The sequence below is a fragment of the Mesorhizobium sp. WSM4845 genome, assembly GCF_055811455.1.
This window is the reverse complement of the sequence record NZ_JBVVQA010000011.1, coordinates 1-57,671: the sequence shown is the minus strand read 5'-3', so window position 1 is coordinate 57,671 and position 57,671 is coordinate 1. Positions and strand designations below refer to the sequence as shown.

The window sequence follows — 57,671 nt, the reverse complement described above, 5'->3', positions numbered from 1 at the left end:
CTGGCAGTCGATCTATCGCTTTGCCGGATCGGACATCACGATCTTCACGCAGTTCGAGGCCAATTTCGGGGCAAGCTGGCAGGGACGCCTGGAACAGACTTACCGCTGCAATCAGCTCATCGCCGAGACGGCCGCGACCTTTGTCCAGCGCAATCCCGAACAGATCACGAAATCGGTCCGCTCGACACGGCCCGCCGTTCCGCGGTCGATCCGGGTTATTCCCATTGATGACGAGCGCGGCGCGCCCAACTTCGCCCAGGCTTGTCATCGTCTGCTCAAACGGCTCGACCTAGCTCTGGGGGGCATCGCCGCGCAGTGGCGCGACAAACCGGGTGCCAAACTCAAGGTCCTGGTTCTATGGCGGTACAATCTGCTGGACCCGTTCGGCGGGATCCCGCCCTCCTTTGCCAATATCGAGGTTTCGGGTTTATCCTTTCACCGGGCCAAAGGGCTTGAGGCGGACTACACGGTTCTGCTTGATGTGAGTGAAGGCGATTATGGCGTGCCGAGCCGCATCGAGGACGACGAGCTGCTCAATCTGGTAATTCCCCGCCCTGAAACCTTCGCCTATGCTGAAGAACGACGCCTGTTCTACGTCGCGCTAACGCGCGCCAGCCGAGGCGTATACCTATTCACCAACTGCCGTCAGCCATCCCGTTATATCCGGGAACTTTGCGAGATCGCCGGGGATGAAGTGCGCTTCGAGACGATCGAAGGCGCTGCCTGGCGTCAATGCCCCGTTTGTCTGGTGGGCCAAACGGTCGAGAAGCGCAACAGGAACGGGACGGTGTTTCACGCATGCAATCAGTTCGCTGATTGCATGCACAGCGAAGGTGCTCCGGCGCAATCGACGGCTCGCCTACATAGGCGCGCCTAACGTCAGGAGCACCGCGGTCACTTGGCAATTCACACTTATCCCAGCCGCTTCCCAAGCGCGCGTGCTCTCCGACGTCAGCCTTCGAACTGCAGGCGCAGGGCCCACTCGGGGAAATCAATCAGCGGATTCCGATTACCTTGGAGGACGTAGATCGCCGCATTGCGATGTTTTTCCCACTCATCGGGGGCATACTGTTCATGCCAAGCCAAAAGCGTTTTCAGCCGCTGGCCGGCATAGCGCCTGCCGACATAGCCGGCATATCGGAGCATGAAATAGAGCGTCGCCCGCGCAACTGCGCCCTTCCCACCTTTGGGCTCGAAGGCGTCGCCTTCGACCCGCCCGCAATCCTGCATCGTTCTTTCGAATTCGTGCTGGACCAGCGGATAGTTCGAGCGGAAGCTGTTGCAGCGCGGCTCGCACGAGAAGAGATGGTGAAGGTCGCCGCGCATCGGCTCCTTCTTGCCGAACCAGCTTTGCGGCACGACATGCTCGCAATTGTACTGGAACTGCGATTCCAGCATTGCTTCCATCTCCGTGGATTCCAGCACGCCGCGCTCCAGAAGCGCCGCGCGCGCCTCGGTCCGTAGCCGCTCCACTTCGGCGTCGGCTTGGATGAAAAATTCGGGTGTGGCTTCGAAGCCGGAATAGATGCTCTGTACCATCGCGTTCGGACGGACGTCGACCCACGGGTAGACGTGCTTTGAAGGTTCGTAGTTCAAGGGCGTGGTGTGGGTTTGCTTCAGAGTCCCGGCCACCATTTGGGTGAAGCCCGCCGTACCCGCCGAAATCCCGGTCCAATAGGCCTCGCGGACGACCGCGTCGGCGGCGGCGTCATAGTAGGTGCTCCTGTCGGCAAGCCGTGCCCGAGCTTCCGCCAGTGTCCGAGCCCCGGCCGCCGGCTGGTTGCGCCGGCGCAGACCGCGCGACAGGCGCCGCGCCTCGTCTTCGGTCAATGGCTGACCGACGGGCGGTGCGGCATCCGTGGGCGCTGTGGCGGCCAGACGCAAGAGGATCGGGCGGTGATCCGACACTTCCAGAAATCGGTCGATGGTTCGGTCGAGCGCGACAATCATGAAATCCCGGCCGTCCGGCACGAGATTGGGCGAGATGAAGACATGGTCGATCAGAGACTTGAAGGGCACCTTGACGTAAGTGATCTGCTTGTCCGAAGCATCTTGGGCGGTGAGCGCGGTCAGGCCGACGGAGGTCAGCGCGTCGAGGTCTCCGGATGCCAGGGTCGCATTGGCGTCGCCGCCGATGATCCAGTCGCTATCGAAGCTGGGATCCTGGGCGAGTTCGGCGATCGCTTCGGCGAGCAGGCGCGCCGCCATCTGCCGGCGCAGGCTGCCTTCGTCCTTGGCCTTCAGATGAACAGGGACGAGGTTGAACGTCGAATCCATCCCCTGGATCTTGGCCGTCACCTCGTACAGCGCCGGATAGCGGTCGAACACCTTGCCGTGGACTGCCTCGAGACCGAGATCATCGAACTGGCGGCTGTCAACCTGGAACCAGCGCTCGACTTTCTCAGGCCAGGTTTTCGAGGATACGCCGGCGGTGCTCTTGTTCCACATCACCGTCGTGATCTGCCGCTCCGAAGCGGCGTCCTGGCTGGCGAGCACACCCCAGGACTTGGTCTGATAGCTGGTTTCCAAATGCCGGGCCAAAGCCTCGGTTGCTTCGAGGCTCGATTCCACGAACACCCAGACGTCGAGGTTCATTTCGACAACGATACGCGCGACGGAATCGAGCTTGTCCTGCCAGCGTTTGTTGAACCATTCGATGTTCCAGAAGCCGATGTCGAGATCCTGATCCTCGCCGTTGTAGGCGTCGACGACCCGCTCCATGCCGCTGTCGTTCTGGCCACCCGCGCGACCGAGGGTGCCGAAGAACCCGGCCAGTTCATCCGTGCCCGCGAAAAGTTCGAGAAGCCGCGCCGCATCTGCGTTGCCGGTTTGCGCCTCCAGTTCCAGAGCAGCGGCGATCGCCGAGAACTTGATGCCTTCGTTCGACTTGTCTTTCGCCGCATGGTGAAGCGCCACGAGCTCCCAACCGTCATTCATGACCGGCGCGCCCGAACTGCCCGCCTCGGTGTCGGACTCGTATTGGATCACCTGGGTGTTTTGGAACACCACCGTGTTGTTGCGGATCGCGACTTCCTTGAGGCGTCCATTTGGGTGCTGGATGACATTCAGCTTGTCTTCGTCAGCTACCACAAAGGCCTGCCGCAGAAGCGGAATGCTGCCGAAGGTCGAGCCGGGTTGGCCTTCGACGGCGACAAACGTGACATCGAGACCGCCCTTGCCGCCGGTGGCGACGACCGGGCTGGTCCAGAAAAGGAGATCGGGACGCAGGCGGAAAGTTGAGACCTGACGCACAGTCCCGTCGGGAAGGGCGGCGAAATCGAACAGCGCGCGACTGCGGGCGGCGACCTCCTTGCTGTTGAGGACGTGATGGTTGGTGCACAGTATGCCCGGCGCGACCAGAAAACCGGATCCGCTCCAGGTGCCGGAGCGCCCTTTGTAGTCGACACCAGAAGCGTCGATCTTGCAGACGGCGCGCGAGCGAGCCGCGCCTTCCTCCAGCCACCAGGCCGGGCGCAGATCGTTGGAGCCGACAACCTGTTCCAGGGTGACGGACAGCTGCTCGAACATGGTGCTGGCGTCGGCCGGCAAACCTTCGAACTTCGGGCTGCGAAGGCGTCGGGTCTTCTGGACATCACCGGGCAGGATGGCCAGATCCTTGATGCCCCAGTCCGCAGCGCTCTTAGGAACGGGGCCGGCGTCGGGCCGTTCCACCGCCATTTGCTGCTCGAACGAAAGATTTGCTTCTTGCGCTGAATCCGCCATCTGGTCCCCCGAATCAGAAGTGATGCGCAACCTATAATCGTCGGAAACGACGGAAATGTTACGGTTGTGCAGATGGTCGGCCAAACCGCTACCTCAGCTTGGACTATCCCCAGGTGGCGCCGGACTGCGGCAACATCATCGCAGTTCCTCTCGCGGTTCATGGGCGTGTCTCGCAGACCGTGGCCTTCAAGGTCGATGGCGATGATCTGGCGCCGCGGCGAGAGGAGACCAGTGACTTGCGCCATGGCAGCGAAGAGCTTGCCGGCAAGAACGAAGATGGGTTTGTCCTCGCCGAAGGACTCACGGTAAATGCCCTTCGGCCGACAGGGCTCACGCTCATCCGACATCGCGTCCCAAGTTAGAGTACCGCGTCGGACCCATCAGCGGTCTGTATCTTGTCTTGGATTCCGTAGAATTTGAGCGGAGCCCTTTGTAGTGCAGTTCGGTGTTTGTTCGCCCAAAAGTCGCACAAGATTGCAGTGCGGAACTCAATGGCGACCTGTGCCGGGGTCGCCCGATCACAACGTCTGACCTTTCAGGATTCTTTGTTTCACGGTCGCCCAACGGCAGGCGTGACGCTAGGCAGGTCTTGGCGCAACGCTCGGGGAATAGCAGCTTTGCGCCGCATTCCGGCCATTTATCCAGGTTGCACGCGTTCTTAAAGGCGGACAGTCGGGTCAGTAGCCGAGACGTCAGCATTGGGTGCGGACGAGCGGACGCGGCTGCACCAACATCGCTCAGATGATAGCCTTCTTGCAATGGCTGGGCTCTGACCACAAAGTCGGTACGTATTATCTAGAGGTCTCTAATGAGTGCTCGCCTATCGACAGCCATCAGGATCGGCGAAGCCGCAAAGGCGATTTTACGAAAGACTCAGAGCTTTCCAACCAAGGATTTCGGAGATCATGAAGACCTGAGCGAACGCGAACATATCGGTGTTGAGCCGATGCTCCTGGCACTTTCGAGCCGCCCGCTGAATTTGGTGTCTGGCCCGAGTTCAACTGAGGCGGTCAAGCAATTCCTCGAATACGCGTCTGGAGAGAACGTCCATGACCTCGTTCGCGATCACTTCTTCTCGCCGATTTCGAAATGACCGCTTTGACAGGCGATCATTTGTTGTTGAGCAGGCTTTCACGATCCTGCTCTGGACTGCGGGGCTTTCGGGATTGGCGGCGATGGCCGCGGTGCTGCTGGTTATAGGCATCGGCTCCGCGCCCGCGCTTGCCGACGTAGGAATTCTCGCCTTCATCGCGAAATTGGACTGGTATCCGACTGCTGGGGAGTTCGGGCTGGTGCCGATGATAGCCGGAACGGCTGCTGTTTCTGCCGGCGCTGTCTTCATTGCGGCCCCGTTGGGCATCACTTGCGCGATCTACATCACTTTCTATGCCAGCCCCGCAACTGCTGCTTTTTTCCGCATCGTCTTGCAGGCCCTCGCGGGAATACCGTCGGTTGTTTATGGACTGTGGGGCCTGACAGTTCTGGTGCCCATCATCGCCGCATCGCGACCGCCAGGCGCCGCGCTTCTCGCGGGCATAATCGTGCTGTCGATCATGATTCTGCCAACCGTCGCGGTACTTTCACAAGCCGGGTTGCGACAGATATCGCCTGGGATATATCGGGGCGGCTTTGCGCTCGGATGCTGCCGGCACAGCGCCATCGTGCGTATTGTGGTCCCCTCCGCGAAAAATGCACTGACAGCGGCATCTATGCTTGGTCTGGCCAGGGCTTTGGGTGAGACCATGGCGGTACTGATGTTGACTGGCAATGCCGTCAACATTCCCCACGGACTCTTTGACCCGGTGAGAACGCTTCCCGCAAACATCGCCCTCGAAATGGCATATGCGATCGAAATCCATCGCTCGGCTCTCTTCGTTTCGGGGCTGGTGCTTATGGCGATGGTCATCGGCCTTCTTGTTGTTTGCCGCAAATGGTACGAACGCGATGCGAACTGACGTCCGCTCATTAACATGCGATCTCGCGATCCGCGCCGCCGCAATGCTGGTGGTCTTGGTTCTCTTGTTGATTGCGTTCCACATCGTGAGGCGAGGGGCTCCGGCCATCAACGTTGGGTTCCTCACATCGCTTCCCAGCATGGGCGGCCGTGGCGGCGGAATTGCACCTTTTCTGGTGTCTACGATGGCCGTCACGACGATAGCGCTGGCCACGGCGCTTCCCATTGCGGTCGGGCTCGCGATCTTTCTTGTCGACGGCATAAGGCACGACTCGCGGATAGCGGGAATGATACGGACAAGTCTCGGCATGTTGGCTGCTGTGCCGTCGATCGTGTTCGGGCTGGTTGGCAACATGATATTCTGCGACTGGCTGGGACTCGGTTTTTCACTCCTGGCCGGTGGACTGACCCTGAGTCTTATGGTCCTTCCGATAGTCGCCTGTGTAACTGAAGCGATGCTCCGTTCGCTCGTAGAGGTGAGGATAAGCGGGTACGCTCTTGGGTTGCCACGTTGGCGGGTTGCGTTGTGCATCGTATTGCCGTGCGCCATGCCAGGCATCATAGCAGGGACTGCACTGGGCTTCGGCCGTGCCGTCGCGGAAAGCGCAGCGTTGATCTTCACAAGCGGTTACGTCGATCGGATGCCAAATTCGATCTTCGATTCCGGAAGGACACTCGCGGTCCATATTCTCGATTTGGCCATGAACGTACCCGGAGGAGACGAGCGCGCCTTCGCTACCGCGACGGTGTTGTTCGGATCGACCGTCGTGGTCGTTGGCCTCCTGGCGCTCTTGGACCGTTCATCGCATCAGAGCGCGGGAGGGTGCGTATGAACCTGCCAACGTATCGTGAGCTGATCCCAGTATTTGCGTCATCGACAGACGAAATCATTCGCATGAATTCGATCTCCGTTGCTTAACGCGGGAAGGTGGCGCTGACGAATGTCACCATGGCCATCCGCCCACGTAGAATTGCGGCGCTCATCGGTCCGTCAGGGTGCGGTAAAACAAGTCTGCTAACATGTATGAACCGGCTGATTGACCTCGTCCCTGGAGCGGCAGTTACGGGCCAAATTTATTTGCAGGGGAGGAACATCTTTTCGTCGGGCGCCAATGTCCTGAATCTTCGGAAGCGCGTCGGCATGGTGTTTCAGAGGCCGAACCCCTTCCCGTTTTCAATCAGACGGAACTTTGATCTTGTGTTGGCAGAGGCGGGGTTCCGGACGCGATCTGATCGGGAGGCTCAGATGATCCGGTGCCTGTGTGCCGTCGGCCTGTACGATGAAATCGGGGGACGACTCAATTCTTCAGCGACGGACCTTTCAGGTGGTCAGCAACAGCGACTCTGCATCGCACGAGCACTGGCGACCGCGCCTGATATCCTGCTTCTCGATGAGCCGTGCAGCGCCTTGGACCCGATCTCAACCATGGCGATCGAGCAACTCCTGGCCTCTCTCAAGGAGCGGATGACCTTGATTATCGTCACCCACAATCTACCGCAGGCCCGACGGCTTGCCGATGATTGTGCCTTGTTCTGGACGCGATGCGGCTCTGGTTTTCTGCTTGAGCAAGGCACCATGTCGGAGATGGTCGCGCGACCAGCCCACCAGATCACCGCTGACTATATTCAAGGTCGTCTCGCTTAGCCTGCTTGGTGAGAGCGCGATGAAGCTGGCGCAGAAATGCAATCACACAACGAATGTTGTGAAGCCACTAGTGAAGAACTTCGCACTCATCCGCAGTCGCGCCCAAAACGGGCTGATCGCCATTTCGAGCCCCTACTGGCGCCGAGGAAATTCGTTGCCTTACAAATCGTCGACCGATCCGCGGCTGTGGCGGGCGGCTATTCCGTGTCGGCAGATTGTTCGACACCGCTCAACGCCACCTGAGGTCCGATGTATCGATGGAGTTGGAAAAAGCCGCATCTCAACTTGAAGCGCTCGGCAATCCGACGCGCCTAAGTATTTGTCGGTTCCTTGTTCAAGCGGGCGACGAAGGCGTGTCGGTCGGCAAGATCAGACAAAAGCTCGGCATCCCAGCCTCAACGCTGTCCCACCATTGCAAGCGCCTCATAGACGCCGGCCTGTGTAACCAGGAACGGCAGGGCACAACCCTGATCTGCCGCGCCAACCATCCGAGCATGGATGCGCTCATTGGATACCTTGCCGACGAATGCTGCACCGATGGGAACTCGCCCGTGACCCACGGCGCGGAGCGAGTAACCTAGCCCTGTTTTCACTTGCTGGGTTGCTCGCGGCAGTTGTCTCTCTGTTTTCTGTACCAATGCCGCCGAGCTGTCCGCGACCAAGTTGTCCGCGCACCGTGCCATGTTCGTCATGTTTCTCTTAACGTGCTTGGAGGAACAGTTCTTGTTCTGGCCCCCGCAAATGACAGGCGCGCATCAAGGTGGTCCACATGATGAGCAAATGACAGGCGCGGTACGCCTTCAATCCGAACCCGTCTCTCAGTTCGAAATCCTCGCTGCCACATGTGGTTGCCAACACTCTGGCAAATTCTCTGACCAGACAAAACTATGCAACGGAACCGCTGGCGCAATTCGATGTTTCGCATGCCACCGCAGGGCTCGCGGTCAAAGGTGGCAGGACGGGTCGACTGTTGGTCTGACTGAAGTCGGTGGTCAGGTCATCACCGCCAGCTGACGCTTGCCATCTGCGGCCAACCGCTGGACGACGGGCTCAAGGTCTTCGATGGCGATTCGCGTAAGGAGTTCGATCTGATGTTCCATGAAAAAATGGTCGCCGGTGCAAAAATGGGCCTTGAACTGCTTCGTGGTATGCTCTTTCCAGCCGATAATGTGGTTGCCCGTAACAAAGGGGTCGACGCGGCCGCCTATCGCGGTGATTGGAACGTCGAGCGGAGGATGGGAACCGTAGCGATAGGCGTTGTTCATCTCGTAGTCCGCTTGGATAATCGGAAGCATCATCGCGTGCATTTCGGGATCTTCGAACAGGGCCTTGTTGTTGGCGAAATTTACCTCCTTTAGCATCTCGACGAACTCGCTCTCGTCGAGTTCGTGTTCGGCCTTGCCGGTCCCGTGATTGAACTGCTGGACGTCAATGGCTAACTGGTCGTCATTGTAGATCTGTGGCGAGCGACCACCGGCCACAAAGAAGTATTCCGGCTGCAGCCCGTGATCGCGGCGCACCCGATGGGCAACCTCGAAGGCCTGGATGCCGCCATAGCAAAACCCGAAGAACGCGAACGGCTTGTCCTTAAGGAAGGGCAGCATCTCCGGCACGATGCCGTCGACCATGTCCTCCATCCGCAGCCAGAAGCCCTCTTCCAGGCGCGCGCTGCGGCCTGGCATCTGCAGGATGCCGAGCTCGATGTGATCCGGCATCTTGTCGATCCAGTGCTGGAATACGAGCGGGCCGCCGCCGGCATAGGGAAAGCCGATCAGGCGGATCGGCGCGTCGGGCTTCGGACGCGGAATGATCACCGCGCTCTTGTCGTAGCTCTGGGCGCGGTCGGCCACGACCGGCGCTGTCGGCACCGCCTCGCCATCCGCAATGCCCCCGAGAGTGGCGGTCACCTGCGTCTCAGTATCGGCCGCGATCTCCGCGATTGAGGCACCCATCACGAGCTTCTGGAGCGAAACCTTGATGCCGCTCTTGGCGAGTTTGTTGCGGAACTCAATTGTAGCCAAGGAGTCGAATCCCATTTGGTTGAGCGCTTCGTCCGTTGGCAGGCTGTCCGGATCGGCGATGCCGAGCACACGGGCGACTTCTCCGCGCAGGAAGCTTTCGATCGCCTGACCGCGTTCGATCGGCGCGACCGAGCCGAAGAGCCGCGCAAGTGGATCTGTCGCCTCGTCGTCTTTGGCCGCCTGCGGATTCTTGTGCACATTCGACAGAGGCGTGAGCCAAGCCGGCGTCTCCCCGTACTGCTTCTTGGCGAAACGTCGCCACAGGATCGGCGCTGCGGTGAGCGTGCCAGTTGAGGCGAACAGGCCCTCCAGCCGCTCGAGCGCCTCCCGGTTGCGGATCGCGAGCAGGCCGAAATCGGTCAGGCGCTTGCGCAGGCGCTCGTCGAGTCCGGACGCCATGCCGGTTTCCGCCCACGGACCCCATTCGATGCTGACACCTGGCAGACCCTCGGCGTTGCGGCCCTCGACAATGCGGTTCATGGCGGCATTGGCCGCCACGTAAGCCGCTTGGCCCTTCATACCGAGAAGCGCGCTAACCGAGGAGAAGCAGACGAAGAAGTCGGGTGAGAAGCGACGGCTCGCGTTGTCGAGAACGAGCGTACCCTGGAGTTTGGCCCGGAGTGCGCGTTCCAGTTCGCTCGCCTCCTCGATCGATCCGAGCGTGGCGTCCTGAACGATGCCGGCGGTGTGGATGATCCCGCCGAGTTGATGGCCCGCCTCCGAGAGATCGCCCAAAATTCGCTCGACTCCGACCTGGTCGGCGATGTCAACTGCATGCGCCGCGATCTCAGCGCCCGAACGTCGCAGGGCTTCGAGCCGTTCCTGTTTGGCGCCGTCCGCGACGTCCCTGTTGAGAAGCACGAGGCGGCGCGCACCGCGATTTATCAGCCATTCGCCCATTAGCGATCCGAGAGCGCCAAGCCCGCCGGTGACGAGATAGGTCTTCTGCGGATCGACCGCGCAATCCATACCGACATCGCGGCTTTCGCTGAGGCGCAGGACATAGCGTTCCTCGCCGCGCACGGCGTAGGCGGTCTCCGACCCAGAGCCATCGAAAAGAATGCCGATCGCGACCGCGATTTCTGCGTCGCTCGGCTCCGCGCCGAGATCGATGTCACCCCCCCACAGATCGGGATGTTCGCTCGCGAGCACCATCGCCATGCCATGTAGTGAGGCGCTGACCAGTGAGGCTGGACGAGCGGCGTCCGGAATTGGTGTGTCTGTTTGCGGCACGGCACGGCCGGACTGGCCGACGACCCATATGTTCGCCTTCGTCAGATTGCCATGCTTGGTGGCTGCCTGAACCGTCTGGACGAACTGCATGAGGGTGGCGGCGTGGCTGTGCGCCGCCTCGACGATCTGTCCACTTGACGCGCCTTCCGCGCTCTCAGGAGTGACGATGATCCCCGCGACATACTCGTCGAGCACACCGCCAGATAGACCTGTTTCGACATTCGAAAGAACGACCGCTGTCTGCCTGGGCCCTTCCCGCTTCGCCTCGATCGCCTGAGCCAAACGTCCGGCGAGACCGAGGGCATTGCCCAGGATAATCCAGAGGGCCTTGTCTTTCGGCAGTTGCGGCGCCGACTGCTTTTCCACGTGCCATTCGCGGCGGCAGTGCCATGCCAGCCGGTCGCTCGCTTTCGTGTCGATCCAGTGATGCTGACGCTCGAAGGGATAGAGCGGAAGATCGACGAGCCGGCGTTCATTATCCGGCAGATCGGTGAGCGTATCGATCGCAAGGCCGGCGACGAAAAGGCGGCCCGCGGTCTCGGCGAGAACCTCTTCGTCATTGCGGGTGCGATTGAGGCTCGAGACGAATTGCGAGGGCGAGGCAATGCCATCTAGGGCCGCCTGCGCCATCGGAGTGAGGACCGGGTGCGGACCGATTTCGAGGAAGAGATTCGCCCCAATTTCTTGCGCCGTCATTATGCCCTGATGGAACAGGACGGGCTGGCGAACGTGGTCGGTCCAGTAGCGCGCATCAGCGACTTCCTCGCCGGCGACCTTACCAGTCTTCGCACTGATCAGTCGGCCGTCGGGCTCGGAAAAATCGAGGGTGCTCGCGAACGCCTCAAACTGTTCGAGGATCGGATCCATGAGATGCGAATGAAAGGCGTGGGAGACCTTCAACTGCGTCGTGCGTATGCCTTTTTCCTTGGCGACCTTGATCAGCGTTTCAAGTGCGTCCGTCTCGCCCGCGACCACCGTACTGGCTGGTCCGTTCTCGGCCGCGATGGCGAGCTCAACTTCGGAGTCCCGGATCATCTGATGGGCTGTGTCCGGATCAGCTGTCAGGACGACCATGCCGCCATTACGTGGAAGCCGACCCATCAGTTCGCCGCGCTTGGTGATCAGCTGCAGCCCGTCCTCGAGTGAGAACACGCCGGCAAGATGGGCCGCCACGTATTCTCCGATGCTGTGGCCCATGACGATCTCTGGGACGAAGCCCCTAGCCTCGAGAACTCGGGCGAGTGCAAGTTCGATCGCGAACAGGGCGGGCTGGGTATATTCGGTATCGTGAACGAAATGGGCGAGCGTCCCGTCACCGTATAGGATGTCGCTCAATCCGTGCTTGCGAATCCGTGCGACCACCGCGTCACAGGCGTCGAAGGCTTCGCGGAAGATCGGATCACTTTCGTAGAGTCCGCGCCCCATACCTTCGCCCTGGCCGCCCTGTCCGGTGAACAGAGCGGCGGGAACCACGTGTTTGGAGACATCGACACGGGCATAATCGTTTGCGCGAAGACTCTCTGCCAGCCCCCTGGTTGTCCGACCGGTCGCGAAACTCCGATACTCAAAAGCGCGGCGGGCGGTGTTCGCAGTGAAGCAGATTGCGTCGCGCTCGTTGGGCTCTGCCGTATCGAGTCGCAAAGCAAAACTCTTGGCCATGGCGCCCAGGGCCTGTGGCGTGCGTGCCGAAATGTTCAGCGTACGAGGAACGTCCGGGTTGTGCGGCGCATCATTCGGCTGAGATAAATCGTTCGTCTCGCTCGGTGCTTCCTCCAAAATGACATGGGCATTCGTTCCGCCCACGCCGAACGAACTGATGCCCGCGCGTCGTGGACCCTTGGACGTCCAGGGCACGGCGCTAGTCGGCATGGCGAAGGGAAGGCGATCGAAGTTGATCTCCGGATTGGGCGTCTCGAAATTGACCGCCGGCGGCAAGGTTCGCGACTTCAGTGCCATGACCGTCTTGATTACACCCGCGATGCCGGAAGCGGCGATCGTATGGCCGATATTCGCCTTCACCGAACCAAGGGTAATCGGCGCGACATCCGCCGGTAAACCGGCGAAGACTTCGCTGAGGGCTTCGATTTCGATCGGATCACCCAGTTTCGTGCCCGTTCCGTGCGTTTCCAAGTAGGAGATCGTTTCCGGCGCGAGCGAGCTGTTCATGAGTGCTCTAGCGACGACGCTCGATTGGCCCTCGATGCTCGGCGCCGAGAAGCTGATCTTGTCGTTTCCGTCATTGTTGATCGCTGATCCGCGAATAACAGCGTGGATGGTGTCACCCTCGGCGAGCGCGTCATCGAGACGTCGAAGCGCAACCACGCCGACGCCACTCGAAAACACCGTGCCGCTGGCCTCGGAATCGAACGGACGGCAGTGGCCGTCGCGGGACAAGATCATGCCCTCTTGATAGTGATAGCCCGCACGGTCGGGAATGATTGCAGTGACACCGCCCGCCAGCGCCATGTCGCATTCGCCGTTCTGCAGACCGCTGCAAGCCAGATGGAGACTTACGAGTGAGGTCGAACAAGCTGTCTGGACGCTGATGGCGGGGCCGATGAGGTTGAGGCGATGGGCCGCCCGAGTCGCTAGGTAATCCTTATCGTTTCCCAGCATGGCCTGGAAGCCGGTCATGGTGTCGAGCATGCCTTCCTTGCTGAAATCGTGCGAGCCGGCTACGCTCCTGGCGAAATAAGTGTTCGGGCCGGAGCCGGCATAGATGCCCGTTGTCATCTCGGTCGAACGGACGGCGTAGCCAGCATCTTCGATGGCGTGCCAAATGTTTTCCAGGAATAGTCGGTGCTGCGGATCGAGGAGAGCCGCCTCACGAGGCATGATGCTGAAGAAGTCAGCGTCGAAGTAGCTGAGGCCTGTAAGCGGCGCGCCGTGGCGGATATAGTCCTCCGCTTCCCACTGCTCGGGGTCGACGCCCGCGCCGGCCAGTTCAACATCCGACAACTGACGAACGCTCTCGCGTCCGGCAATAATGTTTTCCCAGAACGCCTTGGGCGTATCAGCATCGGGGAACCGGCAGGCCATGCCAATAATCGCAATGGGGGTAGCTCTGTGAATGGGGCCGTTCATTATTACCTCGTCGCTGCTCCGGCCTTCTGATCTTTGGTTTCCGGAGCGTGTTGTCTGCTGGAGCGGGTCATCGGTGCGCAGGATCAGCGCGGAGAAGCGCGTCCTTTGGTCGACATACGCCGGGTTGCGAGTCCAGCCAACGTCGTGTTCGATGCATCGCCCTTCGCCGAGTTTCGCGATAAAGAGTCTGCAAGCCCCCTCGGCGAAGGATGCCGGAAGACCAAGATCGCTGACATGTTGATCCCGAATTGGCGGCGAAGGCGGCGTTGAAGCTCCGGGACCATGATCGAACGCGCGCCGAAATCGAACACGTTATCCGAATCGGCGAGCGAGGGATGGTCCAGAAGCTCCCGCCAGTGGGAGGTAATCGCGCTGCACAGGTCACCTCGCTTCGTCGATCCGCTTGTAGTGGCACTGGCAGCCTTCTCGACAGGCGGCGCCGAGGTCTTGACCTTTTCGGCACATAGCCTTTCGGCGATTGATTTGCGATCGACCTTGCCACTTGCCGTTTTAGGCATCGCGCTCATGATCTGGACACGGTCCGGCGCCATGTAGCCAGGGAGCATCTTACGGACATGGGCGCGAACTACTGTTTCGAGACCGTCGGTTGGCGCCTGATCTTTGCTCGTTAGGCAGGCGATCAGCCGTCCCGTTCCATTTGCATCACGCTCGAAAACCACGGCGACTTCGGCCACGTCTGGGTGATCAGCTATAACGCTCTCAATTTCCCCAAGTTCAACCCTATAGCCGTCAATCTTGATTTGGTGGTCACGGCGACCACAGAAGAAAAAACAACCACTTTCATCTGACGTCGCAAAATCGCCGGTCCGATACAATCTCGTTGGCGTGCCATTAATATCGATAGTCAGGAACCGTTCCTCTGTTCGCTCCTTATCCTGGAAATAACCCTGCGCGAGACAAACGCCACCGACATAGAGCTCTCCCACCTCTCGTGACCTCACCGGTCGCGCATCTTCATCTAAAATAAAGAGTTCGACATTCGGCAGAGGCCGACCGATAGGCGGTAACCTAGGCCATTCGGCTGGATTGCTATCAAGCTCGTGACAGGTGACGACGTGTGTCTCGGAGGGACCGTACTGATTGAAGAGCCGACACTCGGGGAGGTTGCTGAAAAACTCGCGCAAACCGGAAGAGACCACGAGTTGTTCGCCGGCGGTGTGGATCTCCCGTAGACTGTTGGGAAACAGATTGCGCTCCACACAATTCGACGCCAATTGTTGGAGAGCGATAAATGGCAGGAACAATCGTTCCACCCGGGCACGCTGTATCTCGTCCGAAAGCAAATCGGGGTCGATCCGCTGTTCACTCGTTAGGATGACGATACGGCCACCAGAACAGAGCGTAGAGAATATCTCCTGAAACGATACATCAAACGAAATGGTGGCGAACTGAGCCGTTGCCGCATTGTCTGACAGCGTCGAAAGTTCGATCTGCCAGTCCACAAGGTTTTGAAGTGCTGCTCCTCCCATGTCGACTGCCTTCGGCTTGCCAGTCGAACCCGAGGTAAAGATAACGTAGCCACTGGAATTCGGCGACAGCGCCGCATCTCGGTCGGACGATCCAGCACCGGCTGCGCCCACTCCAATTTCCTCGACCATCACCGCCGAGCCCGACGAAACATCCTTGAGGATCGCCGAACAGACGGCCGATGAACTGAGGAGCACGCTCGGGTCCACTTGCGCAAGCATCTCGCGAATGCGACTCTCTGGAAGACTTGGTTCCACGGGAACGTAGGAAACACCCAGGATTTGACAGCCCAGGATCGCCGCGATCCGGTCAACACCGATGGGAAAATGAATTGCGACGCGGTCCAAACCCGCTTCACGTCCAGTTTTTAGGGCGCGAGCTATCTCACAGGCTCGCAGCCACAAATCCATGTAGTTGATCGTTTCTGTTCCGAAAACGACAGCCAGACGGCGAGGAAATTCGGATGCATACCAAAGCACGGACGCTGCAATGGTCCGCTCTGAAGGGCCTGAGGCGTTGTTTAAACTCTGCATGATTTCCCTCAGAATGCCAGATATGCTAAATACATTTTTACTGTATCCGTGGTAAGTTCACAGTCAATCCATTCAATAAAACTTCACATGTTCTTAATATTTCGACCGAGGTGTGCGGGCATCGCCAGATACAGTGCCGATCCCCTAGGCATCTCGCTGCCGGTTTCGAAGGCATGAGGAAGACGTGTCCATGGATGCCGGCGTCCTTCTGCGTGGCCCTGGAGGCGAGGCTCCGGAAATTGCTTCCCTGATCGGTTTTGAAGATGTTGGGCCTGTAGCAGCAATCGCCTCCTTGAGGGCGCCGGCAGCGGGCTTCACCCCAAGGCTGATGCTGCCAGTGAGCAACGACACCCTGCTGTGCGTCGTGCGGCTGCGCGGCTGGCCTCGAATAACGACAACAGCGGCCAGGCAGAATCGCTCGAGAGAGCGAGCAACGCCATCTGGTCGATCAGCTTCGTAATCTCATCCAGTGATGACTGTTAGCGCCATCAACTGCAAAACCGACCGCTCCTTTCCAATGCGCTGCCGCCCACCGCGTCCCCCCTCATCCAACGTTCGGATTGATAGAATCCCAGATATTCTCACCGATCCAGTCACCCGCGCACGGGTCTCCTGGCGCTACATATGGGCAAGGGATACAAGCTTGTTGCCATCCTGGGGCACAATTCCGCGTTCCTAGGCAGGGACCCGATTTCCCGCACGATCTGTCAGGTCGGACTTTTCAAGAATCGCAAAAATCTGCTCATGCGCTTCCATGATGTTGCGTTCGAGGGCGTCGGCGGCTGCCAAGCCATTGCCCTTCTCCAACTGGTCAATGATTTCGCGATGATTATGGTGGCCCGGAACAACTCTCGTTTCATTTCGCCTGAGGCCGAGGACTCGGCCCGCCTGTAGCCAATGCGCCTCGATTGTGTTCATCAAGACCTTGTTTTCAGAGAGATTGTAAACTGCGAAATGAAACAGTTGATTGAGCTTCAGATACTTTTTTACGTCAGCGTTCTTCTCCATATTTAGCAGTTCCATCTTCTCATTGATTTCTCTGAGATAGTTTAGGCTCTTCCCGGCAGATTTCTTCACACCCCAGACTATGGCCTGCCGTTCATTTAGAAGGCGCACTTCCAGAAGATCGCGGAGGCCTTCAGCAGTGATCATTGGAACGCGCGCGGACTGACGCGGCGCCCGTTCGAGTATGTCGATGCCGCTAAGCCGGTTGAGCGACTCGCGGATTGGCATATGGCTAGTGCCGAATGCGACAGCCAGTTCCTTGAGACGCATCGGCTGCCCGGGCGAAAATTCCCCGGACATCAGTGCGTCCTTCAGTTCGGCATAGACATGCTCAATCGTCGAACTTGGGGAAGCCTTCAATGGTGGTATTTCGTACTTCGAGCCTTTTGTCGCCATTTGGCATGATCTCCAAAACCGGTGCCTCGAACGCCCTGTGAACACGTCTCACGCGCTGCATGAAAACTGCGGGGCACCAGCCCACCCGAGCCCTGATCCGCTGGTCCACGCCCGAAGTGCGCGCATCGCAAACCACCCGGCAGGGCACCTGCCGCCGAGATTTCCGGCCACGACGACCCAGGGCCAGCCGCCATCTCCAGCGCCCTGGTTCCGAAGCTTCGGCAGCCTTAACGATGTATCGGCCAGGAGCCGCTACATTGACATATGCTGGGGTGTTACTGCCACCCAGGTCAACACATGGCCAGCAGCGATGCTAAAGCGAATGTCATAGTGCTGGCCCTCGAGCAATTCTGGACAGATAGTTTTTGTCAGATGCAGTCGTAGTTGCCCGTTTCGAGGCGTCGTTCGTAACTCTGCACAGTCGAATCCGAAAAAGCGCCTTGCCACAGGATAGAGCGCTTTGAAAAGTGTCTCTTTGGCCGAAAAAACTAGGCTCGCCAGCCAGTCTGGAGAGAGGACCACTTGTCGAGCGATCAAGGCGCGCTCATCCTCATTGGTGGTCATGTTTAGGATCGCATCCAGAGCATGACCGCTGGCCAGCGCCTCAACGTCGACACCTGCCCGCCAGTTCGCATTGGCGATGGCGAAACAAGCGCAATGCCCACGCGTATGGCTTATCGATCCAGCGGAAGAGGAAGGCCAGAGTGGAGCCCCGCCTAGGCCGATTGGAATCTCAGTAGCGGCTTGACCCAGCGCCCGCAATGCCGCGTGTGCCATCGCTCGCCCGGCTAAAAACTCAGCACGGCGTATGGCCACCGCTGCGGACAGACTGGCAGGGCAGTGCAACGCCAGCAGGTTGAACAGGTCATCCGTATAGCTCTCGAGATCAAACCTGCCGCGCACCAAGATCGCATTGGGGAGCCCGGGAACATGTAACTCAACATCGGTGAAAAATCCACGTGAACGAGAAGATAGAGCGATAAGTTCGAGATCGGCAAAAGCGGTCATATCCCGTCGCCTCCCCTAACCTAGGTCGCATTTCTATCATGATATTTTCTGGGGAACGAGTTTGAGTTTGTTAATTCATATTACGAATTCATTAAGCTAGAGTTATACGTTTAGGTGGCGAAGCTGAGGGCTTGCGCCATTCGCAGGATGCGCCCCGGCCAGGACGGGAGTGTGGTGGGTCTTCCAAGCACCGAGTTGGCTGGGTAGGGTTTGCAAGGGGGCGAACAATCGGATGAACGGACGGATGATGCTGGATAAGTTGCGCGTCCTGTTGGGGATTTATACCAACGGTCATGAAGCTCGACCGACGTGAGCCCACTTTCGCATTCCGATTGATGTGATTGTTTCGGGTTGGGCGATGAGCTTCTGCCAAGCCTCGCAGGCGGCGTCGATGATGCCGTCGTGGGGACATCCGCGCCGGAACTGGACCCCGATGAGCCAATCGAGGCGACGAGCCGGATCCGCTGCCCGAAGAGTTCGCGGCGATCGACGCCTTGCATGCGCGCTCGAATGCGGTCCTCGAAGGTGTGGTAGTCGAACGGCTACCTCGATCGGAAGCGGTGCCCGAGCGGGATCCGCTGATCTACGACCCGGATTGGGACGAGCGAACCCGGTCGAGGACTGGCGCGCCACGCTTGACCGAGTAATGTCATGAAATGCAAATTTTATGACGTTGAGGATAGTTTGAACCAACCAATTTGCAGTAGAGACGCTGGACGTCGGGGCCAGACCGTTATTTTTTTGCGCAGCGTAGCCGACTAAGCGGCAAATACCGACTCTGCTCGCGCGATAACTGCCCTACCGAGCTCGCTTGACCTGCGCTGTTGAAGGTCGAATCGAACTGATACGCAGCTCTCCACGGCAGCGGTCTCACCGTTGGACGAATTCACCATGACATGCCGGATGGTAAGCGAACTTTTGCCGATCTTTGTGACGGAGGATCGGATTTTAAGAATGGTCCCCGCACATACCTCTGCGCGAAAATCGGTCTCGGTCCTGACATCCGCCCATCCAAGGGAGTCTTGGCGGTCATCAACATCCAAGAACCGCAGCACGACCAATGTAGCGTCGTCAAACATGGCCGCGTAAAATCGGCGGTTCATATGACCAAACTCGTCGCACATCCATGGCTGCGCGACGCCAATAAAACTATCGATCTCGTCAGTCAAAATATACCTCACTAAGAGTTGGCGGAAAGTGTCGCATCGTCGGGATAACCCATGCTTGGGTATTCACTTCGGCACAGCTGTATTGGCTATGGGCCGCGAAGACGCTAGTTTCAGTTTGAATCGCGCCCACTCTCCCTCCTGGAGCTACTGCTCCGAGTTACCCGAGAAGCAATGCCCAACCGAAACAGCGGCAGCAGGCAGCGTGAACGGAACCTCGCGAGGCCAAATGAGCGACGGCGCGCATCGGAATGCCTGGGCCCCGCACTTAGAGTCGCCCGACGCGGAGGTCGCGGGTCGCTCGCTACCAGCTTCGATCCATATCATCCACCACCAAACACCGCCCTCGCAACGCGCGGGTCGTTTTCCAATTCTGCCATCTTCGTTTCGTCCATTTGGAATCAATGCGCAGCCCAGGAATTGCGGTTCCAGTGTCATGGTGCGCTCGAGCTAGAGCTGTGCGCTTTGTGTATTTTTGTAGACAAAGCTGTCGCGATAGCGTCTCCAGCTTCCTGCAGGTCGGCGACCAGGCTCTGAACAGCTGTAGTGCTGTCGCCCGATCTCACGGCGGCAATTATGTCTGCGTGATGCCGATGCCCTGAAAACGACATTGGAGTCGCCTTCAACAGGCTCAACAACGGCCCATAACGCATCCAAAGCAATTCAATAAGATTCACAAGTTCAGGATTTCCGCATCGTTCATACAGCGAAAAATGAAACTTGTGATTTAGTTGTAAATACGTCCGCGTTCCTAATGCGCCACGTTCCGCTTCAATATCCATCCGGGCATTTATTTGGGCCAGCTGATCGGCAAGCCCGTTCTCGCCGCGTTCGACCGTCATCGCCACCGCCTTGCCTTCAAGATCTGTTCGAAGGGTAAGTAGATTGCGAAGGCGCCCAACGCTCGCTTCGGGAATGAAGGGAGTTCGCCTCGTTTCGGACTGCAGCGCGCGAGCCATGACAAGTCTATTGAGGGCCTCTCGAACCGGCATATGACTTGTGCCGAATGCGGTGGCCAAGTCGTCGAGCTTCAACTTCTGACCAGGTGCAAACTCGGCCATCATGATTGAACGAGTTAGCTCCGCATAAACATGTTCCAAATCTGAGTTTCTTGGCCGCGGCCGAAGCACGGGAAATTTGGTCGCTGGCATTTTCACTCCTGATCTGCCTGACACGGATGTGAGCATAGCGAAAATAATTTATTTGATCAACGATCAAAAATGGTTAGGCTCTGTGTGGTGGATATCGCGTCGACATGGGGGTTGACACAAATCTGTTTTGCCGGCAATTCTTTGATCAACGATCAATGAAAGGGTAACTGGTATGTGGAAGGTTGGTATCGATGTGGGAGGAACTTTCACGGACCTCTTCGCGGTCAACAGTGCGACCGGCGAAGAGCGAACCGGTAAAGTTCTGACGACCCCTGAGGAAAGGTCGCGTGGCGTCTTGAACGTCATTGCAAACGCCAGCATCGCACCGAACCAGATTGAGCTGCTTGTCCACGGCACCACGACGGCGACCAACGCACTGATCGAGCGCACCTTCCCGGATGCTGCGATGATCACCACGGAGGGCTTTCGCGACGTGCTCGAAATCGGCCGAATGCACCGCGAACATCTTTATCGGCCCTATCAAACCAAGCCTAAGCCCCTGATCCGTCGTCGGCATCGCTACACGATCAACGAAAGAACCACTGCGTTCGGGAAGGTTGAGAAGGAGATTGATGCTGCAGAGCTTCAGCCCATTATCGAGGCCATCGCTGCAGCCGGCATCAAATCCGTGGCTATCTGCCTGATCAACTCCTACGCGAACCCGGCAAACGAGCGCAAGGTCGCCGAAATCATCACAGCCGCATTGCCCGGCGTGCGGGCAATTCCTTCGGCGGATGTCAAGCCGGTGTTCCGAGAGCACACGCGCTTCACGTTGGCTTCAGTGAGAGCCACGATCCTGCCGGTGATGGCCGACTATTTTGAGCGTCTTGAGGCCCGGCTCCGTGAAGCGGAGTTTACCGGCAATCTCATGATCCTGAAAAGCAATGGCGGGATGATGTCCGTCAACCAGGCGCGTCTCCGTGTCGAGGAACTGGTGGAGTCGGGGCCTGCAGGCGGCGTCGGATATGCGTCCGAAATCGCACGTACGGCCAGCTCGGTAAACATCATTCACACCGATATGGGCGGAACAAGCTTCGACGCATCCATCGTCGAGGATGGTGAGGGCCTCATCACCCGCGAATATGAAATTGAGTTCGACATTCCGGTCGCAGTGCCGATGCTCGACATCCGTTCAATCGGCGCCGGCGGGGGTTCGATCGGCTGGATCGACAGCGGTGGCTCACTCCGCGTCGGCCCCATGTCCGCAAGTTCGGTTCCCGGGCCTGCCTGCTATGGGCGAGGTGGAACGCGGCCGACGATCACGGATGCAAATCTGGTGCTCGGCAGGATTAGCCCGGATCTTTCGGGTAAATTTAAACTGGACGTCGCAGCGGCTCGCGCAGCCGTAGAGACCGTTTCGTCTCAGTTGAAACTTAGCACCGAGGAATGTGCCGAAGGCATGCTGCGGATCGCGACCGAGGCTATGGCACAAGCCGTCAAGCTTGTCCTTGCATCTCGCGGCCGAGACCCTCGCGATTTCGCGCTTGCGAGTTTTGGCGGAGCAGGACCGCTGCACGCGTGCGCAGTCGCCGAGGCGCTCGGCACGCCGACGGTCATCGTCCCCAGATACTCCGGTGTTGCCTCTGCTTATGGAGCGCTGCGACTGGCAATCAAGCACGACGAAGAAGTTTTCCACTACGCCCCGCTCGTCGCCAAGGAGCTCGATGAAATCGGCCTCCGCTTGAAGAACCTGGGTGATGCAGCCGTCGAAGCCCTTCTTGGGCAGGGCGCCAGCGCAGACGGCGTGCAGGTTAGCTTCGTGATGCGCATGCGGTATGCGGGTCAGACTTTCGAAGTGGACGTCGTGCAGGACCGGGGTGCTATCGAGCGACGCGACCTCGATCGCCTGGCTGAGGCCTTCCACGGTGCGCACAAGAGAGAGTTCGGTGTCCGGTCGGACGATTTCCCCGTGGAGATTGTCGCACTGGCAGTCACGGCGGAAGCGCCATCACCCGCTGGCATTCTGCAATCTAGTACGAGTTCCGCGATCGGCTCGCCACGTCAGGCTGAACGCAAGGTCTGGTTTGGCGGCTGGACCGACAGCCCGGTTCACGACGCCGCCGGCGCGGTCGAGGTCAGCGGCCCCGCTCTCATTGAAGATCCGCACACCAGCATCGTCATTCCACCGGGTTGGGTGGCACGCTTTGACTCCGCCCGCAACTGCATCTTGGAGAGGTCATAATGGTTACCTCAATCGACCCAATCACGTTCGAAGTGCTTCGCAACACGTTCGAGCATGTTTGCCGCCGCATGACGGTGATTCTGCAGAAGTCATCCTTCTCGCCGATCCTTTCGGAAAATCTCGACTTTTCGAACGCGATCTATGACCCCGCGCTGCGTCTGGTCGGTCAGACTGCAAACTGCCCCGTTCATCTGGCGGCGATGCATTTCAGCGTCCAGGCCGTGGCGCGGAAGTTCGGCATCGAGACGCTTCGGCCGGGTGATGTGGTGGTGCTGAATGACCCCTATGACGGCGGCACCCACATCAACGATGTGACGCTGACCATGCCTGTCTTCCATGAAGACATGCTTATCGGTTTCGCGGTAAGCCGCGGTCACTGGATGGATCTTGGGGGTGGCGGCCCCGGTGGCCAGGGCTTTGGAACGCACGTCGCCGGTGAAGGGCTTCGGCTTCCCCCACTGAAGCTCTATCGCAACTATGAGGTCGATCCGGACCTTCTCGAAATCCTGCTGCGAAACACGCGCACGCCGCATTACATCCGCGGCGACCTGCAAGCCCATATGGGCGCTCTGCTGGCTGCCGAGGATGAACTCCAGGCTACCGCGCGCAAATACGGCCGCGCGACCCTGCTCCAGGGAATGGACGACATGATCCGCTACACCGAACGGATCGTTCGCGCAGAAATCGAAAAGATACCGGATGGTGTCTACGAAGGCGCCGACTACGCGGATTCCGATGGCATCACCGATGCCAAGGTCTGGGCGCGAGTCAAGCTGACCGTCTCGGGCTCAAACCTGCACGTGGATTTCGCGGGAAGCGATCCCCAGGTTGCCGGCGCGATCAATTCGCCCTTCGCGAACACGACCGCCGCCGTATACACCGCTCTGCAGTTCTTCCTAGCGCCCGACGCGCCGCCGAATGCAGGCATGTTTGCGCCAATCACATTGAGCCTTCCGGATGACTGCTGGCTTAATGCGCGCTGGCCCGCTCCTGTCGTCGGCTGCACCACCGTAACGTCCGGAAAAGTACAGAGCGCGATCTGGCAGGCCGTGGCAAAGGCCATCCCCGATCTTGCGATCGCTCCTACATGCGCCGATGCAAACTGGTTCGTTGCTGCGGTTCGCGGTGCCGGCGGGCGCATCGATGTCTTCTCGGACATCCCGGCGGGCGGCTGGGGCGGAACGCCATACAATGATGGGCTGAACGTGACGCTGGATCCGTTGGGCAACTGCACCAACATGCCAGCGGAAGCGGCCGAACTGCTCTACCCGGTCGTCGTCGAAGCCTTCGACCTTCGCCAGGATTCAGGCGGCCCGGGCGAAAACCGGGGCGGTCTGGGCGCGCGGTTCAAGTTCCGCTTTCTCAATGGCGGCGAGCTTTCGATCGAGACATCCAGAACCATCGAGGGAAGCCCCGGCGTAAACGGCGGCAGCATGAGTCCCGTTCAGGTGCTGGTGCAGGAATATGGCGATGGGCGCCGCGAGATCATCGGTGGCCCGAGGCCGGATGGCACCTGGCGCTCTCCGCTTCTGTCATCCCACAAATTCGGGCCGAACGAAGCATTCGAATTCCTGTCCACAGGTGGCGGCGGCTGGGGCGTTGCGCGCTCCCGTAATCCTGAGCGTGTCCGCGAAGACGTGATCGACGGCTACATTTCGGCGGAAGCCGCACGCCGGGATTACGGCGTGGCGATCGACCCCAAAACTCTTGAAATTCTTTCAGACGAAACCTCCAAGCTGAGACAACAAGCATGAACAACGAAATCTTTATCACCTGTGCCGTGACCGGCGCCGGAGCAGGCCCCAAGAAGAACCCGCATGTCCCCGTGACGCCTGAACAGATCGCCGCCGACGTTCTGGCCGTCGCCGAAGCTGGTGCCGCGATCGCCCATGTCCATGTTCGCGATCCGGAGACGACGGACGGAAGTCGCGATGTCAAACTTTATGCAGAAGTGCTTGAGCGCGTTCGTGACCGCAACAAGGACATCATCGTCAACATGACGGCGGGCATGGGCGGCGACCTCGTTCTCGACGCCGAGTGTCCGACCAAGGCCGTCGCTGGCACAGATCTCGTCAACCAGAAGACCCGGCTCCTCCACGTCGAGGCGCTGCGACCCGACGTCTGCACGCTCGACTGCGGCTCATACAACGTCGGTGAAGGCAATCTGGTCTACATTTCCACGCCCGAGCAAATTCGCGAGGGTGCGGCTTTGATCCGGGGTTACGGTGTAAAGCCCGAGCTCGAGGTATTCGACCTCGGCCACCTTGACTTTGTCATGAAGCTCATCGGCGAAGGCGTGTTCGCCGGCCCTGCAATGATCCAATTTTGCCTAGGCGTGAATTGGGGCGCTCCGGCCACCACGACGGCAATGAAGGCCATGGCGGATGCAGCCCGCGGCGCCGACGTTGTGTGGTCCGCATTCGGCGTTGGCCGCATGCAGATGCCGATGGTCGCCCAGGCTGTTCTGCTTGGTGGGAACGTGCGTGTCGGCCTCGAAGACAATATCTGGCTCGAACGGGCTGTTCCGGCGACGAATGTCGCGCTTGTGCAGCGCGCGCACGAAATCGTCGAACGCATGGGTGTGCGGATTATGTCATCCGCCGCGACCCGCGATCGCCTTGGATTGGGAGCAGCAGCATGAGCCCTCTTTCTGGCAAGCGCGCAATTATCACTGCCGGTGCCAGCGGTATCGGTAGGGTCGTCGCGAAGAAAATGATTGAAGCCGGTGCGCGGGTCGCAGTCTGTGACATTGATCCCGCTTCGGTAAGCTCGTTCTCCTCGGAATATCCCGAAGCCACTGCAGTCGTATGCGATGTGGCTGACCCCGCCAGCGTTCCAGCCGCTCTCCAGTCGATGCTCGCGGGATTGGGTGGCGGAGTGGACATCCTCTTCAACAATGCCGGCATTGCCGGTCCGACGCTTGCGATTGAGGACGTCTCGCCCGAGGAGTGGGCGCGAACGGTCGATGTCAATCTCACCGCCCAGTTCTTGTTCATTCGCGGTGTGATGGCCGGGATGAAGACACAGCGGTCGGGGGTTATCCTCAACATGTCCTCAGCGGCCGGACGACTCGGCATGCCGATGAGGACGCCATACGCGGCGGCCAAATGGGCCGTGATCGGCCTTACCCAATCGCTCGCGATGGAGGTCGGCCAGTTCGGCATCCGCGTGAACGCAATCCTTCCCGGGTCCGTCCGTGGGCCGCGCATGGAGCGAGTGATGTCCGCCCGGGCAGAACTTACAGGACGCCCGCTCGCTGAAATCGAGGCCGAGGAAGTCGCGACAATATCACTGGGTCGAATGATCGAACCTGAGGAAATTGCGGATCTGGCGGTTTTCGTCGCGTCCGATGCAGGCAGATCAATCTCGGGGCAGTCATTGGGTGTGTGCGGTAACACCGAAATACTCCGGTAGAAACATAGGGGAACTTCAACACAGGGAGAAGTGAAATGAACGTGCTTACAAGACTGCTGATCGCCGGCGCACTTGCCGGTGCTCTAGGAACTTCAGCGGCCGCCGAAGATACGATCAAAGTTGGAGTGGTCCAGCCACAGGCAGGCGAGTGCGCTCAATGGGGCGTTCCGATTACTCGCGGTGTTCAGCTTTGGGCCGAAGAATTCAACGCGAACGGCGGTATCGCCGACGCAACGGGCAAGAAGCATAAGATCGAGGTAACTGGCTACGACAACAATTGCTACACAGCCGGTGATGAGCTGAACGCTTTCCGCCGTGCAATTCTTGATGACAAGGTGAGCTTCATTCTCCAGACCTTTACACCTGCTTCACGCCAGGCGGTCGCCGAGATCACTACCGAAAACAAGGTTCTGACAACAAGCTATGGTGCCGGCTATCTCGGCCCGAAGTACCCGTTCCTCATCGGTTCGGTCACCGGCTCACCGGCGTCATACATGTTTCTTGTCAGCCATCTCCTGGAGAGCCGGCCGGAGATCAAGCGTGTCGCAATCGTAACGGCCGACCACTCTTTCGGCCAGGCGGCGCTTGCTTATTACAAGGCAGGCCTGGCTCCCTACCTGGATCGCGTCGAGATCGTTTACTCGCAGCCCTACGATCCGGCATCAACGTCGGATATGCTCGGCCTGGCCACGCCGGTAATGGCATCCAATCCCGACCTTATCGTCGAGCTGGGCTTCACACCTGGACAGCAGGCCCTGTTCGTCGAGGCGATGGAGCAGTTGGGCTACAAGGGTCTCTACGGCAGCGAAGGCTGGACCATGGGCCTGGTAACGGAACGTGTCCCGGCTGCAGAAGTAGCTGGCCGGATCTTCAGCGCTTATGTCGTCGATGCTTCCGAGCCGAACTTCAGCCCGCGCGTGTCGGCGTTCTATAAGACCTACGTCGAGAAGTTCGGCGAGAAGGAATGGTCGGCGCTCGCGTCGGTCGCCTACGCAGCGATGACAACCATCGAGGCGGGGATTCAGAAGTCCTCTGATCCCACCGGCGCAGGCGTGCGCGACGCGCTTTTCGCAAGCGATACCGTGGATCAGCCGCTTTTCGGACCTTCGCGCTGGGGTGGATCGGAAATCTTCGGTGCCAACAACTGGCTGATGACTCCACTCCCGGTCTACGTGACGGACGACAAGGGTGGTGTAAAGGTTACCGCCGTCGTTGATGTTGCTGCCTGGTGGAACGCTCACAAAGACGCAGCGCTGCCAGCACTCTCTGAAGGCGGTCAAGTCTCGGCAAAGTGAGGCTTATCGGCATAGGTGGCCGCGGACGTGCCGCGGCTACTCCGACCTTTCTCAGGTGATTGACCCGATGCAAATCTTACTGAATTGCCTATCGCTCACGTCCTTTTACCTTTGCTTCGCCCTCGGTCTGGCATTGGTTTTCGGCGTGATGCGAATCATTAATTTCGCCCATGGCGAATTCTTCATGATCGGCGCATACGCAACATATCTCTGTATTTCGACTCTCTCACCCCAGGTGGGTGGTCCAGTCGCATGGGCCATCGGTGCAATCGTTGCGGCGGCGGTGACCGGGCTGCTCGGCCTGGTGCTACACAAAACCATGGTCGTGCCACTCGGCGACAAGCCTTTGGCGATTTTCATATCAACGCTTGCGTTGTCGTATGTCATTCAGACGATTGTCGTTCAAATCTTTGGGCCCGTTGGTCTTTCGATCGCCCCGCCGATGCGAGGCGTCGTGAACTTCGGCGGCGCCATTCTTCCGGCATCGAGACTCGTCGTCATTGGGGTGGCCGCCGTACTAGCAGCCGGTCTGTGGGTATTCCTCATGAGGTCCGAGGCAGGCCGGCGCATTCGCGCTGTGGCTCAAAATCCGCGTGGCGCCCTCTTGCAAGGTATACGAACCGAGAAGGTGGGCCGACTTACGCTCATCCTCGGATCGTCGATTGCGGGCATATGCGGTGCGGCCATGGGTCCCATCAGCCAGATCTCTCCCTTCATGGGCGCGGGTGCGCTATGGAAGGCGTTCATCATCATCATCGTTGGTGGTATTGGCAACATCTGGGGCGCGGTTGCTGCCGCTGCTATTTTCGGTGTCCTCGATACCCTCATGTCTCAGTTCGGTGCCGGACGTTTTCTCGCTCTCACGAGCGCGGCCGTCATGCTGTTCGTCCTGAGTGTTAAGCCATCTGGCCTGTTCGGGGAGAAGGAATAATGAGTGCGTTCCGACGCGATTTAATGACCGTGTGCGCACTGGGCGCCGCGCTTGTCGTCGGCGGCTTCGTCGGCAGTAACTATATGCTTGGTGTCCTCGTGCTTTTCGGCATGACTTCCATCCTGGTTCTGTCGTATCGCACCATCACGACAATGGGAGGTTGGTCGTTCGCTCATATCGCCATCATGGGGATCGGCGGCTACTCCGTTGCAATCCTTTCGAAGCCGCCATTCGACCTGCCGGTGCTGGTGGCAACGGTCGCAGGAGGATTGTTCGCGGCGCTATTTGCAGCGCTGCTGTCCTACCCCGTGCTTCGGACCCGCCAATATTACTTCTTCCTGTCGACCTTTGCGGCGGGAGAGGCACTGCGCCAATGCTTCATTCAGTTCCGGGAAATCACTGGCGGCACATCGGGCATCGCCTTTATCGAGCGGCCTGAAATCCTGCCTAATCCGTCGTCGACGCTGGAGTTCCTATGCCTGGTAGCCGCTGTGCTGGTCTTGTTGGGCATCTTCTACGCGTCACTGGATGCCTCCGACGCCGGCTTGAAGATCAAGGCTGTCGGCGAGGACGAGGCACTATCGTCGTCGATCGGGATCGATGCCTGGGCGTTGCGCGCCTTGGCGTTCATACTTGGCTCATTCGGCGCCGGAATAGCGGGCGGTTTGTTCGCCACTTACAACGGCATCGTCTCGCCATCGGATATAAATGCGATGCTGATGTTCAAGGTCGTCGCGGCCTGTGTGATCGGTGGCACGACCCGTTTTTCCGGTCCAATTCTCGGACTGCTGTTTCTTACGCTGATCGAAGAAATCTTCAGATTTGTCCCTGAATTCGTCCCGATGATCTGGGGCGTATTTGTCATCATCGCAATACTCTTCGGACAATGGGCGCGTGGCCGCCTCATGGTCTGGAGGACTAAAAATGCTTGAGATCAATAATTTAAGCAAGATCTTCGGCAGCTTGAAAGCGGTAGATGGAGTGTCGCTCAAGCTCGGAAGGGGCGAAATCCGCGGCCTTATCGGGCCGAATGGCTCGGGCAAGTCGACGACGATGAATTTAATAAGCGGAAGCTTGAAACCTTCTGCCGGTGACGTCAGCCTGGATGGTGTTCGCGTCGAAGGGTTCCCCTCGCATCGTATTGCCAGGCTGGGCCTGGTTCGAACATTTCAGCTTACGAGGGTCTACACTTCAGGAACCCTGCTTGAAGCCGTGGCGCTCGGCGTCCGAGCTGCACAGGGGTCAGCGTGGAACCCTAAGAGATGGATACCGACCGGAGAGACCGCGAAGATCAATATTGCTGCGTTCGAGGCACTGGAGCGGATGGGGCTTGCATCACGCGCCAATGAGCCTGCTGGGAACCTTCCAGGTGGTTTGAGGCGCGTACTAAGCATCGCAACCGCGCTGGCGACCCGCCCTCGAATACTGCTCCTGGACGAACCGTTGGCAGGGCTGCATGCAACCGAAAAGGCAGAGGTCTCGACACGGGTTGAACAACTGCGAGCAGATGGAATCTCGATTTTGCTCGTTGAGCACGACATGAAATCGGTGATGCGTCTGTGTGACAGGATCACCGTTTTGAATTTTGGCCGCGTCATTGCGGAAGGAACGCCTGAGGAAATCGGACGTCATCCTGAAGTGATTAAGGCGTATCTTGGTCGGAAGAGGAATAGTGATGCTTGAGGCGAAAGATCTGGTACTTGAATATGGTGGCGTCCGCGCGCTCAATGGGATGAGCTTTACGGCCAGCACTGAGCAAGTGACCGCGGTTGTCGGCAGCAACGGCGCGGGAAAGACGACCCTGATGAATGCTATCTGCGGTCTCGTCAAACTCGCCTCCGGCGAAATCCGATTGGACGGTGCAAAGCTCAATGGGCTTGCACCAGATGACATCGTGCGCAAGGGCATCTCTCTTGTGCCAGAGGGACGTGAGCTTTTTCCGAAACTGTCGGTCCTAGAGAACCTTTTGCTCGGCGCAACCGTTCGGCCTGATCCCACAAGGCGGCGCAAGACGCTGGAGCGAATTTTCGAGCTCTTTCCGGTGCTCGCCAACCGTCAAAAACAACAAGCAGGTCGAATGAGCGGCGGTGAACAGCAGATGCTTGCTTTTGGCCGGGCACTGATGGCGCAACCGAAGATGCTGTTGCTTGACGAACCGTCCATTGGCCTCGCCCCTATGGTCGAAGAGCAGCTCATCTCGGCCATCAGCGACTATTCGCGCGAAAGCGGGATCGGTGTGCTGATCGTCGAACAGAACGCCATGCTTGCGCTTGAGTATGCACAACATGCCTACGTCGTTGAGCAGGGGCGCGTTGCACTGTCCGGACCAGCAGCAGAGATAAGGGACGATCCTGCCGTCATCGCGTCCTACCTAGGCTAGTTGTCCCGAGATGCAGGACGTGTGTCGAGGCCGCGCTGCGCGCTTATCGCGGCGCAACTAACCTCTGTTCATCCTGGCGGGTTGGCGATCAAGGCGCTCGCGTGTTGTCGGGACGCGGGCGTTAATCTGTTCGGTTAAACGCCGAGAAGGCACCTAGTGGCACTAAGGCGAAATCTGGTGGTGTTGGGCTCCTGCGACGCATCGGCCTGTTATCTACACCGCGGCCGCATAACATTTGGTTCAAAGGAACTTGTCGATGATCGACTCACCCTTATTTCAGCCCAGCGCAGACGAGATTCGCACGAGCGCAATCACGAGGTTTCGCGAATTCTGCACCTGTACCTACAAGGCTGATCTACCTGACCATGATGCGTTTCATCAATGGTCAATCGATGAACGCGGCAGTTTCTGGTCTGCCGTCTGGGATTATTGCGGCGTGATTGGACAGCCCGGGGCACGCGATCTCATCAACGGCGATGTTATGCTCCATGCTCGCTTCTTCCCCGACGCCAGCCTGAACTTCGCCGAAAACCTCCTGATCAAGAACGGTCCCCAACACGCGCTGATCTTCCGTGGTGAGGACAAGATGAGCTATCGCTGGAGCTGGGATCAGCTCCATTCCACCGTATCCAAGCTACAGCAAGCCTTCCGCGCGATGGGCATAGGCAAGGGCGACCGTATCTCGGCCATGATGCCGAACATGCCGGAGACAATCGCCTGCATGCTGGCCTCCGCCTCGATCGGTGCCATCTGGTCGTCCTGCTCGCCCGATTTCGGCGAGCAGGGCGTGCTCGACCGCTTCGGCCAGATCGAGCCGGGCCTATTCATCACCTGCGATGCCTACTGGTACAACGGCAAGCTGCAGGACGTCTCCGACAAGGTCCGGAACGTCGCGCCCAAGCTCGGCTGCCCCGTCATGGTCGTGGGTTACGCCGGCGACGCCGAAGCGCTGGGCGCATCGCTCGCCGATGGCCGCACCATGGATGCCGCGACCATCCCCTTCACCGCGAGGCCCGTGGAATACGAGCCGCTGCCGTTCGCCCACCCGCTCTATATCCTGTTCTCCTCGGGCACGACCGGAGTGCCGAAATGCATCGTTCATTCTGCCGGCGGCACGCTGCTGCAACACCTGAAGGAACACCGCTTCCATTCCGGCATCGGCGATGGTGATCGCCTCTTCTACTTCACGACCTGCGGCTGGATGATGTGGAATTGGCTGGCCTCGGGTCTGGCGAGCGGCGCCACGCTCTGCCTGTTCGACGGCTCGCCCTTCGCGCCCTCGGGCAATATCCTGTGGGACTATGCAGCCGAGGAACGCTTCGCCGTCTTCGGCACCTCGGCCAAATACATCGATGCGGTGCGCAAGGGCGGCATCGAGCCGCTCAAGACACACGATCTCTCCGAATTGCGCCTGATCACCTCCACCGGCTCGCCGCTTTCGCCGGAAGGTTTTTCATTCGTCTATGAAGGCATCAAGCCGGACGTCCAACTCGCCTCCATCTCCGGCGGCACCGACATCGTCTCCTGCTTCGTGCTCGGCAATCCGGTCAAGCCGGTCTGGAAGGGCGAGATCCAGGGGCCGGGCCTCGGCCTCGCAGTCGACATCTGGGACGATGAAGGCAAACCGGTCCATGGCGAGAAGGGCGAACTGGTCTGCACCAAAGCCTTCCCCTCCATGCCGGTGGGTTTCTGGAACGACCCTGATGGCGCCAAATACCGCGCGGCTTATTTCGAGCGCTTTGACAATATCTGGTGCCAGGGCGATTTCGCCGAATGGACCAAACACGGCGGCCTGATCATCCACGGCCGCTCGGATGCCACCCTCAATCCCGGCGGCGTGCGCATCGGTACCGCCGAGATCTACAACCAGGTCGAACAGCTCGATGAAGTCGCCGAGGCCATCTGCATCGGCCAGGACTGGGACGACGACGTCCGGGTTATCCTCTTCGTCCGTTTGGTACCGGGCCTGACGCTCGACGCCGATCTCGAAAAGAAGATCAAGACCAAGATCCGCATCGGTGCGTCACCGCGTCATGTACCGGCCAAAGTGATCCAGGTCGCCGACATTCCGCGCACCAAGTCCGGCAAGATCGTCGAGCTCGCCGTGCGCGAAGTCGTCCACGGACGGTCGGTGAAGACCAAGGAGGCGCTGGCCAACCCGGAAGCGCTGGAGCTCTATTCCGGGCTGGAAGCACTCTGCAGTGATTAATAATGGTCTGGCGCAAACATCATGGCCACTCGAATGTATTTCGGCATCACGAAGCAAGGTAACGACGGGGGTTGTAGCAGCGGAGTGGCGCCCGCCTACGAATTCCGTTTCCTTATCAGAAGCAATCTCACTTTGCAGATTGCAAAGCCTAGGCCCGCGTCTCGACCATCGGCCAGACGGTTTGACAACCAGATCTTGGAAATCCAGTCGGCGGGGCTTCCATGTCGAATCCCGTCGCATTGTCTCCGAAACCATCTCCGGCAGCACTGCCATTGCCCAGCGGACAGGCTTCCGCCGCCTGATCGATCGTTTGGAGCATGGCGATGTCCTGGTCGTCACCAAGCTTGATCGTCTCGGTCGCAACGCGATTGATGTCAGCACCACCGTCGCTCAGCTCGAGGAGATGGGCGTGAAGGTTCACAGTCTCGCACTTGGCCGCGTCGATCTGGCAAGCTCAGCCGGTAAGATGACGATGAACGTCCTCAACGCTGTCGCCCAGTTCGAGCGGGATCTTCTCGTCGAACGCACCCAGACCGGCCTCGATCGCGCCAAGGCTGAAGAAAAGACACTCGGGCCGCCCCGTCCGCCTCAATGCAAAAAAACGCGCCGCAGTATTCGACGGACTTGCCAACGGAAAAGGCGTGTCAGCCCTTTGCCCGGGAATCCAAACTAGCAGGCAAGATCATGCGGGTCAGGGACCTGTGCTTGTCGTTTCGCCCTCCCGCAAACGACCCCAGGATCCGGAACTGCTGCTCGAAGTTTGGGAGCAGTTCAGAACGACGATCGTCTTCGTTACGCATGATATCGACGAAGCCTTGCTGCTTTCGGATCGAATCATTGTCATGCAGGCACAGCCAGGTCGCATCCACGAAGAAATCACTGTGGCCTTCGAGAGGCCGAGGACCAGGGACATCATCGCGTCCCGCGAGTTCTTGCGTTTGAAGCAACGTTTCCTACAGCTGCTTCGTAGCGACAGGCGGGGGAATACCCTGACGAGGCTTTCGCCGCTTGGTTGATTGGAGCTGTGCTTCGCCGATTTCCCTACCCTTCTCGGCTAAATTTCCAACTGCAAGCGCGCCGCCGCTGATCCGGCGTGCGTTTGGCGCCGCATCCCGCTCCTAAACCGTCAACCCCTTTGCCATGCGGCTAACAGCGCCGTTTTTCCCACTGCGTGAAAACATCAGAACAAAGTACCTTATCTCTACAGACTTTATAGAATATAGTTTGGCCTGGTTTGGTGCTGGCCTAGCGCGCATGCAAAGTGTGGGAGATTGATGACTTGGCACGGCTATCGGTTCTCGGAATATCGGGCGGCGTAAGCACGCCTTCCCGCACTACGGCGGTGGTGAATGCGCTGGTCAAGGCGGTCGCGTTGCGTGTGCCTGCAGACACCGGTCTGATCGAGATCACGGAGGCAGCGCCGTCGCTATTCGCCGGGCTATCGCGCGGCGCACTTGGCGCATCCGGCGAAGCGATCATCCAACGCGTCGAGAAGGCCGATTTGCTCGTGGTCGGAACGCCTGTTTATAGGGCTTCCTACACCGGTGCCCTCAAACACCTGTTCGATCTCGTCGATTATCGTGCGCTGACGGGCAAGACCGTGCTTCTCGCGGCGACCGGCGGCAGCCCATATCATGGCCTGGTGCTCGAACATCAGCTCCGGCCATTGTTCGGCTTTTTCGGTGCCGTCACCGTCCCGACCGGCGTCTACGGCGCGCCCGACGATTTCATCGATGCCGAAATCGTCGGCGCCGCGATCACCGAGCGCATTTCACGCGCCGCTGCCGAAGCAGTTTCACTGCTCAATTCCCGTCATGCAAACGCTGCCGTCGCCACGCGCGTCGGCTGAGCCAATCAAAGGGGGAACGACGACATGGCCTCGCACTCCGACAACCTCAAATTCGCCTACTGGGTTCCGAATGTCTCCGGCGGCCTGGTCATCTCCAACATCGAGCAGCGCACGGGTTGGGATATCGATTACAACCGCAAGCTCGCCCAGATCGCCGAGGCCAATGGCTTCGATTACGCGCTGAGCCAGATACGCTTCACCGCCGGCTACGGCGCCGACAACCAGCACGAATCGGTGTCGTTCAGCCATGCCCTGCTTGCCGCCACCACAACGCTGAAGGTCATCGCAGCGATCCTGCCCGGCCCGTGGAACCCTGCGCTGGCGGCCAAGCAGATCGCTACCATCAACCACCTGACCAATGGCCGCGTCGCCGTCAATGTCGTCAGCGGCTGGTTCCGTGGCGAGTTCGCCGCCATTGGCGAACTCTGGCTCGACCATGACGAGCGCTATCGCCGGTCGGAAGAATTTATCCGGGCGCTGCGTGGCATCTGGACGGAGGACAGTTTCACGCTGAAGGGCGATTTCTACCGCTTCACCAACTATTCGATGAAGCCCAAGCCGATCAAGCCCTTGCCCGAGATCTTCCAGGGCGGCTCGTCGCGCGCCGCTCGCGACATGGCGTCTCGTGTCTCCGATTGGTATTTTACCAATGGCAACACGCCGGAAGAGATCAAGAAACAGGTCGACGACATCCGCGCCAAGGCGAAGGCCAATGGTCACAAGGTCAAGATCGGCGTCAACGCTTTCGCCATCGCCCGAGACAGCGAGCAGGAAGCACGCGCAGTGCTCGACGAGATCATCGCCAAGGCCAATCCCGAGGCAGTCCAGGGTTTCGCCGACCAGGTCAAGAATGCCGGCAAGGCCTCGCCGGAAGGCGAAGGCAACTGGGCGAAATCCTCTTTCGAGGATCTGGTGCAGTACAATGACGGCTTCCGCAGCAATCTCATCGGCACGCCCGAACAGATCGCCGAACGCATCCTCAAGCTCAAGGACGCCGGCGCCGACCTGATCTTGCTCGGCTTCCTGCATTTCCAGGAAGAGGTCGAGTTCTTCGGCAAGCGCGTCATTCCACTGGTGCGCGAACTGGAAGAGGCTCGCGACAGGGAACTAGTCGCCGCGGAATAGGTCAGGCGCGGCCCTCGGGCCGCTGCCAGCTCTCCTTCAAATCAGGGACGTTTCATGATTGGTGCTTCGCTGGGAGCCGCCGCATACGAGCGCGCGCCCGAAATTTCCGCCATCCTCGCGGTGACTAACCTCGTCGGCGACAGGCGTCAGGCATGCCTCTCGTTACGGCCGGATACGGTTCTCGGACTGATCGGGATCGGCATTTCCTTTGGCGGCGTTAAGGCGCTGAGCGACATTGATCTCGAGGTCAAAGGCGGTGAGATCCGCGCGGTGATCGGCCCCAACGGCGCCGGCAAATCCTCGCTGATCAACATCATCAGCGGCCTCTATCACGCCGACCGCGGCAGGATCGCGATCGACGGCCAGTCCTTCTCACAGGTGCCGGCGAGTCGCCTGGCGCGACTGGGCGTTGCACGCACCTTCCAGAACCTGGCGCTGTTCGGCGGGCTTTCGGTGCGCGACAACGTCGCGTCCGGCCGCGTCTACACCAGGCGCGCCAGTTTTGTTGAACAAATTGCCAATCTGCCACGCGCCCGGCGTGAAGATGCGGGAATCGCCGAAAAGGTCGACCAGACAATCGCTTTCCTGCATCTTGAGGCCGTCGCCGACCGCCTGGTCGCCACCTTGCCCTACGGCCTGCAGAAGCGGGTCGAACTGGCCCGCGCCCTGGTCGCCGAGCCGAAGATCCTGCTGCTCGACGAGCCGATGGCCGGCATGACGGCGACCGAGAAAGCCGAGATGGTTGGGTTTGTGCGCGCCGCGCGCGACCGACACGGCGTCACCATCATCCTGATCGAGCACGATATCGGCGTGGTCATGGGGCTTTCCGACCGGGTCGCCGTGCTCGACTACGGCCGCAAGATCGCAGACGGGACGCCAGCCGAGGTCAGGGCCGATCCGGCAGTGATCCGGGCCTATATCGGCGCCGCCGAGGGCGAGGACATCTGATGAGCTACTATGATTTCCTCTTCGTCATCGAAGTGCTAGCCGGCGGCCTGCTCTCTGGCGTCATGTATTCGCTTGTCGCCATCGGTTTCGTGCTGATCTACAAGACGTCGGGCGTGCTGAACTTCGCGCAAGGGTCGATGGTGCTGTTCGCAGCGCTCACCTTTGTCAGCCTCGTCGAACGCGGCATCCCCTTTTCGCTTTCGCTGCTCATCACCTTCACGGTCATGGTCGCGCTGGGCTTCATCATCGAGCGGACTGTGCTCAGGCCGCTGGTCAATCGCTCGCCGATGACGCTGTTCATGGCCACACTCGGGCTGTCCTACATCATTGAGGGCGCTGCCCAGTTGATGTGGGGCGCGCAGGTGCACGGGCTCGATCTCGGCATAGACGACACGCCCTTCGAGGTCGGCGGCATCCTGATCTCGTCGTTCGACCTTCTCGCCGCAGGCATTGCCGCGGCGATCGTGGCGGGCTTGAGCGCATTTTTCTCCTGGACCCGGATCGGGCTGGCGTTTCGCGCCGTCGCCGACGACCAGTTCGCGGCGCTCGCCGTCGGGCTGCGGCTGCCCCGGATATGGGGAACGGTGTGGACGGCCGCAGGGTTCGTGGCCCTCGTCGCGGGGCTGCTGTGGGGTGCGCGTCTCGGTGTCCAGTTCTCTTTATCGCTGATCGTGCTGAAGGCGCTGCCGGTGCTGGTGCTCGGCGGCTTCGATTCCATTCTCGGCGCCATCGTCGGCGGCCTCATCATCGGCGCCAGCGAAAAACTGGCCGAGGTCTATCTCGGTGCCTTCGTCGGCGGCGGCATCGAAGGCTGGTTCGCGTATGCGCTGGCGCTGGTCGTCCTGCTGGTGCGCCCCTCCGGCCTGTTTGGCCAGAAAACCGTCGAAAGGGTCTGACCGATGGCCGTGCGAGCGCTCGATGCCGCAAGACTTCCAATCGACTGGCAGAAGTTGGCTCTGCCGGCCGCCTTGATTGCCGTGGCCTACGGCCTAATCCCCGCCTACGCGTCGAGCTATCTGGTCGAGGCAATCCTGCTGCCGTTCCTGGCGCTCAGCCTGGCAGCGGTCGGCCTCAACCTCTTGACCGGCTACTGTGGCCAGCTTTCGCTTGGCTCCTCGGCCTTCATGGCTGTCGGCGCTTTCGCCGCCTATAATTTCAACCTGCGGGTCGACGGGCTGCCGCTGGCGGCGACCGTGATCCTGGCCGGGATTTCGGCCGCCGGCATCGGCGTCGTGTTCGGCCTGCCGAGCCTGCGGCTGCGCGGCTTCTATCTCGCCGTGTCGACGCTCGCCGCCCAGTTCTTCGTGCAATGGGCGTTGACCAAGTTCGGCTGGTTCTCCAACGACAATCCGTCCGGGGTTATTTCCGCGCCGCGCCTTACCGTCGCGGGATTTTCGCTCGATGGCGCGACCGGCCGCTACCTGCTTTCGGTCACCACGGTCATTGTGCTCACCGCTCTTGTCTGGCGGCTGGTCAACAGCGCCAACGGCCGCAACTTCATTGCCGTGCGCGATAACGAAACGGCGGCGCGCGTCATCGGCGTGCCGGTGCTGCGAACCAAGCTGCTGGCCTTCGCCATCTCGTCCTTCATCATCGGTATCGCCGGTGTGCTGTGGGCCTTCACCTATCTGCGCACCGTAGAGCCGGCCGGCTTCAACCTCGATCGCTCGTTCCAGATCCTGTTCATCATCATCATCGGCGGGCTGGCTTCGATGCGCGGTGCGTTTCTGGGCGCGGCCTTCATCGTCGTCTTCCCGCTTCTTCTGTCCCGGATCGGCGCCTTCGCGTTTGGCGGCCTGTTCGATTCGGGCGTGCTCGACATGAGCCAGCGCATCGTGCTCGGCGCACTCATCATCGCCTTCCTCATCGCGGAACCGAACGGGCTGTCGGCCCTCTTCGACCGCCTGAAACGACGGATCGGCTCAAGGTCCAGCTGAGTGCCGCTCGACATCCTCTCACGGACCCACACCTCAGGAGACGCAACTCATGACCTTCTTCAGTCACCTAAGAAAAGCGGCAATCGCCACGGCCTTCGTGCTCGGCGCGACGGCTGTCCACGCCGACGAACAGTATTTTCCCCTGCAGAGCTACCGCGTCGGCCCCTATGCCGCCGGCGGCACCGGCTTCTTCGGCGGCTTCATCGACTATCTCAATCTGGTCAACATCCGCGACGGTGGCGTCAACGGCGTCAAGCTGACCTGGAGCGAAGGCGAGACCCAGTATGAGGTCGAGAAGGGCGTCGAGGTCTACGAACGGCTGAAGAGCAATCCGGGTATTGCCGCCTGGAACCCGCTTTCGGTCGGCATCGCCTATGCCATGATCGACCGCATCACTGACGACAAGGTGCCGCTGATAACCATCAACCACGGCCGCACCGACACCACGGACGGGCGCGTGTTCCCTTACGTCTTCCCGCTGCTGCTCAATCCCTACAGCGAGACTTCCGGAATCGTGAACTACATCGCCTCCAGGGAAGGCAGCCTGGACAAGCTCAAGGGCAAGAAGATCGTGGTGCTCTATCACGGCTCGCCCTATGGCAAGGAGACGATCCCGATCTACGAGCTTCTGGCGCAGAAATACGGCTTCGAACTGTCGCAGATCGAGGTTCCGCATCCGGGCAACGAGCAGCAGGCACAATGGCTGACGATCCGTCGCGAGCGTCCCGACTATGTGGTGCTGCGCGGCTGGGGCGTGATGAACCCCGTAGCGTTGAAGACTGCGCAGAAGACTGGGTTCCCAGCCGATCACATTGTCGGCAATGTCTGGTCGAACTCGGAAGAGGACGTCATCCCCGCGGGCGATGCCGCCAAGGGCTATACGGCCATCACCACCCAGGCCTCGGGCGAGCAGTATCCGGTGGTCCAGGAGATCGTGGAAACGGTCTACGGCGCCGGCAGGGGCAATCTCGAGGACAAGAGCCGCATCGGCTCGGTCTACCACAATCTCGGCATCGTCAATGGCATCCTCAATGTCGAGGCGGTCCGCATCGCACAGGCCAAGTTCGGCAACCGCACGCTGACCGGCGACGAAGTGCGCTGGGGCTTCGAGCATCTCAAGCTCGATCCGGTGCGCGTCGAGGCGCTCGGCGCCAAGGATCTGTTCCACTCGATCAATGTCTCCTGGGACAATCATGAGGGTGACGGCTACGTGACCTTCCAGCAGTGGGACGGCAAGAAGTGGAACGTCGTGTCCGACTGGATCGCGCCCGACTGGAAGCTGCTGCGCCCGATCATCGAGAAGTCGTCCGAGGCTAATGCCAGCGAGAAGGGCATCAAGATCCGCACGGCCGAGGACGCCGACGCAGTGGTCAGCAACTGAGTTTGCCATGGCGCGGCCGACAATCTGGCCGGCCGCGTCATCCAGCTTCCCAGCGGAGTCATCGATGTCCAGCCCGGAAAACCCGATCCTGTCAGTTAGCAGCGTGGAAGCCGTCTACAACGGCGCCATCGCGGCCCTGCACGGCGTCGACCTGTCGGTCGGCAAAGGCGAGATCGTCGCCTTGCTCGGCTCCAACGGCGCCGGCAAGACCACACTGCTGCGCGCCGTATCCAATCTCCTCCCGGCTGAGCGCGGCGCCATTACCGCCGGTCGGATCACCTTCGATGGCGAGGATGTTTCAAGGACAAGTCCCTCGCAACTCGTCCGCAGCGGCCTGGTCCAGGTCCTCGAGGGCCGGCATTGCTTCCGCTCGCTGACGGTCGAAGAGAACATCTTCACCGGCGCGCTCGGACGCTCGTCCTCTCGCACGGGCGTCAAGGCCGACCTCGACCGCGTCTATTCACTTTTCCCAAGGCTCGCCGAGAAGCGGCGAACCCGGTCCGGCCTCACTTCCGGGGGCGAGCAGCAGATGACGGCGATCGGCCGGGGTCTGATGTCGCGGCCGAAGCTCTTTGTTCTGGACGAGCCGTCGATGGGGCTCGCGCCGCTGATCGTCGACGAGATCTTCAGCGCCCTGAAACGGCTAAACCGCGACGAAGGCCTTTCGATCCTGGTTGCCGAACAGAATTCGGCGGTCGCGCTGAAATACGCCGACCGCGCCACCGTGCTCGAGAACGGCGTCAGCGTCCTCGAAGGATCGGCTGCCGACCTGCGCCAGCGCACTGACATCAAGACCTACTATCTCGGCGGCTCGCCGCTTCCATCCGACCATTTCCCCAAGGAGACCGCAGCATGACCATCCAATCGAAACAGCCGTCCGATATCCGCGGCGCCGTGCCACCGGTCGAGCGTCCGTCAGCCAAGGCGCATGTTATCAGGACCGACGCCGAGGCGATCGCTGTCGCCGAAAAACTGGCCGCGGAATTCGCCAAGGATGCCTCCAAACGGGACCGAGAACGCCTCTGGCCGAAGCGAGAGCTCGATGCGTTTTCGCAGAGCGGCCTGTGGTCGATCAACGTGCCGAAAGCCTATGGCGGGCCGGAGTTCTCCTATGTGACGCTGTCGAAAGTGATCACCATCATCTCGGCGGCCGATCCGTCGCTGGGCCAGATTCCGCAGAACCATCTCGGCGTCGTCGCCGCCATCCGCACCGTCTCCGACGAGGCCCAGAAGAAGCTGCTTTTCGCCGAGGTGTTGTCCGGCACGCGCTTCGGCAACGCGTTCTCCGAATTCGGCTCCAAGCGGGCGGCCGACTTCGAAACCAAGTTCGTCGACGCCGGTGACCATGTCGTCGTCAACGGCCAGAAATTCTATTCGAGCGGCGCGCTACTCGCGCACCTGGTCCCGATCGTGGCGCTCGATGACGAGGGCCGCGCCTGGTATGCCATCGCCGATCGCGGCGCGCCCGGACTGACGGTCATCGACGACTGGTCGAGCTTCGGCCAGAAGACGACGTTGTCCGGCACGGTCTTGCTCGACAATGTCAAGGTGCCGAAGACGCATCTGGTTCCCGGCTATAAGGGCTACGACCGGCCGACGGCCGACGGAGCCATCTTCCAGATCATCCAGGCCGCCGTCGATCTCGGCATCGCCAAGACGGCAATCGACGAGACGGTCGATTTCGTGCGTACCAAGTCGCGCGCCTGGATAGACAGCGGCGTCGATCATGCCTGGCAGGATCCTTATACGATCCAGGCGATCGGCGACCTTCGTCTGCGCGCCAATGCGGCAGAGGCAGTTCTGGAAAAGGCCGGGCTTGCCGTCGATCGCGCTGTCGCCGACCCGAATGAGAAGACCGTCGCTGAAGCGCAGATCGCTGTGGCGGAATCCAAGATCCTCACCACCGAGATCGCCATCAATGCCACCAACAAGCTGTTCGAGCTCGCCGGCACGCGCTCGACGCTGGCCGAGCACAATCTCGACCGGCATTGGCGCAACGCCCGCACCCACACGCTGCACGATCCGGTGCGCTGGAAATACGCGATCCTCGGCAACTACTACCTCAACGACGTCAATCCGCCGCTCCATGCCTGGAACTGAGCAAGGCGCGCCAAGTCACAGAGGACTATTCATGAGCAGTGCCACTCCCGACAGGATCAAGGTCCTGTGGTTTCTTCCGACCCATGGCGACAGCCGCTATCTCGGCACCTCCGAGGGGGGCAGGGCGGTCGACTTGCCCTACCTCACCCAGGTTGCCCAAGCTGCCGATGCCATCGGCTACTATGGCGCGCTGCTACCGACCGGACGCAGTTGCGAGGACAGCTGGGTCGTGGCGTCGGCTCTGGCGCCGCTGACGCAGCGGCTTCGCTTTCTTGTCGCCGTCCGGCCGGGCCTGCAATCTCCGACGCTCGCCGCGCGCATGACCTCGACGCTCGACCGCATTTCCGGCGGACGCCTGCTGATCAATGTGGTCACTGGCGGCGATCCGGTCGAGAACAAGGGCGACGGCATCTTTCTCAGCCATGACGAACGCTATGAGGTGACGCGGGAATTCCTCGAGATCTACAAGGCCGTGCTGCGTGGCGAGACTGTTGCCTTCGCAAGCAAGCACTTCCGTATCGAGGACGGCCGGCTGCTGTTTCCGCCCGTGCAGACGCCACATCCGCCGCTCTATTTCGGCGGCTCATCAGAGGCGGCCAACGCGGTCGCCGCCGAACAGATCGACAAGTATCTGACCTGGGGCGAACCGCCGGCCGACGTCGCCGCAAAGGTTGACCATGTGCGCGGCCTTGCTGTGAAAGCTGGACGCCAGGTGACCTTCGGTATCAGGCTGCATGTCATCGTTCGTGAAACCAACGACGAAGCCTGGGCCGATGCCGACCGGCTGATCAGCCGCCTGGACGACAAGACGATAGCCGAGGCGCAGAAGGTTTTCGCTCGCATGGATTCTGTCGGCCAGTCGCGCATGAGCCGGCTGCACGGCGGCCATCGCGACAAGCTCGAAATCAGTCCCAACCTGTGGGCCGGCGTCGGCCTGGTGCGCGGCGGCGCCGGCACCGCGCTGGTCGGCGATGCGGCTACGGTGGCGGAACGGATCGACGAATACCGGAAGATCGGCATCGATACCTTCATCCTTTCCGGCTATCCGCATCTGGAGGAAGCCTATCGCTTCGGCGAACTGGTGCTGCCGCTGTTGCCGCTCGACCATGAAGTCTCGACGCGACCGACGGCCGTGAACATGGGGCCCTTCGGCGAAACGGTGGCCGGCGACCACCGGCCGTCGGCACTGCGCGCGAGTCAATCTTGAGCGCCAGAGAATCTGGGGGCAGGGGATCGGTCGTCGCCATCATCGGCGGCGGCTTTTCCGGTGCTGCGACCGCGTTTCATCTTGCGCGGTGTCTGCACGCCGGTGCTGCCGATATCGTGGTCGTCGAGCCCCGCGAGGGGCCCGGCTATGGTCTGGCCTATTCGACGCCCGATCCTTCACACCGCATCAATGTGCCGGCGTCGCGGATGACGCTGATCTCTGGCCAGGACAGCCACTTCGCCGACTGGCTGCAGCAAACCAGTGCCATCGTGGACGATGCCGAGGCTGTTGCCGCAAACGGCGCAATCTACCCGCAGCGCCGTGTTTTCGGGCGCTACGTGGAATCCCATCTTCAGCCCTTTCTGTTCGGTAAAACGATCCGCCATCTCAGATCCGCGGTTGCGTCAGCCGAGCTCAGTGGCGAGGGCTACCACCTGATCCTCGCTGATGGAGGAACGCTCGCAGCGGACGCGCTGGTGATTGCGACGACGCATCCGCCACCGGCCTTGCCATTGCCGCTGCAGTCCGTGATTGGCGCAGCCGGGCTTGTGGCCAACCCCTATGATCTCGAAAGGCTGGAAGCGATCGGACGTGACGATCATGTGCTCGTCGTTGGCACTGGACTGACGTCGGCGGATGTCATCGCAACGCTCGACCGCAATGGCCATCGCGGTCGCATCACAGCACTTTCGCGCCATGGCTACCGGTCGCAAGGCCATGCGGCTACGCATGCCGATCCGATCGGCGACTTCGCCGGCCTACCTTCACGCAGCGCGACCGTGCTGCTCAGGCGTATCCGGTCGACTATCGCAGCCGCCGCGCAGCAGGGTGAAGGCTGGCACCCGGTGCTCGACGCCGTCCGGCGACAAGGGCAAATCATCTGGCAGGCCCTGCCGCTCGCTGAGCAACGCCGCGTCGTGCGGCACCTTCGCGCGCTGTGGGATGTGCATCGCTTCCGCGTGGCGCCACAGATCATGGACGTGCTTGATCGCCAGGTTGCCGAGGGTAGGCTTGCCTATCGCGCTGCATCGATTGTTGGCGCCGAACAGATCGACGGACGCATTCGGGTCACGCAGCGACTGCGTGGCCAACGCCGCCTCCTTGCCGAGGCCTACGACAGCGTGATGGTGACGACCGGGCCGGCGCATGCCGATATTTTGCGGACCAATGCGGCGATTGCGGCGCTCGCACGGACGGGATTGGTGCGGCTCGACCCGATTGGCCTTGGCTTGGAGACTGACCCGCAAGGCCGTGCGGTCGGCACATCCGGGCGGCCGACTGGCAGCATTTTCGTCAGCGGGCCACTGGCGCGCGGCAGCGTTGGCGAACTGATGGGAATTCCCGAGGTCACCGCGCATGCCGAGCGCATCGCCGCTGAAATCCGCCAATGGCTGGAATACCAATCCGCGTTGCGTCGCAGGGCGGCGTCGTGAGGCTACAAAAAATGAGGCTAAGCCAGATGACACTGACCGAGCGCGTTCCCCAGATTGAAACCCGGATCCCCCTGAAATCTGCCATGCGGCACCTGGCCGGAGCCGTGTCCGTGGTTACCGCAGGTATTGGCGACGAAAGGACGGGCGCAACCGTTACCACCGCCCACTCACTGTCCGTCGAGCCGGAGGTGATGGTCGTCAGCATCAACCTGAACTCGTCAACCTGGGCAGCAATCAGGCGGCATAGGCATTTCTGCGTGAACGTGCTTCGAGCCGACCAAGTCGCGATTGCCGATCGCTTCGCCGGACGCGGCGGCCTGAAGGGGATGGAGCGTTACGAGGGGGCTCGCTGGCTTAGCCTTGCGACCGGCGCGTTGGCGCTCGACGGTGCGCTTGCCGCCGTCGACTGCGCGGTCGAAGACATGATCGTCCGCCACAGCCACGCTCTGATCCTCGGCAGCGTCCGGTATGTGGCGAGCGGAGAGCCGGGCCCGGCATTGATCTATCATCACGGCGCATATGGATCGTCGTGAGTGCCGACGTGTGACGTTCCGGGCCGCAACCTACTTTGATGTTGATGTCCTGATCTGCTGACCGATGGCAGCAGCGCGAAGTCCTATGCGCTACGTAGAGAAAGTTTCCGCCGAGCGACGCTTCCGCAGAACCATTTCCTACACCCCAACCAAAATTCGCAATCGACAAAGTCTACTACTTTATAGACTAATGCGTGGAGGATGATATGACCTATGTCCATGCCGCGAACACTCGCAAGAGAGCAACACGACCAGGCAGCGTGACGGCGCCCGTGGGCGCCTCAACCAAGATGGCCGCGTACGCGGCTTTTGTACTCTCGTTCGGAGTCGTGTCCGCTATTGTGCTTGGGCTCATCCCCTGAGCGACTTTCCCTTTAATCGCGGAGAGCAGGATCCGATCTTTTCGCCGACCGTGGCGGAACCCCTGAACGAAGGAGGAGATGCAATGTCCATCGAGTTCACTTTCGTCCCCGGTACCCATCCGAACGATCGTTCTGCAGCCAAGCCGTTCTTTTTTGATCCGCAGGCATCCGCGGCAGCCCTCGCACAAGTTGAGGATGCGGGGTTTCAAAGCGTCGTGATCGATGGCGCCGCCGGCCTCTTGAGCAACTTCGATCTTGCGGCCAACGCGGCGGCGTTGACCTCGTCGCTTCAGATTGTTCTTACACATTGGGCGGGGTCGTCGCACCGACGGTGGCGGCACGCCAGCTGGCGTCGCTCGATGCCGCCAGCGGAGGCCGCCTGGCTCTAAGAATTCTGGCCGACGGCGCTGTCGAAGACGGCGGCGCTACAGATTCGCATGCTAGCCATATCGCGACCTGCCAGCGGACGGACGAATATTTGAGGCTGTTGAAGAGACTGTGGTCGAATGACAAGCCGTTCGACCATGAGGGGCCGTTCTACAGAGTCCGTGGCGGGTTCGTTCCGAACAAGGGTCTGCGCGGCCTCGAAATACCGATCCGGATGAGCGGGCTTTCCGGGACCTCCCTGAAGGTCGCCGGCCGGCATGCCGACATATTCGAACTGGCGCCCGGCGCACCTGAGGATGTGCGGAGGCTGATTGAGCGCGTGCGCGCCGCAGCGGCCCAGTACGGAAGGTCCGGGAAGATCCGTTTCGCAATGCCCGTGAGCTTCACGCGCGACCGGCCGGTCAGCCGCGCGGACGCGGTGCACGTGCCTAGTTTTCCCGCGCAGTCGGCGCTTTCCTTGATCGCTTATGCCGAAGCCGGCGTCTCGGAATTCATGGTGATCGGCCCCTACGATCCGGAGACGATTGGTCGATTGGGCCCGGGTAGCGCCATCACTGCGCAAGGAAAACGGGCCATAACGCCCGCGCCGGGGCTGTCTGGGACATCGGCGATGGGCAGACGGCCCCGCGCTTGAGTGTCCTCCCGCTGCTCCGAGGCGATTCGAAGCCGCCTATCCAGCCAGTTGGTCAGCCAATCGCGCGCACTGGATCCGGATGTCGGGGATGGCGTCGATTTCGAAGAATGTGCCGCGGGTGAGCGGACCGATGGCGAACAGCTTGTCGGAGGGCGCGCCGTCCACATCGATTACGGCGCAGTTCGCAGTCACGTCGAGGCCGAGCCGAAGCGGGTCCGGACGCGCGAGCCCGCGATCGGTGAGCGAGCGGACGACGGCGATCGACCCGGTCGAGACGTCCTTGACGATCCCGGTGCAGTCGTAGGCGATGGCGACGTCCAGGTTTTCCAACGCCTGCGACTGCCGAAGTTGCAGATTGACCGTCAGTGTTCGACCTTCCCGATGGATACCCAGAACCCGGCCGGCAATGAGCCGGAGCCGGCCCGACCGCACCGCTTCGCTTATTCTTGCATGGATCTCCGGCGCCATCCGGTGGCGGTGGATATCCCACCACGCCTTGGTGTGCGCGACAAAGCGGCGCTTTGCGCTCACCGGCCAACTTTGCCAGATTCGCTGATTGTAGGGCCTTAGTCCGTCGACGACGTCGCGCCAGTTGCCGCCGGCCTTCTCGGTTGCGCGGACGAGGTCGCGGAACCAGCCGACAAAGTAGGAAAGCTCGGTGCCGAGCAGGATATCTGCGCTGTCCAGCCTAATCGGGGTGCCCTTCTGGTGCGGCGAAGGCAACAGTCCGCGCCGGGACACGGCGGCGACTTCGCCGCGATGGCCGCGATGCTGCAAGGTAAGCCAGGCGTCGACCATGCTGAGCCCGGTGCCCACAATGAGCACGCGGGAATCCGGATCGATAGGCGTGTCTTTGGCCGAGCCGATGCGAACTGCAAAGTCCTGCTCCGATGCAGGCTCTTCGTCATGCCCGGCCGCGAGCACCGCGACATGTCCGACGATGCTCGTTCCATTCGCCAGCCGCAGCTCCACGCCGGCGGGAGTGGGCGAGATCAAGATGCCTTCTTCCTGAACGAGACGGAGTCGGGTCCGTTCACGCTCGGCGATTTCCACGAGAAGCTCCTGGAGGTAGAGGCCATAGACGCTGCGCGGCGCATAGATTGGGGTGTCTTCCTCCTTCGCCAGTCCTTTGTCTTGCAGCCAGCGCCAGAAATGCTCCGGGTCGTCCGCAAGCGCACTCATGCCCATCGCGCTTAAATTGAGCAGGTGATCCGGCAGCAATGTTGAATAGGCAATGCCAGGACCGAATGCCGCGCGCTTTTCGACCAGCGTGACCCGCAGCCTCGGATCTGGAGAACGCAGAAGATGTCCAGCTAGGATGACGCCGCTAGCGCCCCCGCCGACAATGATGATGGAGCTGCGGCTGCGCTCCGTCATGAGCGCCGCCTGTAGCGGGACGCCGAAATCAGGCCTGATGTTTCAGGGTTGCGGCAAGATCGTTGTTCGCGGCGTCCCGCATCTCGGCGAGACTGCGGTTGTCCAGAACCTCGGCGATTGCGTGCCGCACTTCCAGCATCATGTGACGGACTTGGCATGTCGCCTCATCGCAATCTTCGCAACGCGCGTAGCGCGTGCGGCTCGCACAAGGGATGGGCGCCAAGGGCCCGTCGAGAACACGCACGACATGGCCGACCTTGATATCCATGGCTGGACGCGCCAAGCGATATCCGCCTTCCTTTCCCTTCCGGCTCTGTACGAACCCGGCATTGCGAAGCTCGCCGAGAATGGCGTCGAGAAACTTTTTCGGAATGTTGTTGCTGGTCGCGATGTCGTTGACGAAAGCGAGTTGTCCGGTCGGCAGATGCGCGAGATGCACCAGCGCCTTGAGGCCGTACTTGCCTTTTCTGGTGAGCATTTGACGAGCGTCGTCCTGGCGTGCGGCAGCGGACTGCCACTTGTTGGGATCGCCTGGCTCCTCGGTTCGTCCCCACCGCGCCCGGCCGTGCATGACACATAAATTCTAGTGACATTATATACAACCCGACAAACGTTGATTTTTCCTTGTTTTTCAGGTCACCGTCGCTGCTCGGATGTTGAACTTCCAAGACAGGACTGGGCGACGCTGCAACAACAATGCGGCCAGTTGTGCGCCCGCCGGCTCGATGCGCTCCTTCGCCACGGGGTCGGCCGGAAACCCGACCGCAAATTCGTGATCGCTCGCATAGAACGAAGTCGGATTGCAAAGCGCGGCAAAGAACCCGAAAAGCCGGCGAAGCTGGCTTCCGGCTGGCCAGCAGATGGGCTCTGTGATCCAGCCCACCGCGGCATGACGCGGTGGGGCTTGGGCGCTTGCTCCACAGGGCCGAACGCATCGTCGGACTTCGATACGGAAAATCCCGGTGGGCGCAGTACGGCGCTAGCACAACTTTTCGCAAGATTGCGGGATTTTGACATTTCATTCGTAGCGAAGCGCCTTGGACCAGTGCATTGATAATCCATCAGCTGGCGGTTTTCCTCCCATTCGTGCCAGCTGGTGTTCCCCTCTGGAGGTTTGACCTGCACATTTGCCGGGCCAGTTTTGGCCCGGCTTTTTTTGTGCAAGTTCTCCTGCTAACGGCCATCGCAGCAAGTCACGAAGCTTGCTGCGCCTGAAATATCATACCTCGGCCTTCGTCCCGTCGAAGCGGGTGAACGCGAATTTCTCGAACGGCTCGCGATATGTTTGCCGCTCGTTGCGCAGCACGCTGATCGCAAGCGCTTCTCCGAGCGCCAGCGACGCCGAGAAATCTGAGCGCCAGTGGATACCGGCCCAGTTGCGCCCGACGCCGTAGTTCCAGGCGAGCTTGTTGAGCTCGCCGCCGAAGGTCAACTGCTCGCCCTGGTAGGGGACGAGCTTCGTCGGGTCTTTCGGGTCGGGCTGGACCGGATTGGCGATGACGGCGTCCTCATCGAAGAGCGCCTTGAGGATCGTCACGTTGGACGCAGCGATCTGGGCCGCCCCGCCGGGATAGCTGGCGTGGATCGGCGCACCTTCCGGATAGACGTGGGAGAGAAGGTGGGTGCCGAACTTGCCGACACTTCGTGCCAAAGCGGCCGAATTCAGGACGTCGCCGTGGACGGGATAGGCATCTACCTTGTTGGCAACGCGGTGGTGGATCAGCCCGCCATAGGCTTCCGGCCGCAAGGCGCGGTGGACGTAGAACTTCTGCCAGTAGGCGACGCGGATCGCGAGCGATGCGGTCACCGGCAGCAGGCTCTGCGCGTAGGGCAGGCCGAACGTCCCGTACCCGCCGGTCTGGGTTTTCGACTTCAGGTACGGATTGGATTTGCTGAACGGAATCCCGAAGCCTCCGTACTCGGCATTGGCCTTGTCGGGTCCGACGCCGAGCAGCAAGGCAGCCGACCAGAAGGCCGCCGGATTGTTGTGCACGTATTCGGCGAGGTCGCGGCCGGTCGCGATGTAGCGCGGCGTCGGGTCGAAGCTGGTCGGCTTCGCAGGCGGAATGCCATTCTGGATAGCGAGCCACTCGTCATAGCCGGTCAGGAAATCGGTCCCGGCCGCGGCGGTGCGGATGCACGCCGGGATGAGCTGGCTGCCGTAAGGGGCATCCTTGAGTAGAAACTGGGAAATGTAAGGACCAACCAGCGTGCCGGGCGGCGAGACATAGCGCCCGGTTCGCCCGGACGGATCGGCCGGGTTAACGTAGAGCGCCGTCCCGCGGAACAGCGTCTCCGGCGTGATGCCACCGTCCTTGCGCGGGCCCTCGAAGGCGGCAAGCTTGTTCAACTCGTCGACCGCGGCGAGCACGTCCTTGTTCTTGGTGTCGTTCGTCAGCTCCGACAGCGGAACGTCGCGCAGCAGCGACTGCCAGTAGAGCTCGACAGCTTCGCTCGCGCGCGTTGCGCTGTCGAGCGCGGGCGCCGGCGGGATCGCGAACTGCGGGCCGACGCAGCCTGCCAGGTTCACGGCGAGGGAGCCGATCGGATTGAGCTGCTTGCGCTTGCCGCCGAGCGGTATCGCCTCGAAGTCGGTCGGATCGCCCGAGGCATAGGCCTTCAACGTTGCGTCGAAGGCCGTGCGGTCGACCTCGCCGCGTTCGTCATGCGGCAGGCCGCGCGTGTCGGAGCCGATGAGGTTCGGATATTTCTGCTCGTCGCCATTGACCGGATGCGGCGCAATCGCCACCGCGAAATCCGCGTCCGCTGCAGCGCTTCGCACGACAAATGAGTGCTTGCGGAACGCCAGATTGGCATCCCCTGGAACCTCCTCGCCAGCATGCGCTCGGGTGGGCCCGACGGCGACTGCGAGGGGAGGCAAGCCCGCCACCGCTATCGCCGCAACGCCTCCGGCTGCGCCAAGAAAGCGGCGGCGGCCACCGTCAAGGATATGTGCCCCCTGCGGTGCCGGCGTCACACGCCCGGTCTGACTTTCGCCTTCTGATCCGCGTTCCTTGTACATGTTGCGATCTCCTTGCCGAGGCGCTGCTCGGATTGACGGTCGCGCCTATACCCGTTCGAGAATTCGTGCCTGCAGAGCGACGGCCGCAATGTCGGCTCCCTCGCGTCGTGGCCGAGGAAGATCAATCCGCAAGTCGAGGGTTATGCCGCCATCGCGAATGACGAGCACGCGGTCCGCAAGTGCGACCGCTTCAGCGACGTCGTGGGTGATGAGCACCGTCGTGAAACCATGCTCGCGCCAGATGCGCTCGAGCAGACGGTGCATCTCCATACGCGTTAACGCATCGAGAGCGCCGAACGGCTCGTCGAGCAGCAGTATCCCCGGTCGGCTCACCAGAGCCCTGGCGAGAGCGACGCGTTGAGCCTGACCGCCGGACAGGACGGCAGGCCAGTCGTTCCACCGATCGGCAAGCCCGACATCGGCGAGGGCTGCTGCTGCAGTCTCGCGCCAGTCCTTCGTGCGTGCGATACCGACATTGCTCAGGACACGATGCCAGGGCAGCAGCCGCGCGTCCTGGAAGAGAAGGCGCACGTTCGGCTGCAGCGTCTGGACCGAGGCGTCGCCGACGGCAATCGTTCCGCTCGTCGGACGATCGAGTCCCGCGATCAGGCGAAGGAGCGTGGACTTGCCACAGCCGGAGCGGCCGACAATCGCCAGCAGCTGTCCGGCAGGAATGACCAGATCGAGGTCGGACAGGACGCTTCTGTCTCCGAAGGATTTGGACAAGCGATCAAGCCGGATGTCCTGCCCGCGCAGTGACGGCGCGTCCTGACCGCGCGGCGGGTCCTTGTGCAGCCGCAGCACGGTCGCAGATTCTCTCACGACGTTGCCTCCCTGGTGGCGGTGGAGCGATACGTGGCGTGCCAAGCAAGAGCGCGCGCCTCGAGCAGCCGTGTGATGAAATCGGCGAGCTTGCCGAGCAGCGCGTAGACGAGGATGCCGAGGACGACGACGTCGGTCTGCAGGAACTCGCGCGCGTTCATCGTCATGTAGCCGATGCCCGAGGACGCTGAGATCGTCTCGGCCACGATGAGGGTGAGCCACATGAGGCCGAGCGAGAAACGAAGGCCGACAAGAATCGACGGCATGGCGCCCGGCAGGATCACCCGCCAGAACAGGGGCGCGGGACCGAGCCCGTAGACACGCGCCATCTCGATCAGTTTCGGATCGACAGTGCGGATGCCGTGAAAGGTATTGAGGTAGAGCGGAAACGCGGTCCCGATCGCCACGAGGAAGATCTTCGCTTCCTCACCGATCCCGAACCAGAGGATGACGAGCGGGATGATGGCGAGATGCGGCACGTTGCGGAGCATCTGCATTGACGAGTCGAACACGGTCTCGGCCGCCCGCGATATCCCGGCGAGGACTCCCAGCACGAAACCGATGCCACCGCCGATGAGCAGGCCCTTCAGCGCGCGCTCGGTCGATATTGTTGCATGGGTGAGAAGCGTGCCGTTGCGAATGCTCTCCCAGAAGGCGATCGCCACCGCGCTCGGCGCCGGCAGGAGGCGCGTCGACAGTACGCCGCTTCGCGAGGCGATCTCCCAGACGAGCAGCAGCACGAGCGGGAGTGTCCAAGACGCCAGCGTCCTGAGCGCCGCTGCGCCGGTGCCACGAAGGCGCGATGGCCCGGCCATGCTCAGGGCGCCTTTCTTGCGGCCGGACGGATCTCGTTGGCGATCGTCTCGCCGAACGGACCCGTGTTGACCGCGAGCTCGGGCCTCTCCGGCGCGTGCGCCAGCGGCAGCAGTGGAAAGACGAGTTCGGCGAAGCGGTATGCCTCTTTCAGATGCGGGTCGCCGGACAGGATGAACGTATCGATCCCGATGGAGCGATATTCGTTCATGGGCGCCGTCACTTCATCGGGCGAGCCGACGAGGGCGGTCCCCGCACCGCCTCGGCAGCCGACCGCGGTGCTGAGGTATCCCGTGGGTCGGCAGGACCACAGGACGTTCACGCGGTCGGGGGTGAGCTTGGCAGCAACGTTCACGACCGCGGCTTCCTTACGGCGTCGCCGATCGAGATCGAATGCGGGATCAGGCCAAGTTGATGAAAAACGTCGGCGATCTTCTGCTGAGCGGCTACCACCTGCGGCGTGATCGGCTTCAAGCCGTACGTCCGCCGTTCGACGGCGACTTCGAGGATATCGGCAGGAATGCCGAGCGCCGGCGAGAACTGTTCGGCCACGTCGCTGCGGTTGGCGTTGATCCACGTATCGACCTCGCCGAGCGACGCGACGATCGTGTCGACCACGTCAGGGTGGGCATCGAGGAAGTTGCGGGAGGCGAGATAGAATTCGTGGTTGTCCACGACGCCACTGCCGTTCGCCAGCTGCCGTGCGCCAGTTGCCGCCTCCGCGGCCGCCAGGAACGGCTCCCAGATAACCCAGGCATCGACAGCCTGCTTCTCGAAGGCGGCGCGGGCATCGGCCGGCGGCAGGAAGTTGACCTCAATGTCCGTGTAGGCCAGCCCCGCTTTCTCCAGCGCCTTGACCAGCAGGTAGTGGACATTGGATCCCTTGTTCAATGCGACCTTCTTGCCCTTCAGGTCGGCCAGTGTCTTGAGCGGGCTGTCCTGCGGAACGAGGATCGCCTCGGCTTCCGGCGCCGGCGGTTCATAGCCGACATAGACCAGCGGTGCGCCGGCGGCCTGCGCGAAGATCGGCGGCGCCTCGCCGGTTGTTCCGAAATCGATCGATCCGACGTTTAGCGCTTCCAGAAGTTGCGGACCTGCCGGAAACTCGGTCCACTCAACCGTGTAGCCTTGCGGCTTCAGCTTCTCCTCGAGCAGGCCCTTGGTCTTCAGGAGAATGAGTGTGCCGTACTTCTGGAAGCCTATCCGGACGACCTTGTCCTCGGCGTGGGCTGCCGCCGCTGCCATGCTCAGGGCGATGCTGCCGGCAAGCGTGATCTTTGCGAGATATCGTGTGAACGCATTCATCAAATCGGACTCCTTCTCCAAGTCGGTCGAACTTTGATCAGCGGGCACGAACAGCGTCGCGCGGTGCGGGAATCTGTGAAGCGCCGTCGGAATTGCCCGATCGATTGAGCCTATCGAGCCAAAGAAATGCTCTCAAAGAATATTCAACTAACTTTATAGACATTAGAGAATGATTGCCCTACCGAGCGAGAGCTGCGGAAGAACCTGGCCCACTTAAGTGTGGCAGCCGATCCCGATGATTCAGACATGCTCGGAGCCTGTGCCGGCAGACGGGTTGCGATACGCGGAAAAGACGACTGTCATGATCGCGCGGGTCTCCGTGGCGGCCCCACAAACCATCATAATGTTGGCGTATCGCTTTTAGGTCGAATGCCCGATGCGAAGGTGGCTCAGGCGGTCGCCTTTTGTGGCCGGCTGAACGTATTTTCCGGGCGCGGCAAACCGAAATGGTCCCTCAGCGTTTGCCCGTCATAGTCGTGCCGGAAAAGTCCGCGCTTGCGCAAGATCGGCACCACCTCCTCGGCGAATGTGTCGAACCCGCCCTGCAGATAGGGCGGCATGATATTGAAGCCGTCCGCGGCACCATTGTCGAACCATTCCTGGATATTGTCGGCGATCTGTTCGGGCGTTCCGGCCTGGACCCAATGGCCGCGCGCCCCGGCGAGGCGGTGGAGCAACTGGCGGATGGTTGGATTCTCGCGCTCGATGACGTCGAGGACGACGTGGAAGCGGCTGCTCGCACCACGCTCGCCCTCGATGCGGATAAGCTCGCGCGGAAATGGCCCGTCCAGATCGTAGCTGGAAAGGTCGACGTCTACGATGCGGCGTAGCTCGTGAAGAGAATATTCCGGCTGCGTCAGATCGTTGAACTCCTCATGCAGCGCGCGGGCTTCCGCCTCGGTGGAGCCGATGAAGGGGCTGATGCCGGGCAAGACCTTGACGTGGTCAGGGTTGCGGCCAACCGACTTCACCCGCGCTTTGATGTCAGCATAAAATTCCTGCGCGTTGCCGAGTGTCTGATGTGCCGTAAATATCGCCTCATAGCGGCTCGCGAATGACCGTCCGTCTTGCGACGAACCTGCCTGGACGTAGACCGGACGGCCCTGCGGCGAGCGCGGAAGCGTGAGGGGTCCCTTCACCCGATGAAATTTGCCGATGTGGTTGATTGGGTGGATCTTGTCGGTGTCGGCAAAGATTCCGGACTGCCGGTCCGAGACGAGTGCGTCGTCCTCCCAACTGTCCCAGAGCTTCGTCACCACATCAACGAATTCGCTGGCGCGCTCGTAACGGTCGGCGTGAGTCGGATGTCGGTCAAAACCGAAATTCAACGCTGCGGACGCATCGCCCGTCGTGACGATGTTCCAGCCGGCGCGCCCGCCGCTCAGATGATCGACCGAAGCAAACAGCCGGGCCAGATTGTAGGGTTCGTTGTAGGTGGTCGAAGCCGTGGCGATGAAGCCGATGCGTTCCGTCACAGCTGCGAGCGCCGAAATCCATGTCAGCGGCTCCAGCCTGAAGCGGCTTGCATAGCGAATGTTGTCGGCAAGCGCGGGCCCATCGGCAAAGAACAGCGCGTCGAACTTGCTTGCCTCGGCCTTTTTCGCCAGTTCCTGATAATAGGCGATATCCAGCACTCTCTCGGGGGCGGAATCCTTGTAGCGCCAGCCGGCTTCATGGTGGCCGCCAGGATAGATGAAGAGGTTGAGGTTCAACTGTCGTTTTTCGGCGGGCATAGTTCGTCCTCCTGGGTGGTGATGCTGAGCGATAGGTCTTGGGGGCCGTTCAGACGGGCAGCACAGGCTTTGTCTCGACGCCGAGATGACGCAGAAGTTCGGAGCGGGTCTCGCCGAAGCGGCGATCACCGTGATCGCGTGGCGTGGGAACATCGATTGCGATGTCGGCGGCGATCCCGCCATTGTCGAGCACCAGAACCCGGTCCGCCAGCGTCACGGCTTCGTCCACGTCATGGGTGACCAGCAGCACGGCCGGCTGGTGACGGGCGCAGAGCTGGCGCAGCAGATCGTGCATGCGCAGGCGGGTCAGCGCGTCCAGTGCGCCGAACGGCTCGTCCGCGAGCAGCAGCTCAGGATCACGAACCAGCGAGCGCGCCAATGCCACCCGCTGCTGCTCGCCACCAGAGAGTTCGACCGGCCATGCGTTCTCGCGGCCGCTCAGGCCCACCTCTTCCAGAGCCACCCGTCCGCGTTCGGCGGCGTCTGGCAGGTCGAGGCCAAGAACCACATTCTCCAGCACTCGTTTCCATGGCAACAGTCGGGCATCCTGGAACACCACCGATTTCTTGTCCGGTGTTTCGAGTCTGCCGGAGCCGGAGACTTTGTCGTCGAGATCGGCGAGAGCGCGCAACAATGTACTCTTGCCCGACCCGCTACGGCCGAGAAGGGCGACGAACTCCCCCTTCTCGATGTCGAGGCTGAGGCCGTCGAGGATGGTTCGCGGCCCGAAACGTCTCACAAGGCTCTCGACCCGCACCACGGGCACGCCGCTCAATCCGCCAAGGTGCGGCGCCATGACAGGGACCTTTCCTGGAAGAAGCGGACGATGCCGTCGGAGACGAGCCCGAGCAACGCGTAGACGACGAGGCCTACGATGATGATGTCGGTCTGGCCGTAGTTGCGTGCGAGATCGATCATGTAGCCGATGCCGCTGGTGGCATTGACCTGTTCGACCACCACCAGAGACAGCCAGGCATAGGTCACCGCAAAACGCAGGCCAAGGAAGAACCCTGGAAGGGCGCCGGGCAGGATGACCTGGCGGATGAATTCGCCGTAGCCCATTCGCAAGGTTTGGGCCAGTTCGACATAACGGCTGTCTATGCTGCGCAAGCTGCTGTGGGTCTGGATATAGATCGGGACCAGGACAGCCAGCGCGATGGCCGTTACTTTCATGCCCTCGCCGATGCCGAACCACAGCATCAGCAGCGGGATCAGAGCGAGCGTCGGTATCGCCCGCTTGATCTGAACGGGGCCGTCGATGATGGCCTCGCCAAGCCGCGACAAACCTGAAATGAGAGCAAGGATGGTCCCGATCAGGACACCGAACACCAGCCCCTGTGCTGCCCGCCAGGCAGACGTCATCAAATGATGCTGAAGCTTCTCTTCGGCGATGAGATCGATGGCGGTGCCGACAACCGACCAAGGCGCCGGCAGCGTTCTAGGATCGATCAGGCCGGCGATACTGCCGATGGACCAGATCACAAGAAGAAGTGCAGGCCCGATCAGCGCGCCAAACGGGATCGTCCGCCCAAGTGCGAGTCGCCTTGTCCCGGTCTTGCGGGGCTCGGCCGCAGGCGAAATCAGCACCCTTTCATCCGATGGGTAGGGAATGTTGGGGGCAACTGCGGCGGTGTTGGAGAATGCATTCATCGGTGTCGTCTCCGGTCTCGGGAAGCAGGCGTCAGGAGGCGTTCAGCGCGTTTGTGGCGATCGCCTCGAAGCGCCTGTCGAACAGGTCCTCGGCCTTGATCGCGGGCTTGTTCAACTCCTTGGCCAAAAGATCGATCGTCGCCTGCTGGCGCACGATCACGTCGTTCCAGTCGGAGGGGATGTCGAACCGACCATCAGCGTCGACCAGATACTGGCCATCTTCTGTGTTGAGGCC

The 57,671-nt window shown here is 60.8% G+C and carries 47 protein-coding genes and 2 pseudogenes (1 of these 49 running past the window's edge); 31 read left to right on the top strand and 18 right to left on the bottom strand.

The annotated features are described in order from the left end of the window. A protein-coding gene (locus tag AC0L2C_RS14935; protein WP_473523704.1) for a UvrD-helicase domain-containing protein crosses the window boundary here: on the top strand, positions 1–877 show its 3' end. Its footprint begins 1,481 nt before the window's first position; 877 of the gene's 2,358 nt are visible here — the last part of the coding sequence; the start codon falls outside the window, past its left edge; the stop codon is at positions 875–877. Positions 878–951: 74 nt separating this feature from the next. On the opposite strand, the gene AC0L2C_RS14930 is transcribed toward AC0L2C_RS14935, so the two are convergent. Further along, complete coding sequence (locus AC0L2C_RS14930; RefSeq protein ID WP_473523703.1) at positions 952–3,723, bottom strand: endonuclease; 2,772 nt, start codon at positions 3,721–3,723, stop codon at positions 952–954. 98 nt (positions 3,724–3,821) lie between these two features. Here AC0L2C_RS14930 and AC0L2C_RS14925 point away from each other — a divergent pair, with 98 nt between their 5' ends. The 6 genes from AC0L2C_RS14925 to AC0L2C_RS14900 all read left to right on the top strand — a co-directional run bounded on the left by AC0L2C_RS14925 (position 3,822) and on the right by AC0L2C_RS14900 (position 7,903). Beyond that, on the top strand, positions 3,822–4,085 hold the full coding sequence (locus tag AC0L2C_RS14925; protein ID WP_473523702.1) for a hypothetical protein: 264 nt from the start codon (positions 3,822–3,824) through the stop codon (positions 4,083–4,085). Positions 4,086–4,531: 446 nt separating this feature from the next. Beyond that, positions 4,532–4,816, top strand: a complete 285-nt coding sequence (locus AC0L2C_RS14920; protein ID WP_473523701.1) for a hypothetical protein — start codon at positions 4,532–4,534, stop codon at positions 4,814–4,816. Beyond that, positions 4,773–5,678 carry a phosphate ABC transporter permease subunit PstC gene (pstC, locus tag AC0L2C_RS14915; RefSeq protein WP_473523700.1) on the top strand — a complete coding sequence of 302 codons (906 nt, stop codon included), beginning with the start codon at positions 4,773–4,775 and terminating at the stop codon, positions 5,676–5,678. The genes AC0L2C_RS14920 and pstC overlap by 44 nt, the downstream gene beginning before the upstream one ends. 43 nt (positions 5,679–5,721) lie before the next feature. Next, a complete protein-coding gene (locus tag AC0L2C_RS14910) occupies positions 5,722–6,510 on the top strand; it encodes a PstA family ABC transporter permease (protein WP_473523699.1) in 789 nt (262 codons plus the stop codon). Positions 6,511–6,605: 95 nt separating this feature from the next. Then, positions 6,606–7,322: a phosphate ABC transporter ATP-binding protein gene (locus AC0L2C_RS14905; protein ID WP_473523698.1), complete on the top strand. Its 717-nt coding sequence runs from the start codon at positions 6,606–6,608 to the stop codon at positions 7,320–7,322. 257 nt (positions 7,323–7,579) lie between these two features. Further along, positions 7,580–7,903, top strand: a complete 324-nt coding sequence (locus AC0L2C_RS14900; protein WP_473523697.1) for an ArsR/SmtB family transcription factor — start codon at positions 7,580–7,582, stop codon at positions 7,901–7,903. A 411-nt stretch (positions 7,904–8,314) separates the two neighbouring features. Here AC0L2C_RS14900 and AC0L2C_RS14895 read toward each other — a convergent pair whose 3' ends face one another. The 6 genes from AC0L2C_RS14895 to AC0L2C_RS14870 all read right to left on the bottom strand — a co-directional run bounded on the left by AC0L2C_RS14895 (position 8,315) and on the right by AC0L2C_RS14870 (position 20,407). Next, complete coding sequence (locus AC0L2C_RS14895; protein WP_473523696.1) at positions 8,315–13,660, bottom strand: SDR family NAD(P)-dependent oxidoreductase; 5,346 nt, start codon at positions 13,658–13,660, stop codon at positions 8,315–8,317. Between the two features lie 83 nt (positions 13,661–13,743). Beyond that, complete coding sequence (locus AC0L2C_RS14890; RefSeq protein ID WP_473523695.1) at positions 13,744–15,681, bottom strand: amino acid adenylation domain-containing protein; 1,938 nt, start codon at positions 15,679–15,681, stop codon at positions 13,744–13,746. A gap of 675 nt (positions 15,682–16,356) precedes the next feature. Then, positions 16,357–17,082, bottom strand: a complete 726-nt coding sequence (locus AC0L2C_RS14885; RefSeq protein WP_473494798.1) for a GntR family transcriptional regulator — start codon at positions 17,080–17,082, stop codon at positions 16,357–16,359. A gap of 252 nt (positions 17,083–17,334) precedes the next feature. Further along, positions 17,335–18,090, bottom strand: coding sequence for a 4'-phosphopantetheinyl transferase family protein (locus AC0L2C_RS14880; protein WP_473523694.1), 756 nt, complete (start codon positions 18,088–18,090; stop codon positions 17,335–17,337). Positions 18,091–18,848: 758 nt separating this feature from the next. Further along, positions 18,849–19,259, bottom strand: coding sequence for an acyl-CoA thioesterase (locus AC0L2C_RS14875; RefSeq protein WP_473523693.1), 411 nt, complete (start codon positions 19,257–19,259; stop codon positions 18,849–18,851). A gap of 431 nt (positions 19,260–19,690) precedes the next feature. Next, positions 19,691–20,407 (bottom strand): GntR family transcriptional regulator, encoded by a 717-nt coding sequence (locus AC0L2C_RS14870; protein ID WP_473494801.1) that lies wholly within the window; start codon positions 20,405–20,407, stop codon positions 19,691–19,693. Between the two features lie 172 nt (positions 20,408–20,579). On the opposite strand from AC0L2C_RS14870, the gene AC0L2C_RS14865 reads away from it, so the two are divergent. From AC0L2C_RS14865 to AC0L2C_RS14750, 24 genes are all read left to right on the top strand, one after another. Next, on the top strand, positions 20,580–22,589 hold the full coding sequence (locus AC0L2C_RS14865; RefSeq protein ID WP_473523692.1) for a hydantoinase/oxoprolinase family protein: 2,010 nt from the start codon (positions 20,580–20,582) through the stop codon (positions 22,587–22,589). Beyond that, positions 22,589–24,343 (top strand): hydantoinase B/oxoprolinase family protein, encoded by a 1,755-nt coding sequence (locus AC0L2C_RS14860; protein WP_473523691.1) that lies wholly within the window; start codon positions 22,589–22,591, stop codon positions 24,341–24,343. Before AC0L2C_RS14865 ends, AC0L2C_RS14860 begins: the two co-directional genes overlap by 1 nt. Then, positions 24,340–25,230, top strand: coding sequence for a beta-keto acid cleavage family enzyme (locus AC0L2C_RS14855; RefSeq protein WP_473523690.1), 891 nt, complete (start codon positions 24,340–24,342; stop codon positions 25,228–25,230). Before AC0L2C_RS14860 ends, AC0L2C_RS14855 begins: the two co-directional genes overlap by 4 nt. Continuing rightward, positions 25,227–26,003: an SDR family oxidoreductase gene (locus AC0L2C_RS14850; RefSeq protein ID WP_473523689.1), complete on the top strand. Its 777-nt coding sequence runs from the start codon at positions 25,227–25,229 to the stop codon at positions 26,001–26,003. The genes AC0L2C_RS14855 and AC0L2C_RS14850 overlap by 4 nt, the downstream gene beginning before the upstream one ends. 35 nt (positions 26,004–26,038) lie before the next feature. Beyond that, positions 26,039–27,298 carry an ABC transporter substrate-binding protein gene (locus AC0L2C_RS14845; protein ID WP_473523688.1) on the top strand — a complete coding sequence of 420 codons (1,260 nt, stop codon included), beginning with the start codon at positions 26,039–26,041 and terminating at the stop codon, positions 27,296–27,298. 67 nt (positions 27,299–27,365) lie between these two features. Beyond that, positions 27,366–28,229 carry a branched-chain amino acid ABC transporter permease gene (locus tag AC0L2C_RS14840; protein ID WP_473523687.1) on the top strand — a complete coding sequence of 288 codons (864 nt, stop codon included), beginning with the start codon at positions 27,366–27,368 and terminating at the stop codon, positions 28,227–28,229. Beyond that, complete coding sequence (locus AC0L2C_RS14835; protein WP_473523686.1) at positions 28,229–29,161, top strand: branched-chain amino acid ABC transporter permease; 933 nt, start codon at positions 28,229–28,231, stop codon at positions 29,159–29,161. Before AC0L2C_RS14840 ends, AC0L2C_RS14835 begins: the two co-directional genes overlap by 1 nt. Beyond that, positions 29,154–29,912 (top strand): ABC transporter ATP-binding protein, encoded by a 759-nt coding sequence (locus tag AC0L2C_RS14830; protein ID WP_473523685.1) that lies wholly within the window; start codon positions 29,154–29,156, stop codon positions 29,910–29,912. The genes AC0L2C_RS14835 and AC0L2C_RS14830 overlap by 8 nt, the downstream gene beginning before the upstream one ends. Next, positions 29,905–30,609, top strand: a complete 705-nt coding sequence (locus AC0L2C_RS14825; RefSeq protein ID WP_127208196.1) for an ABC transporter ATP-binding protein — start codon at positions 29,905–29,907, stop codon at positions 30,607–30,609. The genes AC0L2C_RS14830 and AC0L2C_RS14825 overlap by 8 nt, the downstream gene beginning before the upstream one ends. Before the next feature lie 256 nt (positions 30,610–30,865). Continuing rightward, entirely contained in the window at positions 30,866–32,818 is a 1,953-nt protein-coding gene (locus AC0L2C_RS14820; protein ID WP_473523684.1) for an acetoacetate--CoA ligase, read from the top strand. Next, a complete protein-coding gene (locus tag AC0L2C_RS14815) occupies positions 32,811–33,491 on the top strand; it encodes a recombinase family protein (protein ID WP_473523683.1) in 681 nt (226 codons plus the stop codon). The genes AC0L2C_RS14820 and AC0L2C_RS14815 overlap by 8 nt, the downstream gene beginning before the upstream one ends. A gap of 606 nt (positions 33,492–34,097) precedes the next feature. Then, positions 34,098–34,667: an FMN reductase gene (msuE, locus tag AC0L2C_RS14810; protein WP_473518940.1), complete on the top strand. Its 570-nt coding sequence runs from the start codon at positions 34,098–34,100 to the stop codon at positions 34,665–34,667. Between the two features lie 24 nt (positions 34,668–34,691). Beyond that, positions 34,692–35,792, top strand: a complete 1,101-nt coding sequence (gene sfnG, locus AC0L2C_RS14805; protein ID WP_473523682.1) for a dimethylsulfone monooxygenase SfnG — start codon at positions 34,692–34,694, stop codon at positions 35,790–35,792. A gap of 54 nt (positions 35,793–35,846) precedes the next feature. Beyond that, positions 35,847–36,740 (top strand): ABC transporter ATP-binding protein, encoded by an 894-nt coding sequence (locus AC0L2C_RS14800; RefSeq protein ID WP_473523681.1) that lies wholly within the window; start codon positions 35,847–35,849, stop codon positions 36,738–36,740. Beyond that, positions 36,740–37,636, top strand: coding sequence for a branched-chain amino acid ABC transporter permease (locus AC0L2C_RS14795; RefSeq protein ID WP_473523680.1), 897 nt, complete (start codon positions 36,740–36,742; stop codon positions 37,634–37,636). Before AC0L2C_RS14800 ends, AC0L2C_RS14795 begins: the two co-directional genes overlap by 1 nt. 3 nt (positions 37,637–37,639) lie before the next feature. Continuing rightward, entirely contained in the window at positions 37,640–38,677 is a 1,038-nt protein-coding gene (locus AC0L2C_RS14790; RefSeq protein WP_473523679.1) for a branched-chain amino acid ABC transporter permease, read from the top strand. A gap of 49 nt (positions 38,678–38,726) precedes the next feature. Beyond that, complete coding sequence (locus tag AC0L2C_RS14785) at positions 38,727–40,058, top strand: ABC transporter substrate-binding protein (protein ID WP_473523678.1); 1,332 nt, start codon at positions 38,727–38,729, stop codon at positions 40,056–40,058. 64 nt (positions 40,059–40,122) lie between these two features. After that, positions 40,123–40,914: an ABC transporter ATP-binding protein gene (locus AC0L2C_RS14780; RefSeq protein ID WP_473523677.1), complete on the top strand. Its 792-nt coding sequence runs from the start codon at positions 40,123–40,125 to the stop codon at positions 40,912–40,914. Then, entirely contained in the window at positions 40,911–42,158 is a 1,248-nt protein-coding gene (locus AC0L2C_RS14775; protein WP_473523676.1) for an SfnB family sulfur acquisition oxidoreductase, read from the top strand. The genes AC0L2C_RS14780 and AC0L2C_RS14775 overlap by 4 nt, the downstream gene beginning before the upstream one ends. 31 nt (positions 42,159–42,189) lie before the next feature. Then, entirely contained in the window at positions 42,190–43,365 is a 1,176-nt protein-coding gene (gene ssuD / locus AC0L2C_RS14770; RefSeq protein ID WP_473523675.1) for an FMNH2-dependent alkanesulfonate monooxygenase, read from the top strand. Then, entirely contained in the window at positions 43,362–44,798 is a 1,437-nt protein-coding gene (locus AC0L2C_RS14765) for an FAD/NAD(P)-binding protein (protein ID WP_473523674.1), read from the top strand. Before ssuD ends, AC0L2C_RS14765 begins: the two co-directional genes overlap by 4 nt. Positions 44,799–44,824: 26 nt before the next feature. Continuing rightward, the gene (locus AC0L2C_RS14760) at positions 44,825–45,331 is read left to right on the top strand and encodes a flavin reductase family protein (protein WP_473523673.1); all 507 of its coding nucleotides are present in this window, start codon (positions 44,825–44,827) and stop codon (positions 45,329–45,331) included. Positions 45,332–45,776: 445 nt separating this feature from the next. After that, positions 45,777–46,082: a hypothetical protein gene (locus tag AC0L2C_RS14755; protein WP_473523672.1), complete on the top strand. Its 306-nt coding sequence runs from the start codon at positions 45,777–45,779 to the stop codon at positions 46,080–46,082. Continuing rightward, on the top strand, positions 46,025–46,714 hold the full coding sequence (locus AC0L2C_RS14750; RefSeq protein ID WP_473523671.1) for an LLM class flavin-dependent oxidoreductase: 690 nt from the start codon (positions 46,025–46,027) through the stop codon (positions 46,712–46,714). The genes AC0L2C_RS14755 and AC0L2C_RS14750 overlap by 58 nt, the downstream gene beginning before the upstream one ends. A gap of 36 nt (positions 46,715–46,750) precedes the next feature. On the opposite strand, the gene AC0L2C_RS14745 is transcribed toward AC0L2C_RS14750, so the two are convergent. From AC0L2C_RS14745 to AC0L2C_RS14695, 11 genes and pseudogenes are all read right to left on the bottom strand, one after another. Then, on the bottom strand, positions 46,751–48,091 hold the full coding sequence (locus tag AC0L2C_RS14745; protein ID WP_473523670.1) for an FAD/NAD(P)-binding protein: 1,341 nt from the start codon (positions 48,089–48,091) through the stop codon (positions 46,751–46,753). 28 nt (positions 48,092–48,119) lie between these two features. Next, on the bottom strand, positions 48,120–48,569 hold the full coding sequence (locus AC0L2C_RS14740) for an RrF2 family transcriptional regulator (protein ID WP_473523669.1): 450 nt from the start codon (positions 48,567–48,569) through the stop codon (positions 48,120–48,122). A gap of 741 nt (positions 48,570–49,310) precedes the next feature. Next, positions 49,311–51,113 carry a vanadium-dependent haloperoxidase gene (locus AC0L2C_RS14735; protein ID WP_473523668.1) on the bottom strand — a complete coding sequence of 601 codons (1,803 nt, stop codon included), beginning with the start codon at positions 51,111–51,113 and terminating at the stop codon, positions 49,311–49,313. 45 nt (positions 51,114–51,158) lie between these two features. Next, the gene (locus tag AC0L2C_RS14730; RefSeq protein ID WP_473523667.1) at positions 51,159–51,917 is read right to left on the bottom strand and encodes an ATP-binding cassette domain-containing protein; all 759 of its coding nucleotides are present in this window, start codon (positions 51,915–51,917) and stop codon (positions 51,159–51,161) included. A 14-nt stretch (positions 51,918–51,931) separates the two neighbouring features. Beyond that, positions 51,932–52,750, bottom strand: coding sequence for an aliphatic sulfonate ABC transporter permease SsuC (gene ssuC, locus AC0L2C_RS14725; RefSeq protein WP_473523666.1), 819 nt, complete (start codon positions 52,748–52,750; stop codon positions 51,932–51,934). A gap of 2 nt (positions 52,751–52,752) precedes the next feature. Next, positions 52,753–53,013 (bottom strand): annotated as a pseudogene (locus tag AC0L2C_RS14720) (alkanesulfonate monooxygenase); the annotation flags it as partial. 86 nt (positions 53,014–53,099) lie between these two features. After that, positions 53,100–54,053: a sulfonate ABC transporter substrate-binding protein gene (locus AC0L2C_RS14715; RefSeq protein ID WP_473523665.1), complete on the bottom strand. Its 954-nt coding sequence runs from the start codon at positions 54,051–54,053 to the stop codon at positions 53,100–53,102. Between the two features lie 389 nt (positions 54,054–54,442). After that, on the bottom strand, positions 54,443–55,786 hold the full coding sequence (locus AC0L2C_RS14710; RefSeq protein WP_473523664.1) for an LLM class flavin-dependent oxidoreductase: 1,344 nt from the start codon (positions 55,784–55,786) through the stop codon (positions 54,443–54,445). A 49-nt stretch (positions 55,787–55,835) separates the two neighbouring features. Further along, positions 55,836–56,582: an ABC transporter ATP-binding protein gene (locus tag AC0L2C_RS14705; protein WP_473523663.1), complete on the bottom strand. Its 747-nt coding sequence runs from the start codon at positions 56,580–56,582 to the stop codon at positions 55,836–55,838. Further along, positions 56,558–57,436, bottom strand: coding sequence for an ABC transporter permease (locus tag AC0L2C_RS14700; RefSeq protein ID WP_473523662.1), 879 nt, complete (start codon positions 57,434–57,436; stop codon positions 56,558–56,560). The genes AC0L2C_RS14705 and AC0L2C_RS14700 overlap by 25 nt, the downstream gene beginning before the upstream one ends. A 31-nt stretch (positions 57,437–57,467) precedes the next feature. Next, positions 57,468–57,671 (bottom strand): annotated as a pseudogene (locus AC0L2C_RS14695) (ABC transporter substrate-binding protein); the annotation flags it as partial.

Coding starts and splice junctions, on each gene's coding strand:
- AC0L2C_RS14930 (WP_473523703.1), bottom strand. CDS start 3,723: ATGGCGGATTCAGCGCAAGAAGCAAATCTTTCGTTCGAGCAGCAAATG.
- AC0L2C_RS14920 (WP_473523701.1), top strand. CDS start 4,532: ATGAGTGCTCGCCTATCGACAGCCATCAGGATCGGCGAAGCCGCAAAG.
- pstC (WP_473523700.1), top strand. CDS start 4,773: ATGACCTCGTTCGCGATCACTTCTTCTCGCCGATTTCGAAATGACCGC.
- AC0L2C_RS14910 (WP_473523699.1), top strand. CDS start 5,722: ATGCTGGTGGTCTTGGTTCTCTTGTTGATTGCGTTCCACATCGTGAGG.
- AC0L2C_RS14900 (WP_473523697.1), top strand. CDS start 7,580: ATGGAGTTGGAAAAAGCCGCATCTCAACTTGAAGCGCTCGGCAATCCG.
- AC0L2C_RS14895 (WP_473523696.1), bottom strand. CDS start 13,660: ATGAACGGCCCCATTCACAGAGCTACCCCCATTGCGATTATTGGCATG.
- AC0L2C_RS14890 (WP_473523695.1), bottom strand. CDS start 15,681: ATGCAGAGTTTAAACAACGCCTCAGGCCCTTCAGAGCGGACCATTGCA.
- AC0L2C_RS14885 (WP_473494798.1), bottom strand. CDS start 17,082: ATGGCGACAAAAGGCTCGAAGTACGAAATACCACCATTGAAGGCTTCC.
- AC0L2C_RS14880 (WP_473523694.1), bottom strand. CDS start 18,090: ATGACCGCTTTTGCCGATCTCGAACTTATCGCTCTATCTTCTCGTTCA.
- AC0L2C_RS14870 (WP_473494801.1), bottom strand. CDS start 20,407: ATGCCAGCGACCAAATTTCCCGTGCTTCGGCCGCGGCCAAGAAACTCA.
- AC0L2C_RS14865 (WP_473523692.1), top strand. CDS start 20,580: ATGTGGAAGGTTGGTATCGATGTGGGAGGAACTTTCACGGACCTCTTC.
- AC0L2C_RS14860 (WP_473523691.1), top strand. CDS start 22,589: ATGGTTACCTCAATCGACCCAATCACGTTCGAAGTGCTTCGCAACACG.
- AC0L2C_RS14855 (WP_473523690.1), top strand. CDS start 24,340: ATGAACAACGAAATCTTTATCACCTGTGCCGTGACCGGCGCCGGAGCA.
- AC0L2C_RS14850 (WP_473523689.1), top strand. CDS start 25,227: ATGAGCCCTCTTTCTGGCAAGCGCGCAATTATCACTGCCGGTGCCAGC.
- AC0L2C_RS14845 (WP_473523688.1), top strand. CDS start 26,039: ATGAACGTGCTTACAAGACTGCTGATCGCCGGCGCACTTGCCGGTGCT.
- AC0L2C_RS14840 (WP_473523687.1), top strand. CDS start 27,366: ATGCAAATCTTACTGAATTGCCTATCGCTCACGTCCTTTTACCTTTGC.
- AC0L2C_RS14835 (WP_473523686.1), top strand. CDS start 28,229: ATGAGTGCGTTCCGACGCGATTTAATGACCGTGTGCGCACTGGGCGCC.
- AC0L2C_RS14830 (WP_473523685.1), top strand. CDS start 29,154: ATGCTTGAGATCAATAATTTAAGCAAGATCTTCGGCAGCTTGAAAGCG.
- AC0L2C_RS14825 (WP_127208196.1), top strand. CDS start 29,905: ATGCTTGAGGCGAAAGATCTGGTACTTGAATATGGTGGCGTCCGCGCG.
- AC0L2C_RS14820 (WP_473523684.1), top strand. CDS start 30,866: ATGATCGACTCACCCTTATTTCAGCCCAGCGCAGACGAGATTCGCACG.
- sfnG (WP_473523682.1), top strand. CDS start 34,692: ATGGCCTCGCACTCCGACAACCTCAAATTCGCCTACTGGGTTCCGAAT.
- AC0L2C_RS14800 (WP_473523681.1), top strand. CDS start 35,847: ATGATTGGTGCTTCGCTGGGAGCCGCCGCATACGAGCGCGCGCCCGAA.
- AC0L2C_RS14795 (WP_473523680.1), top strand. CDS start 36,740: ATGAGCTACTATGATTTCCTCTTCGTCATCGAAGTGCTAGCCGGCGGC.
- AC0L2C_RS14790 (WP_473523679.1), top strand. CDS start 37,640: ATGGCCGTGCGAGCGCTCGATGCCGCAAGACTTCCAATCGACTGGCAG.
- AC0L2C_RS14785 (WP_473523678.1), top strand. CDS start 38,727: ATGACCTTCTTCAGTCACCTAAGAAAAGCGGCAATCGCCACGGCCTTC.
- AC0L2C_RS14780 (WP_473523677.1), top strand. CDS start 40,123: ATGTCCAGCCCGGAAAACCCGATCCTGTCAGTTAGCAGCGTGGAAGCC.
- AC0L2C_RS14775 (WP_473523676.1), top strand. CDS start 40,911: ATGACCATCCAATCGAAACAGCCGTCCGATATCCGCGGCGCCGTGCCA.
- ssuD (WP_473523675.1), top strand. CDS start 42,190: ATGAGCAGTGCCACTCCCGACAGGATCAAGGTCCTGTGGTTTCTTCCG.
- AC0L2C_RS14760 (WP_473523673.1), top strand. CDS start 44,825: ATGACACTGACCGAGCGCGTTCCCCAGATTGAAACCCGGATCCCCCTG.
- AC0L2C_RS14755 (WP_473523672.1), top strand. CDS start 45,777: ATGTCCATCGAGTTCACTTTCGTCCCCGGTACCCATCCGAACGATCGT.
- AC0L2C_RS14745 (WP_473523670.1), bottom strand. CDS start 48,091: ATGACGGAGCGCAGCCGCAGCTCCATCATCATTGTCGGCGGGGGCGCT.
- AC0L2C_RS14740 (WP_473523669.1), bottom strand. CDS start 48,569: ATGCTCACCAGAAAAGGCAAGTACGGCCTCAAGGCGCTGGTGCATCTC.
- AC0L2C_RS14735 (WP_473523668.1), bottom strand. CDS start 51,113: ATGTACAAGGAACGCGGATCAGAAGGCGAAAGTCAGACCGGGCGTGTG.
- ssuC (WP_473523666.1), bottom strand. CDS start 52,750: ATGGCCGGGCCATCGCGCCTTCGTGGCACCGGCGCAGCGGCGCTCAGG.
- AC0L2C_RS14715 (WP_473523665.1), bottom strand. CDS start 54,053: ATGAATGCGTTCACACGATATCTCGCAAAGATCACGCTTGCCGGCAGC.
- AC0L2C_RS14710 (WP_473523664.1), bottom strand. CDS start 55,786: ATGCCCGCCGAAAAACGACAGTTGAACCTCAACCTCTTCATCTATCCT.
- AC0L2C_RS14705 (WP_473523663.1), bottom strand. CDS start 56,582: ATGGCGCCGCACCTTGGCGGATTGAGCGGCGTGCCCGTGGTGCGGGTC.
- AC0L2C_RS14700 (WP_473523662.1), bottom strand. CDS start 57,436: ATGAATGCATTCTCCAACACCGCCGCAGTTGCCCCCAACATTCCCTAC.